General features: G+C 66.8%; 46 protein-coding genes and 2 tRNA genes (1 of these 48 only partly in view). 24 read left to right on the forward strand and 24 right to left on the reverse strand.

Translation table 11 applies throughout. The features are described 5' to 3' along the window. The 3 genes from RTO53_RS00275 to RTO53_RS00285 form a co-directional block, all read right to left on the reverse strand. On the reverse strand, nucleotides 1–1,766 hold the 5' portion of the coding sequence (locus tag RTO53_RS00275) for a monovalent cation/H+ antiporter subunit A (RefSeq protein ID WP_312235909.1). Its footprint begins 1,063 nt before the window's first position; only the first 1,766 of its 2,829 coding nucleotides appear in the window; it begins with the start codon at nucleotides 1,764–1,766; the stop codon falls past the left edge of the window. A 408-nt stretch (nucleotides 1,767–2,174) separates the two neighbouring features. Then, nucleotides 2,175–2,660, reverse strand: a complete 486-nt coding sequence (locus RTO53_RS00280; protein ID WP_312235910.1) for an Mpo1-like protein — start codon at nucleotides 2,658–2,660, stop codon at nucleotides 2,175–2,177. A gap of 127 nt (nucleotides 2,661–2,787) precedes the next feature. Further along, the gene (locus RTO53_RS00285; RefSeq protein ID WP_312235911.1) at nucleotides 2,788–3,714 is read right to left on the reverse strand and encodes a phosphoribosylaminoimidazolesuccinocarboxamide synthase; all 927 of its coding nucleotides are present in this window, start codon (nucleotides 3,712–3,714) and stop codon (nucleotides 2,788–2,790) included. Between the two features lie 143 nt (nucleotides 3,715–3,857). Between RTO53_RS00285 and RTO53_RS00290 the strand changes: the two genes are divergently transcribed. The 4 genes from RTO53_RS00290 (at nucleotide 3,858) to yegS (ending at nucleotide 6,554) form a co-directional block, all read left to right on the forward strand. Next, nucleotides 3,858–4,187, forward strand: coding sequence for a DnaJ domain-containing protein (locus RTO53_RS00290; protein ID WP_312235912.1), 330 nt, complete (start codon nucleotides 3,858–3,860; stop codon nucleotides 4,185–4,187). A gap of 40 nt (nucleotides 4,188–4,227) precedes the next feature. After that, nucleotides 4,228–4,905 carry a ribulose-phosphate 3-epimerase gene (gene rpe / locus RTO53_RS00295; protein WP_256776551.1) on the forward strand — a complete coding sequence of 226 codons (678 nt, stop codon included), beginning with the start codon at nucleotides 4,228–4,230 and terminating at the stop codon, nucleotides 4,903–4,905. A gap of 9 nt (nucleotides 4,906–4,914) precedes the next feature. After that, complete coding sequence (locus tag RTO53_RS00300; RefSeq protein ID WP_312235948.1) at nucleotides 4,915–5,397, forward strand: GNAT family N-acetyltransferase; 483 nt, start codon at nucleotides 4,915–4,917, stop codon at nucleotides 5,395–5,397. A gap of 227 nt (nucleotides 5,398–5,624) precedes the next feature. Beyond that, nucleotides 5,625–6,554, forward strand: a complete 930-nt coding sequence (gene yegS / locus RTO53_RS00305; protein WP_312235913.1) for a lipid kinase YegS — start codon at nucleotides 5,625–5,627, stop codon at nucleotides 6,552–6,554. Between the two features lie 29 nt (nucleotides 6,555–6,583). On the opposite strand, the gene RTO53_RS00310 is transcribed toward yegS, so the two are convergent. Continuing rightward, nucleotides 6,584–7,423: an ankyrin repeat domain-containing protein gene (locus RTO53_RS00310; protein WP_312235914.1), complete on the reverse strand. Its 840-nt coding sequence runs from the start codon at nucleotides 7,421–7,423 to the stop codon at nucleotides 6,584–6,586. A gap of 139 nt (nucleotides 7,424–7,562) precedes the next feature. On the opposite strand from RTO53_RS00310, the gene RTO53_RS00315 reads away from it, so the two are divergent. From RTO53_RS00315 to RTO53_RS00345, 7 genes are all read left to right on the forward strand, one after another. Then, entirely contained in the window at nucleotides 7,563–9,953 is a 2,391-nt protein-coding gene (locus tag RTO53_RS00315) for an XVIPCD domain-containing protein (RefSeq protein ID WP_312235915.1), read from the forward strand. Nucleotides 9,954–10,170: 217 nt separating this feature from the next. Continuing rightward, on the forward strand, nucleotides 10,171–11,646 hold the full coding sequence (trpE, locus tag RTO53_RS00320; protein WP_312235916.1) for an anthranilate synthase component I: 1,476 nt from the start codon (nucleotides 10,171–10,173) through the stop codon (nucleotides 11,644–11,646). 65 nt (nucleotides 11,647–11,711) lie between these two features. Beyond that, nucleotides 11,712–12,509: an SIMPL domain-containing protein gene (locus tag RTO53_RS00325; protein WP_312235917.1), complete on the forward strand. Its 798-nt coding sequence runs from the start codon at nucleotides 11,712–11,714 to the stop codon at nucleotides 12,507–12,509. 2 nt (nucleotides 12,510–12,511) lie between these two features. After that, the gene (locus RTO53_RS00330; RefSeq protein WP_312235918.1) at nucleotides 12,512–13,090 is read left to right on the forward strand and encodes an aminodeoxychorismate/anthranilate synthase component II; all 579 of its coding nucleotides are present in this window, start codon (nucleotides 12,512–12,514) and stop codon (nucleotides 13,088–13,090) included. Nucleotides 13,091–13,123: 33 nt separating this feature from the next. Then, on the forward strand, nucleotides 13,124–14,161 hold the full coding sequence (gene trpD / locus RTO53_RS00335) for an anthranilate phosphoribosyltransferase (protein WP_312235919.1): 1,038 nt from the start codon (nucleotides 13,124–13,126) through the stop codon (nucleotides 14,159–14,161). Between the two features lie 65 nt (nucleotides 14,162–14,226). Further along, a complete protein-coding gene (gene trpC / locus RTO53_RS00340) occupies nucleotides 14,227–15,030 on the forward strand; it encodes an indole-3-glycerol phosphate synthase TrpC (protein WP_312235920.1) in 804 nt (267 codons plus the stop codon). Next, nucleotides 15,027–15,743, forward strand: coding sequence for a haloacid dehalogenase-like hydrolase (locus RTO53_RS00345; RefSeq protein ID WP_312235921.1), 717 nt, complete (start codon nucleotides 15,027–15,029; stop codon nucleotides 15,741–15,743). Before trpC ends, RTO53_RS00345 begins: the two co-directional genes overlap by 4 nt. A 21-nt stretch (nucleotides 15,744–15,764) precedes the next feature. On the opposite strand, the gene RTO53_RS00350 is transcribed toward RTO53_RS00345, so the two are convergent. Together RTO53_RS00350 and crp are read right to left on the reverse strand one after the other, a co-directional pair. Then, complete coding sequence (locus RTO53_RS00350; protein ID WP_312235922.1) at nucleotides 15,765–16,529, reverse strand: sulfite exporter TauE/SafE family protein; 765 nt, start codon at nucleotides 16,527–16,529, stop codon at nucleotides 15,765–15,767. A 190-nt stretch (nucleotides 16,530–16,719) separates the two neighbouring features. Beyond that, complete coding sequence (crp, locus tag RTO53_RS00355) at nucleotides 16,720–17,409, reverse strand: cAMP-activated global transcriptional regulator CRP (RefSeq protein ID WP_256776562.1); 690 nt, start codon at nucleotides 17,407–17,409, stop codon at nucleotides 16,720–16,722. 147 nt (nucleotides 17,410–17,556) lie between these two features. Here crp and speD point away from each other — a divergent pair, with 147 nt between their 5' ends. Then, nucleotides 17,557–18,351, forward strand: coding sequence for an adenosylmethionine decarboxylase (gene speD, locus RTO53_RS00360; protein WP_228885889.1), 795 nt, complete (start codon nucleotides 17,557–17,559; stop codon nucleotides 18,349–18,351). Between the two features lie 225 nt (nucleotides 18,352–18,576). After that, complete coding sequence (gene sugE, locus RTO53_RS00365) at nucleotides 18,577–18,894, forward strand: quaternary ammonium compound efflux SMR transporter SugE (RefSeq protein ID WP_312235923.1); 318 nt, start codon at nucleotides 18,577–18,579, stop codon at nucleotides 18,892–18,894. 112 nt (nucleotides 18,895–19,006) lie between these two features. On the opposite strand, the gene coq7 is transcribed toward sugE, so the two are convergent. Continuing rightward, a complete protein-coding gene (gene coq7, locus RTO53_RS00370; protein ID WP_312235924.1) occupies nucleotides 19,007–19,651 on the reverse strand; it encodes a 2-polyprenyl-3-methyl-6-methoxy-1,4-benzoquinone monooxygenase in 645 nt (214 codons plus the stop codon). Between the two features lie 181 nt (nucleotides 19,652–19,832). Here coq7 and rplM point away from each other — a divergent pair, with 181 nt between their 5' ends. After that, complete coding sequence (gene rplM / locus RTO53_RS00375) at nucleotides 19,833–20,261, forward strand: 50S ribosomal protein L13 (protein ID WP_256776566.1); 429 nt, start codon at nucleotides 19,833–19,835, stop codon at nucleotides 20,259–20,261. 2 nt (nucleotides 20,262–20,263) lie between these two features. Then, complete coding sequence (gene rpsI, locus RTO53_RS00380; RefSeq protein ID WP_017354549.1) at nucleotides 20,264–20,656, forward strand: 30S ribosomal protein S9; 393 nt, start codon at nucleotides 20,264–20,266, stop codon at nucleotides 20,654–20,656. An 814-nt stretch (nucleotides 20,657–21,470) separates the two neighbouring features. On the opposite strand, the gene RTO53_RS00385 is transcribed toward rpsI, so the two are convergent. Together RTO53_RS00385 and RTO53_RS00390 are read right to left on the reverse strand one after the other, a co-directional pair. Further along, a tRNA-Gln gene (locus RTO53_RS00385) sits at nucleotides 21,471–21,545 on the reverse strand. 50 nt (nucleotides 21,546–21,595) lie between these two features. After that, nucleotides 21,596–21,672: transfer RNA gene (locus tag RTO53_RS00390), tRNA-Met, on the reverse strand. A 120-nt stretch (nucleotides 21,673–21,792) separates the two neighbouring features. Between RTO53_RS00390 and RTO53_RS00395 the strand changes: the two genes are divergently transcribed. The 3 genes from RTO53_RS00395 (at nucleotide 21,793) to bfr (ending at nucleotide 24,130) form a co-directional block, all read left to right on the forward strand. Next, nucleotides 21,793–22,422 (forward strand): RNA pyrophosphohydrolase, encoded by a 630-nt coding sequence (locus RTO53_RS00395; RefSeq protein WP_312235925.1) that lies wholly within the window; start codon nucleotides 21,793–21,795, stop codon nucleotides 22,420–22,422. Nucleotides 22,423–22,615: 193 nt separating this feature from the next. Then, a complete protein-coding gene (locus RTO53_RS00400; RefSeq protein ID WP_019185320.1) occupies nucleotides 22,616–22,822 on the forward strand; it encodes a (2Fe-2S)-binding protein in 207 nt (68 codons plus the stop codon). A gap of 837 nt (nucleotides 22,823–23,659) precedes the next feature. After that, nucleotides 23,660–24,130 carry a bacterioferritin gene (bfr, locus tag RTO53_RS00405; protein WP_038685798.1) on the forward strand — a complete coding sequence of 157 codons (471 nt, stop codon included), beginning with the start codon at nucleotides 23,660–23,662 and terminating at the stop codon, nucleotides 24,128–24,130. 1 nt (nucleotide 24,131) lies between these two features. On the opposite strand, the gene RTO53_RS00410 is transcribed toward bfr, so the two are convergent. From RTO53_RS00410 to RTO53_RS00420, 3 genes are read right to left on the reverse strand one after another with little or no spacing between them, the layout of a single operon-like run. Beyond that, nucleotides 24,132–26,420: an ATP-binding protein gene (locus RTO53_RS00410; RefSeq protein ID WP_312235926.1), complete on the reverse strand. Its 2,289-nt coding sequence runs from the start codon at nucleotides 26,418–26,420 to the stop codon at nucleotides 24,132–24,134. Nucleotides 26,421–26,467: 47 nt separating this feature from the next. After that, entirely contained in the window at nucleotides 26,468–28,345 is a 1,878-nt protein-coding gene (locus tag RTO53_RS00415; RefSeq protein ID WP_312235927.1) for an EAL domain-containing protein, read from the reverse strand. Nucleotides 28,346–28,390: 45 nt separating this feature from the next. Continuing rightward, complete coding sequence (locus tag RTO53_RS00420) at nucleotides 28,391–29,020, reverse strand: DUF4126 domain-containing protein (RefSeq protein WP_312235928.1); 630 nt, start codon at nucleotides 29,018–29,020, stop codon at nucleotides 28,391–28,393. 183 nt (nucleotides 29,021–29,203) lie between these two features. Between RTO53_RS00420 and RTO53_RS00425 the strand changes: the two genes are divergently transcribed. The 5 genes from RTO53_RS00425 (at nucleotide 29,204) to ampE (ending at nucleotide 32,842) form a co-directional block, all read left to right on the forward strand. Continuing rightward, a complete protein-coding gene (locus tag RTO53_RS00425; protein ID WP_312235929.1) occupies nucleotides 29,204–29,956 on the forward strand; it encodes a DUF6776 family protein in 753 nt (250 codons plus the stop codon). Between the two features lie 4 nt (nucleotides 29,957–29,960). Next, nucleotides 29,961–30,419 (forward strand): polymer-forming cytoskeletal protein, encoded by a 459-nt coding sequence (locus RTO53_RS00430; RefSeq protein ID WP_312235930.1) that lies wholly within the window; start codon nucleotides 29,961–29,963, stop codon nucleotides 30,417–30,419. Nucleotides 30,420–30,466: 47 nt separating this feature from the next. Further along, nucleotides 30,467–30,856: an iron-sulfur cluster insertion protein ErpA gene (gene erpA / locus RTO53_RS00435; RefSeq protein WP_256776573.1), complete on the forward strand. Its 390-nt coding sequence runs from the start codon at nucleotides 30,467–30,469 to the stop codon at nucleotides 30,854–30,856. Nucleotides 30,857–30,928: 72 nt separating this feature from the next. Beyond that, a complete protein-coding gene (nudC, locus tag RTO53_RS00440; protein WP_312235931.1) occupies nucleotides 30,929–31,834 on the forward strand; it encodes an NAD(+) diphosphatase in 906 nt (301 codons plus the stop codon). 114 nt (nucleotides 31,835–31,948) lie between these two features. Further along, entirely contained in the window at nucleotides 31,949–32,842 is an 894-nt protein-coding gene (gene ampE, locus RTO53_RS00445) for a regulatory signaling modulator protein AmpE (protein ID WP_312235932.1), read from the forward strand. A 24-nt stretch (nucleotides 32,843–32,866) separates the two neighbouring features. On the opposite strand, the gene RTO53_RS00450 is transcribed toward ampE, so the two are convergent. The 12 genes from RTO53_RS00450 to RTO53_RS00505 all read right to left on the reverse strand — a co-directional run bounded on the left by RTO53_RS00450 (nucleotide 32,867) and on the right by RTO53_RS00505 (nucleotide 51,372). Next, a complete protein-coding gene (locus RTO53_RS00450) occupies nucleotides 32,867–33,286 on the reverse strand; it encodes a DUF2752 domain-containing protein (protein WP_312235933.1) in 420 nt (139 codons plus the stop codon). After that, nucleotides 33,286–33,645, reverse strand: coding sequence for a CD225/dispanin family protein (locus RTO53_RS00455; RefSeq protein ID WP_312235934.1), 360 nt, complete (start codon nucleotides 33,643–33,645; stop codon nucleotides 33,286–33,288). Before RTO53_RS00455 ends, RTO53_RS00450 begins: the two co-directional genes overlap by 1 nt. 288 nt (nucleotides 33,646–33,933) lie before the next feature. Beyond that, on the reverse strand, nucleotides 33,934–34,056 hold the full coding sequence (locus tag RTO53_RS00460; RefSeq protein ID WP_312235935.1) for a hypothetical protein: 123 nt from the start codon (nucleotides 34,054–34,056) through the stop codon (nucleotides 33,934–33,936). 73 nt (nucleotides 34,057–34,129) lie between these two features. Then, nucleotides 34,130–35,083 carry a HEAT repeat domain-containing protein gene (locus RTO53_RS00465; protein WP_312235936.1) on the reverse strand — a complete coding sequence of 318 codons (954 nt, stop codon included), beginning with the start codon at nucleotides 35,081–35,083 and terminating at the stop codon, nucleotides 34,130–34,132. Further along, nucleotides 35,083–35,874, reverse strand: a complete 792-nt coding sequence (locus tag RTO53_RS00470; protein WP_312235937.1) for a HEAT repeat domain-containing protein — start codon at nucleotides 35,872–35,874, stop codon at nucleotides 35,083–35,085. The genes RTO53_RS00465 and RTO53_RS00470 overlap by 1 nt, the downstream gene beginning before the upstream one ends. Before the next feature lie 105 nt (nucleotides 35,875–35,979). Beyond that, on the reverse strand, nucleotides 35,980–37,869 hold the full coding sequence (locus tag RTO53_RS00475; RefSeq protein WP_312235938.1) for an MFS transporter: 1,890 nt from the start codon (nucleotides 37,867–37,869) through the stop codon (nucleotides 35,980–35,982). Between the two features lie 87 nt (nucleotides 37,870–37,956). After that, nucleotides 37,957–38,751 (reverse strand): SDR family oxidoreductase, encoded by a 795-nt coding sequence (locus tag RTO53_RS00480; RefSeq protein ID WP_312235939.1) that lies wholly within the window; start codon nucleotides 38,749–38,751, stop codon nucleotides 37,957–37,959. Between the two features lie 141 nt (nucleotides 38,752–38,892). Beyond that, nucleotides 38,893–41,070 (reverse strand): YccS family putative transporter, encoded by a 2,178-nt coding sequence (gene yccS / locus RTO53_RS00485; RefSeq protein ID WP_312235940.1) that lies wholly within the window; start codon nucleotides 41,068–41,070, stop codon nucleotides 38,893–38,895. 268 nt (nucleotides 41,071–41,338) lie between these two features. Then, nucleotides 41,339–43,408, reverse strand: coding sequence for a TonB-dependent receptor (locus RTO53_RS00490; protein WP_312235941.1), 2,070 nt, complete (start codon nucleotides 43,406–43,408; stop codon nucleotides 41,339–41,341). A gap of 237 nt (nucleotides 43,409–43,645) precedes the next feature. After that, on the reverse strand, nucleotides 43,646–46,768 hold the full coding sequence (locus RTO53_RS00495) for an efflux RND transporter permease subunit (RefSeq protein WP_312235942.1): 3,123 nt from the start codon (nucleotides 46,766–46,768) through the stop codon (nucleotides 43,646–43,648). Nucleotides 46,769–46,802: 34 nt separating this feature from the next. Continuing rightward, nucleotides 46,803–50,033: an efflux RND transporter permease subunit gene (locus RTO53_RS00500; RefSeq protein ID WP_312235943.1), complete on the reverse strand. Its 3,231-nt coding sequence runs from the start codon at nucleotides 50,031–50,033 to the stop codon at nucleotides 46,803–46,805. 88 nt (nucleotides 50,034–50,121) lie between these two features. Beyond that, entirely contained in the window at nucleotides 50,122–51,372 is a 1,251-nt protein-coding gene (locus RTO53_RS00505; RefSeq protein WP_312235944.1) for an efflux RND transporter periplasmic adaptor subunit, read from the reverse strand. Nucleotides 51,373–51,597: 225 nt separating this feature from the next. On the opposite strand from RTO53_RS00505, the gene RTO53_RS00510 reads away from it, so the two are divergent. After that, nucleotides 51,598–52,929 carry a M20 family metallopeptidase gene (locus RTO53_RS00510; protein WP_312235945.1) on the forward strand — a complete coding sequence of 444 codons (1,332 nt, stop codon included), beginning with the start codon at nucleotides 51,598–51,600 and terminating at the stop codon, nucleotides 52,927–52,929. Nucleotides 52,930–53,048 lie beyond the last annotated feature (119 nt).

Here is a 53,048-nt window from a genome sequence, read left to right on the forward strand (position 1 = left end):
TTGGCCACGAACGGGGCCAGCGCAACGATGATCGCTACCAGCACCAGCGCCATCAGCATGCGCTGCAGGCTGCCGTTGGCCAGCGCCTGGGTCAGCCGGTGGGCGAACCCGAACACCAGGTCGAGCTGCTTGTGGAAGAGGTTGCGGCCGATCGCGCGGGTCACCACCGCATGCAGGTCGATCAGGCGGCGCAGGCCGAAGTACAGCGCGATACCGCCGATCACCCCGGCGATGCTCATCATCAGTGGCGTGTTGAAGCCGTGCCACACCGACAGGCTGTAGGCCGGCATCGCCGGGCCCAGGATCGAGGAGGCGGCGGCATGCAGTACCGGGGCGATGGTGATCGCCGGGGCCACGCCGACCGCCACGCACACCACCACCAGCACTTCCACCGGCACCTTCATCCAGCGCGGTGGCTCGTGCGGCACGCGGTCCAGGTCATGCGGGCCGTCGCCGAAGAAGGTGTCGTGCACGAAGCGCAGGCTGTAGGCCACGCCGAACACGCCGGCCAGCAATGCGGCGATCGACATCGCCATGCGCATGGTTTCCGGGCCACCGGCGGTGAGCGCTTCGGCGAACAGCATTTCCTTGGACAGGAAGCCGTTGAGCAGCGGAATGCCGGCCATCGCCAGCGAGGCGATGATCGCCAGTGTGCTGGTAAAGGGCATCAACCGCCGCAGCCCGCCCAGCTTGCGCATGTCGCGGGTGCCGGTTTCGTGGTCGATGATGCCCGCGGCCATGAACAGCGAGGCCTTGAAGGTGGCGTGGTTGAGGATGTGGAACACGCCGGCGACCACCGCCATCGGCGCCGACAACCCGAACAGCATCGTGATCAGGCCCAGGTGGGAGATCGTCGAATAGGCCAGCAGGCCCTTGAGGTCGTGCTGGAAAATCGCGTTCCAGGCGCCGATCAGCAGCGTGATCGCACCGATCCCGCTGACCGTATAGAAGAACAGGTCGGTCCCCGACAGCGCCGGATGCAGCCGTGCCAGCAGGAACACACCGGCTTTGACCATGGTCGCCGAGTGCAGATAGGCCGACACCGGCGTGGGCGCGGCCATCGCCTGCGGCAGCCAGAAGTGGAACGGGAACTGCGCGCTCTTGGTGAAGATGCCGGCCAGCACCAGGAACAGCGCATACGGATACAGCGCGCTGGCGCGGATCGCATCGCCGGAGGCGAGCACTGCATCCAGTTCGAAACTGCCGACGATGCGGCCGATCAGCAGCACGCCGCCGAGCAGGGCCAGGCCGCCGCCGCCGGTGACCACCAGCGCCATGCGCGCGCCCTCGCGGGCGTCCTGGCGGTGCGACCAGAAGCCGATCAGCAGGAACGAGCTGATGCTGGTCATTTCCCAGAACACCATCAGCAGCAACAGGTTGCCCGACAGCACCATGCCCAGCATGGCGCCCATGAACAGCAGCAGGTAGCAGTAGAAGCGGTGGGCGCTGTCGCGCGCGCTGAGGTAGTAGTGGGCGTACATCACCACCAGCGCGCCGATGGCCAGCACCATCCCGGCGAACATCCAGGCCAGCCCGTCCAGGCGCAGCGAGAAGGCCAGCCCGATCTGCGGCAGCCATTGGCCGAAACTGCGTACGACCCCGCCGGCAAGGATGTCGGGGGTCATCGTGGCCAGCAACGCCAGCCCACCCAGCGGGGCGGCCGCGGCCAACCAGGCGGCCGTGGAGCGGGAGGTGCGGCGGAATGAAGCGACCGCCGCGGCCATGATGAACGGCAGGGCGAGCAGCAGGAGCTGGCTGGGATTCATGCAGGGAATACGGGATTCACGAGCAGGTTGTTTAGTCTAACAGGCAGTCAATTGCTGCCGATAGACCCGAATACGCCAGCAATTGCTTGTAACGTGCGTGATTCATTTTTTCAGCCCTTGTCGCGCGCCCATTCGAGAGCGCTGAACGCCGTATGGAAGTGTCGTTGCGACTTTGCCGTATCTGGCCCGTCGCGAGGGTCCCGCGCCAGCAACGGCAGGGGCTGAGGGGCCCCGCATGGCGCAACGAAGATGAACGGATCACAGCCGTCGAACGCCGCCCACGACGATGCTGGACGCCGCACCGTAGAGCGCCGGTGAGCATCCATTTCGTTCAGGAAAAACCGATCGCGTCTCGCGCTGGGTAGCGCCGGCCGCCCGCTGGCACCTCGACCCGTCCGGGCCCATAGACTAATACCGGATGCCCAGCCGCCGATACGCCTTGGCCAGGACCCACGCCGGCCCAATCAGCAGATAGGTCAGGTCGGTCAGGAAGCTGGGCTTGCGGCCCTCGTACTTGTGGCCGACGAACTGCGCCACCCAGGCCACCACGAACACGCCGACCGCCGTCCACAGCAGGTTATGCAGGCCGATTTCGGCCTCCAGCAGCCGGCACAGGCAGCCGAACACGAACAGCATGCCCAGCATGCCGATGCCCAGCGGGCGCGACAGCCGGTTGTAGAAACACCATGCGGCGAACATCGCAAACCCCGCCCAGATCCCGTTCTGGAACCAGGTGATCAGCGGCGGCAGGCACCACAGCAGGGCCACGACCGACCACAGGATCGCCGGCACCGCCACCACGTGGATGCGCTGGTTCAGCACATTGCGGTGGTCGTCGGAATAGCTGGCGAAGTAGCGGTCGATCGGGCGTGCGACGGTGGTGGTGGTGGCCATGTTCCCTCCCAGGATCAACAGAGCATAGCGCTGTGGGGGCGGGGCCGACCGTGGGCCGGCGATTCCATCGACGTCGGCCATCGAAAAACCGCGTCCCCCGGCGCGCGGCCGGGGGAGGCCGTCGGGGTCAGTCGACCGAGATACCCGCCAGGCGCTGCAGGGCCTCGGCGTACTTGGCGCGGGTGCGCTCGATGATCTCCGCCGGAATGCTGGGGCCGGGGGCGGTCTTGCCCCAGTCCAGCGTCTCCAGGTAGTCGCGGACGAACTGCTTGTCGTAGCTCGGCGGGCTGGTGCCCACCTCGTACTCGTCAGCCGGCCAGTAGCGCGAGGAATCCGGGGTCAGCATCTCGTCCATGATGTACAGACGCCCGTCGGCATCGGTGCCGAACTCGAACTTGGTGTCGGCCAGCAGGATGCCGCGCTCGCGCGCGTAATCGGCGGCGAACTTGTAGATGCGCAGGGTGGCATCGCGCACGCGCTCGGCCAGGTCCGCACCGACCGCCTTGACCATCGCATCGAAATCGATGTTCTCGTCATGGTCGCCGACGGCGGCCTTGGTCGACGGGGTGAAGATCGGCTCGGGCAGCTGCTCGGCCTGGCGCAGCCCGTCGGGCAGCTCGATGCCGCTGATCTTGCCGGTGCGCTGGTAGTCCTTCCAGCCGCTGCCGATCAGGTAACCGCGGGCAATCGCCTCCACCGGCACCGGCTTGAGCTTGCGGGTGACCACCGCACGCCTGGCGTACAGCGCCGGATCGACGCCTTCGGGCAGCACGCTGGCCACGTCGATGCCGGTCAGGTGGTTGGGCATCAGGTGCGCGGTCTTGGCGAACCAGAAATTGGAGACCTGGCAGAGCATTTCGCCCTTGCCCGGAATCGGATCGGGCAGCACCACGTCGAAGGCCGACAGACGGTCGGTCGCGACCATCAGCAGGTAGTCCCCCGGCGGCGTGCCGGCGGGGAGCCGGTCGCGCGGAATGTCAAAAACATCACGCACCTTGCCGCGATGGCGCAAGGGCAGGCCGGGGAGATCGGATTGCAACAACGTGGTCGGCACGGGCACTCCTGGGGCTTCGTCATGACAGCTGTCCAGGGGACCCGGAGGGCCCGCACAGACAGCGGGCGGCCTAGTGTAAAGCCGGTTGGGCCCGCTGTGACGTAAAATGAGGCTCCTTTGTTGCCACGGCCGCCCAGACCCTCATGCGCTGGTACGGAAAACTGCTCGGATTCATCGCCGGGGCCCTGCTGTTCAGGCCCAATCCGCTGTTCGGTGCCGTGGTGGGCCTGCTGATCGGGCACGCCTTGGACGCCGACTGGTTCCGACTGAACAAGGAAAACCCCTACCGCGAGCTGGGGCTGACCTCCGAGGCCACCGATGCCGAGGTCGACCTGGCCTACCGCCGCCTGATCTCCCAGTACCACCCCGACAAGGTCGTCGGCGCCGCCCCGGAGCTGCGCCAGCAGGCCGAGCGCAAGTCGCGCCTGATCAACGCCGCCTACGACCGCATCAAGACCCTGCGCAGGCGCTGAGCGCGCGCGGCCCCCTTTCCACGTACTGAAGGCCCCGGCCATGTCCAACTGCATCATCGCCCCCTCCATCCTGTCCGCGAACTTCGCCCGCCTCGGCGAAGAAGTGGACAACGTGCTCGCCGCCGGTGCGGACTGGGTGCATTTCGATGTGATGGACAACCACTACGTGCCCAACCTGACCATCGGCCCGATGGTCTGCCAGGCGCTGCGCAAGCACGGCATCACCGCACCGATCGACGTGCACCTGATGGTCGAGCCGGTGGACCGCATCATCCCGGACTTCGCCGAGGCCGGTGCCACCTACATCAGCTTCCACCCGGAGGCCAGCCGCCACGTGCACCGCACCATCCAGCTGATCCGCTCGCTGGGCTGCAAGCCGGGCGTGGTGCTCAATCCGGCCACCCCGGTGGACATCCTGGACTGGGTGCTGGACGACCTGGACCTGGTCCTGATCATGTCGGTCAACCCGGGCTTTGGCGGCCAGGCCTTCATCCCCTCGGCGCTGGACAAGCTGCGTGCGGTCCGCAAGAAGATCGATGCAAGCGGCAGGGACATCCGCCTGGAGATCGACGGCGGCGTGAAGGCCGACAATATCGGCGCGATCGCCGCTGCCGGTGCCGACGCCTTCGTGGCCGGCTCGGCCATCTTCAACGCCCCGATCAGCTACCAGGACGTGATCGCGCAGATGCGCCACAACGTCGCCAAGGCGAGGGCCTGAGCCATGCCGGTGGCTGCCGTGAACATCCGTGTGGCCACCGCTGACGATGCGGCGCTGATCCTGCGCTTCATCCGCGAACTGGCCATCTATGAGAAGGCCGAGTCCTCGGTGCAGACCGACGAGGACGGCATCCGCGCCAGCCTGTTCGGGCCCGATGCCAAGGCACATGCCCTGATCTGCGAGGCCGACGGCCATCCCATCGGCTACGCGGTGTACTTCTACAACTACTCCACCTGGCTGGGCCGCAACGGCATCTACCTGGAAGACCTGTACGTCAGCCCGGACCGCCGCGGCAGCGGCGCCGGCAAGGCGCTGCTGCAGCACATCGCACGCATCGCGGTGGCGCAGAACTGCGGGCGCTTCGAGTGGTCGGTGCTGGACTGGAACACACCGGCGATCACGTTCTACGAAGCCGCGGGTGCGAAGCCGCAGAGCGAGTGGACCGTGTACCGGATGGAAGGCGAGGCGCTGCGGAACTTCGCCGAAGGCTGAGCACCCGTAGAGCCGACCGTTGGTCGGCTGCGCGCATCGCCGCTAAAAAAAAGGCCGCACCCTCGCGGATGCGGCCCTGGGAAAAGCGGGAGGCTGATCCTGCCTCCATCCATCGTCCTTGCTATGGCCTTCCATTCTCCGGGCGCTCGGTGACCGTTTGATGACGTTCACCGGCCACCACGGCATCCGCTGCTAGCCTGCGCTTCCCTCTGTACTGGAAGTGCTGCATGCGTAGTGCCCACTGGCGTCTGATCCTCAACGGCAAGGCCACCGGCAACGTGGACCTGCGCGAGGCCGTGCAGGCCCTGCGCGAGCGCGGGGTGGTGCTGGAGGTTCGGGTGACGTGGGAGGACGGCGATGCCGAGCGCTATGTCGCCGAGGCCATCGAGCACGGCGTGGACACCATCATTGCCGCCGGCGGCGATGGCACCCTGAGCGAAGTGGCCGAGACCCTGGCCCATCGCCCCGAGTCGGCCGACGCGCTGCCGTCGCTGGGCCTGGTGCCGCTGGGGACCGCCAATGACTTCGCGACGGCAGCCGGCATTCCCGTCGATCCGCTGGAGGCACTTACCCTGATCGAGCAGGAGCCGGCACGCCCGATCGACCTGCTCAGCATCGACGCCGACGGCGAGCACTGGTGGTGCGCCAACGTGGCCAGCGGCGGCTTCGGTACCGAGGTCACGGTGGAGACCGATGAAGGCCTGAAGAAGGTGCTCGGCGGGCTGGCCTATCTGGTGACCGGCATCTCGCGGCTGGGCCGGATCGATCCAATCCGCGCGCGTCTGCGCACCCCGGATTTCGACTGGGAAGGCGGCTTCATCGCGCTCGGCATCGGCAATGGCCGTCAGGCCGGCGGTGGACAGGTGCTATGCCCGGACGCCGTGGTCGACGACGGCCTGCTGGATGTCACGGTCATCCCCGAACTGAGCGGCGAAGTCGCCTCGACCTTCGCCGCGCTGATCAAGGGCGGCAAGCAGGGCGCGCTGGAACAGGTGGCCGAGCGCACGCGTGCGCCGTGGGTGGAGATCGAGGCGGCTGAGCCGATCACCCTGAACCTGGATGGCGAGCCGGTGCAGGCAACGCACTTCCGCATCGAATGCGTGGCGTCGCGGGTGCGGATGCATCTGCATCCGGGGAGTCATCTGCTGGGGGCGTGAGTCCCGGGCGTGCGCTGTGCGGGTGCGCATCACAGCAGCGGAATGTCTTCTTCCTTGCTGGGGAACTTGAAGGCTTCACGCTTCTTCCGGATGTGCTCGGGCATCGGCGGTCGCGGGATGTTGCGAGCGATCAACCACTGCTGGCATTTCTTCTGCCAGGGCAGAAGGTCGGGCGTGGTGATCTCCCAGTAGATGTCTTCGACCATCCGCATGGGGGGAGCTTCACCCGATCCTGTCAGTATCTTGGTCTTGATAGTCGGATCTGCGCCATGCTCCAGCAGCCAGTAGGCGTAATTGAAACCGCCTCGACTGGTGTACAGGCTCAATATCGTGTCTGCGGAGCCGAGATTGGCCTCATTGATGTTTGCGCCGCGCTCAACGAGCAACTGCACGTTCTTCCATTGATTCCCACTGATGAACGCCTGAAACAGCAGCGTCTCGGTGTTTGAGTTGCGCGTGTTCGGATCTCCGCCATGGTCAAGGAGCATTTCCAAAAATCGCGGGTCATCCATCTTTGCTGCATAAACCATTGCGTTGTTGGGGCGGTAGTCTTCGCCGTCCACCTTTCTCGACAATCGGGCGTTCGGATCTGCGCCGTTCTCAAGCATGGCGCGCAGGCCGTCCAGGCTCTTCGCCCGAAGCGGCCACGCAATTAGCGGAATGCCGTCGCGTTTGGCGAATTCCTTGTTGGGATCAACGCCTTCGTCCTTGATCAGATGGCGAATGGTTTTCGCATCGCCCTGTTCACTTGCGATGGCCAACTCCAATGCCTTGCCGTCGAAATACTGTCCAGCGCCCTGGGCGGAGGTAGCTGCACAGCCGCTGAGGACGAAAAGTGTGAGCCAAGCCGCAGAAAGCAGGGCTTTCATTGTCATCATGTGAAGGCTGGTACGCACGGTGGTCCTAGTATTGAGCCCTGGCGGATGACATTAGCAAAATGTTCTGTTATCCGATAATGGTCGTGACTCGGGAGAGTCGCGCTCACTTCACAGTGCAATGGAGCTTGCCATGAGTCGTCCCGAGATTGAGGCGCGTGCCCGCGCCATCCAGGAGCAGAATGTCCTTGTCCAGCAGCTTCGCGACAGCGGGCAGGACACTGCAGCAGACAAGCTCCAGGAAACCTACCATGCGCGTGAGATGTCCGGATTGGCGGCGGACGTCTACCAGTCAGCCAAGCGCGACGGTGACCCGCCTTCGGGCTGGACGCGCGCCAGCGTGGATCCAGCGGCATTGCGCGCGGCGGGGATCAACCTGTCGGACGAAGAAATTCGCAAGCAATTGCAGCCCAAGCAGTCAGGTTTCAGAGCAGAAATCTACATCCCTGACAAAAGCGTGTTTGGAGAAGATGCGAAGCCCGTCCTCGTCTTCAAGGGCTCAACCGGCGAGATCATTGATCCTGATGCCCCAAGGGGGCGCCGCGAATCCGGTGGAGAGGACTTCCTCAACAACGGTCAGCAAGGCATCGGGATGCGCAGTGATTATTATGATCGCGCCATGCAGCTTGCAGTGGTGATGAACCAGGCGAGCAGAGGAAACTTCGAAATCGCCGGCCACTCCCTCGGCGGCGGCATGGCTTCCGCGGCCTCAGCCGTCACCGGTGCACGCGCCACCACCTTCAACGCCGCCGGACTGCACCCCGATACACCAGCGCGCTTTGCCAAGGACAACGGCCTGCCGACCTTCGATCCCCAGCAGAGCGTGCACACCTACCAGACCAGCGGTGAGGTGCTCAACGATGTGCAGAACGGGATGCAGCGTCTGAACGCGCAGCAGCGGCATGCTTATGGCCTGTTGGCCAACGAGGCCAGCCTGCTGCTGCGCGAGCCGATGATGCAGGCCAAGGTCGCCGAGAAGATGCGCGAGATGCTGCCGCCGGGCGCGCAGACCGCCGCCGCGCAGTTTGTGGAGCAGCTGGCGACGAAGCCGGGCTATGAGGCGCTGCGCAACATTCCGGTGGCCGCTGGCCGCATGGAGATCGTGCTCGACCCCAAGACCCATGATGCGCAGGGCAAGCTGGTGGACCGCGCGCGCACCGATGCGCCGAGCCAGGTGGCCGAACTGGCCGGACCGCTGTCCAAGGTGCTGCACGCGGCGGCGCATGGCATGCACGACGGACGCGTGGTAGGTGAGCAGGTCGAGCGCGCTGGCGCGGTGGTGGCGCACGGGCTGGACAGGACCGGCGACGGCGTAGCGCAGGTTGCGCGGGTCAATGGCATGGTGCTCGGCAAAGTGGTCGACATGGGGTCGACCACGCTGCAGGTCGGCGCGAAAGCCACCACGACGGTGTATGCCGAAGGGCGCGAGCTGACCGGCATGATCGAGTCCACCCGCCACCGCGTGGAAAGCAGAGTGCAGTCCGGCGTTCTGTCTCTCGCGTCCTGGGGGGCCGGCAAGCTGGGCATGGATGACACCGCCAAGGAACTCGGTCGAGACGCGGATGCGGTCCATGCTGCCGGCGAGGCGCGCGCCACGGCCGCCTCCCGCCACGCCCGTGAGGACGCCGATGCGGCGCGGGGCGCGGGGCGCCGCGTCGCCGATTCCATCGACCATGGCGGTCAGTGGGTGGCCGGCGGCCTGCGCAACGGCTACGCCACGGCAGGTGCATACGTGGACAAGGGGTATGACCTGGCCGCGCATCACGTGAAAACAACCACGGCGCAGGCACCGGCCGTGCTTGCATCGGTCGGCGGCATTGCCGCCGGGCTGCAGAGCACGGCCAGGAACTATGTGCCCAGCCCGACTGCGCCGCAGAATATCGGCAACATCATCGAAACCAAGCGGCTGTACGACCGCATCGGCCCGGCCTTCGGCGAGGCCGTCGAGCGCCATGGGATGAAGGAAACCGTCATCCCCAGCCTGGACGCGGAACTGGGCCGGCAGGAAGCGGCGGCGCGCAAGCTGGTGCAGCAGCACGAGCGCATCCAGCACCCGGACAGCGGTCGGCAAGCCAGCCTCGGTACCGAGCCTGCCGCGCGATCGGTCGCCATCAACGACCCCAGTCACCAGGACAACAGCCTCTTCAAAGGCGCACAAACCGGCGTGTACGGTATCGACGCCAGCTTCAACCACACCCCCGACCTGCACAGCGACCAGCTCGCCGGGGCCTTGGCCGCCAAGGCCAAGCAGGAAGGCCTGCAGTCGATCGAGCGGGTGGTGCTCAGCGCGGACCGCGCGCGTGCGTTCGCGGTGGATACGCCGGACCTGGCCGCCGTCAACCGCCACCTGGCCTATGTCGATGTCGTCGCCGGCCGGCAGCAGCCGCTCAGCGTCAGCACCGAGCAGGCCGCCGAGGTCGACCGGCAGCAGGAACGGGCGGCCAACGCGCCGCAGCTGACCGCCAGCGTCACCGCCGAGCCGCAGGCGCAGGAGCAGCAGACGGCGGCCCGGCGGATGGGCTGACCGCCCTGCACGACTGACGGGAACGTCCGCCGCGACCGTGCGCCGGGCTGACCCGCCCCGGCCAACGGGTTCCATCCCATGCCGCCAATGCGGTACAGTCGCCGGGTGTCCATTCTGACGACCCCGCATACCCTTTCTTCCGCTCGCCGTTGGTGGCGATGGTGGCCTGTTGCCGTCGTCCGTCCCGCCACCGCCGTTTCCCGGAAGGAAAGTCGTCTTGATCACGTTCGAGCAGTTCCAGCAGCAGGCCGCTGAAGGCCACACCCGCATCCCCGTCGTCCGCGAAGTGCTGTCCGACCTGGACACGCCGCTTTCGGTCTATCTGAAGCTCGCCGACGGCCCGCATACCTATCTGTTTGAATCGGTCGAGGGCGGTGAACGCTTCGGGCGCTATTCCATCATCGGCCTGCCGGCGCGCCGGGTGTACGCCTTCCATGGCCATACCCTGACCGTCAGCGAGTCCGGTGAGGTGGTGGAAACCCGCGACGTGGCCGACCCGTTCACCGAGGTCGAGGCGCTGCGCAGCGCCCATTCGGTACCCAAGCTGGCCGGTCTGCCCGGCTTCACTGGTGGCCTGGTGGGCTGGTTCGGGTTCGAGTGCATCGGCTACATCGAACCGCGCCTGGCGCCGCCGCGTGGCCGCGACGAGCTGGGCACGCCGGACATCCTGCTGCTGCACTCCGAAGAGCTGGCGGTCTTCGACAACCTCAAGGGCCGTCTGTACCTGATCGTGCACGCCGACCCGGGCCAGTCCGGGGCGTGGGACCAGGCCCAGGCCAGGCTGGACGCGCTGGTGGCCAAACTGCGCGCCCCCGGCGCCGGTTACCCTGCGCCGATCACCCGCGACGTGCTGGACGAGAACGATTTCGTCTCCGGGTTCACCCGTGACGGCTTCATCGCCGCGGTCGAGAAATCCAAGGAATACATCCGCGCCGGCGACATCTTCCAGGTGGTGCTCAGCCAGCGCCTGAGCGTGCCGTTCAAGGCGCGCCCGGTCGATGTGTACCGCGCGCTGCGCGCGCTCAATCCTTCGCCGTACATGTATTTCCTCGATACCGGCGACGTGCAGGTGGTCGGCTCCTCGCCGGAAATCCTGGTGCGCCTGCAGGATGGCGAAGTCACCGTGCGCCCGATCGCCGGCACCCGCCCGCGCGGCGCCACGGTGGAAGAAGACAATGCACTGGAAGTCGAACTGCTGGCCGATCCGAAAGAACGTGCCGAGCACCTGATGCTGATCGACCTCGGCCGCAACGACGCGGGCCGCGTGTCCAAGGCGGGCACCGTGGAAGTGGGCGAGCAGTTCGTGATCGAGCGCTACAGCCACGTCATGCATATCGTCAGCGAAGTGACCGGGCAGCTGCAGCCGGGCCTGAGCTATGCCGACGTGCTGCGCGCGACGTTCCCGGCGGGCACCGTCAGCGGTGCGCCGAAGATCCGCGCGCTGGAAGTCATCCGCGAGCTGGAACCGATCAAGCGCAATGTCTACGCCGGCAGCATCGGCTACATCGGCTGGCATGGCGATGCCGACACCGCGATCGCGATCCGCACCGCCGTCATCAAGGACGGCCGCCTGCACGTGCAGGCCGGTGCCGGCATCGTCTACGACTCCGATCCGGGCAAGGAATGGGACGAGACGATGAACAAGGGCCGCGCGCTGTTCCGTGCCGTGGCCCAGGCTGCCAAGGGCCTGTAACGCTTTCATGCCGTGGCTTTGGCCGCGGCGATCGCTGCATCCATCACTCGACAAGGATCAAACGCATGAAGCTGCTGCACGCACTGCTGCTGTTGTCGACGCTTGCCATGGGGGCCCCGAACGCGTGGGCGCAGGCCAATACCGTTCCGTCCGAGCCGCATCTGCTGGTGAAGGGAAATGCCAGTCGCACCGTTCTGCCCGATCGCTTCCTGGTGAAGATCGCGCTGGAGACCGTGGATATGCAGACCGACATCGCCCGACGTCGGGTGCAGGCCAACAGCGAACGGGTGATGCAGCTGTTCAACCGCCATGGCGCCATCGCCGACACCGTACGTGCCGACAACCTCAGCATCGCGCCCTCTACCCGCTACCGCGACGACAAAGACGTGTTCGAAGGCACGGCGGTCAGCCGGAATCTGGAAGCCGCGTTTCCGAACGCCGAAGCGTTGCAGGCGTTCCTGGGCGAATTGAAGGCCAGTCGCGAGGTCCAGGTCAGCACAGCCACGCCTACCTATTCCGGGGCTGCCCGCCTGCGCGCCGAACTCAAGGCCGAGGCCGCTGCACAGACGCGTGCGTCCGCCAAAGGGCTGGCGGAGGCGTACGGCGCGCGGGTGACCGGGCTGTACAGCATCTCCGATGTGGCGCCGAGTTTCGCTTACGGCGTGCAGGCAGGTAGCTGGCCGACCGTTGCCGGCATGGCGGTCAGCGACGACTACGCCGACGGGCGTGGCCTGGATCGCGTTCAAGTGACCGGCTCACGTAGCGCAGCCGCTCCGGCCGTCGTGGGCGAACTTCTCGCCGCAGCCCCCATCACGTACACCGAAAACGTGTACGCCATTTTCCTCATCAAAGACGGATCCTGACCATGTTGTTGATGCTCGACAACTACGACAGCTTCACCTACAACCTCGTGCAGTACCTGCAGACGCTGGGCGCCGAGGTCAAGGTGGTGCGCAACGATGCCCTGAGCGTGGATGAGATCGCCGCGCTCGCCCCCGAGCGCATCGTGATTTCGCCCGGCCCGTGCACGCCCAATGAAGCGGGTGTGTCGCTGGAGCTGATCCGCCGGCTCGGCCCGACCACGCCGATCCTCGGCGTGTGCCTGGGCCACCAGAGCATCGGCCAGGTCTACGGCGGCGATGTGATCCGCGCGGGCACCATCATGCACGGCAAAACGTCCTCGATCCGGCATGAAGGCAAGGGCGTGTTCGCCGGCCTGCCGGACCGCTACCAGGCCACGCGTTACCACTCGCTGGTGGTGGACAAGACCACGCTCCCGGCATGCCTGGAAGTGACCGCCTGGACCGAAAACGAGGACGGCACCGTCGAAGAGATCATGGGCCTGCGCCACCGCGAGCACCCGGTCGAAGGCGTGCAGTTCCACCCCGAGTCGATCCTCACCGAGCATGGCCACGCCCTGCTGAAGAATTTCCTGCAGCGCTGAGCGCGCCGCACCTGTACCGCAAAGGACCCCCACATGACCTTCTCCCCCCAGGAAGCCCTGCAGCGCACCATCGAACACCGCGAAATCTTCTTCGACGAAATGGTCGATCTGATGCGCCAGGTGATGCGCGGTGACGTGTCGCCGGTGATGACGGCGGCCATCCTCACCGGCCTGCGGGTCAAGAAGGAAACCGTCGGCGAGATCGCCGGTGCGGCCACGGTGATGCGCGAACTGGCGCTGGCAGTGCCGGTGCAGGACAAGACCCACCTGGTGGATATCGTCGGCACCGGGGGCGATGGCTCGCACACGTTCAACATCTCCACCTGCGCGATGTTCGTGGTCGCCGCAGCCGGGGCCAAGGTGGCCAAGCACGGCAACCGCAGCGTGTCGTCCAAGTCCGGCAGCGCCGATGCGGTCGAAGCCCTGGGCGCGATCATCGACCTGCACCCGGAGGACGTCGCGCGTGCGATCACCGAGACCGGGATCGGCTTCATGTTCGCGCCGATGCACCACCCGGCGATGAAGATCGTCGCGCCGGTGCGCCGCGAAATGGGCGTGCGCACCATCTTCAACATCCTCGGCCCGCTGACCAATCCGGTGGGCGCCACCAATGTGCTGATGGGCGTGTTCCATCCGGACCTGGTGGGCATCCAGGCGCGCGTGCTGCGTGAGCTCGGCGCCGAACGCGCGCTGGTGGTATGGGGGCGCGACAACATGGATGAGATCTCACTGGGCGCCGGCACCCTGGTGGGTGAACTGCGCGACGGCAAGGTGCGCGAGTATGAAATCCATCCGGAAGACTTCGGCATCGCCATGTCGGCCAGCCGCAACCTGAAGGTGGCCAACCCGGAGGAATCGATCGCCATGCTGCGCGGCGTGCTCGACAACCAGCCCGGCCCGGCGCTGGACATCGTCGCGCTCAACGCCGGCGCGGCGCTGTACGTGGCCGGCGTGGCCGACAGCATCGCCGACGGCCTGGCGCGCGCCCGCGCGGCCATTGCCGACGGCAGTGCGCGCTCGCGCATGGAGCAGTACGTGGCCGCCACCCAGCGCATCCGCGCCGGGGCCTGAGCCCTCCGTTTCACGCTTTACCCGTGGCTGGTCGATAATGGCCGGCCTGAAGGACCCTGACCGACATGAGCGACAAGAGCGACATCCTCGACACCATCCTGGCCCGCAAGGCCGAAGAAGTCGCCGCCCGCCGTGCGCAGGTGCCGCTGGAGGCACTGATCGCCCGCGTGGCGCAGGCCTCGCCGGTGCGTGGCTTCGCCGACGCGCTGCGCGCCTCGATCGCTGCCGGCAACCCTGCGGTGATCGCCGAGATCAAGAAGGCCAGCCCGTCCAAGGGCGTGATCCGCCCGGACTTCCATCCGGCCGATATCGCGGTCAGCTACGAGTTCGGCGGCGCCAGCTGCCTGTCGGTGCTGACCGACGTGGACTTCTTCCAGGGCAGCGATGCCTACCTGCAGCAGGCGCGCGAGGCGTGCACGCTGCCGGTGCTGCGCAAGGACTTCGTGATCGATGCCTACCAGGTGTATGAAGCGCGCGTGCTCGGCGCCGACTGCATCCTGCTGATCGTGGCCGCACTCAGCGACCGCCAGCTGGCCGAACTGTCCGACCTGGCCATGCAGCTGGGCATGGACGTGCTGGTGGAAGTGCACGACATCGACGAACTCGAGCGCGCCATCCAGGTGCCGGTGCCGTTGATCGGCATCAACAACCGCAACCTGCGCACCTTCGAGGTCTCGCTGCAGACCACCCTGGACATGCGCCAGGCGGTGCCGCGCGATCGCCTGCTGGTCACCGAGAGCGGCATCCTCGGCCCGGCCGACGTCAGCGTGATGCGCGAGGCCGGGGTCAATGCATTCCTGGTCGGCGAGGCCTTCATGCGCGTGGAAGAGCCCGGCGAGGGCCTGCGTCAGCTATTCTTCAGCGCATGACTGCGAACTACCCAACGCCGCGCGACGACGCCACGCTGGTGGTCTTCGATTTCGATCACACCCTCTACGACGGCGACTCCGGCAGCCATCTGTTCGCCTGGCTGATCAAGCGCAATCCGCTGCGCGTGCTGGCCGCGCTGCTGGCCACGCCGATCCTGGGCCCGCTGGTGGCGTTCCTGCCCACCCGCCGTCGTGGTATTTCCGGCTATGTCTGGATCGCGACCTTCGGCCTGCATCGGGCGCGCGAGTTCAACAAGGTGATCGACCGCTACGTGCTCACCCACGAGGCCGACATCCGCCGTCGGCTGCTGCCGGTCGCGCTGGAGGTGTTCGCCAGGCATCGTGCGCAGGGTGACCGCGTGGTGGTCGCCACCGGCGCGCCGCCCGAGCTGGCCCGCGCGATCCTGGCCTTCGTCACCCACCAGGACGTGCCGGTGATCGGCACCGAGGTCGGCCCGTGTATGGGTGCGGTGATTGCCACCCGCCACTGCCACAACGAAGAGAAAATGCGCATGCTGCGCGAGCGCGGCTACGGCGAGATCGCCATCGCCTACTCCGACAGCAGTGCCGACCTGCCACTGCTGCTGGCCGCCAAGGCGCCGGTGGTGGTCAATCCCAAGGCCTCGCGCGTGGCGCATTTCCGCCAGGTGCTGCCGCCGGGAACCCCCGTGCTCAACTGGGGCTGCGTGGATCGGGCCGGCGATCCGGTCTGATCCTTCGATGACGTCTTCGGCCTAGGTTGCGCCGCGCCACTGCAGGAACGCGTGGCCGATCTGGAACAGGCTGATCGACAGCACCAGGACCCCGACCGCCACCAGCACCCAGCGCTCCTTGACCCGTTTCACCAGCAGCGCCGCCACCGGCGCGGCCATCATCCCGCCGATCATCAGGCCGGCGACGATGTTCAGGTACTGCAGGCCCATCGTCAGCAGGAAGGTGATGGACACCGCCAGCGTCACCACGAATTCGGCCGCATTGACCGTGCCGATGGTGGTGCGGGCCTGGCCACCGCGGGCCAGCAGGGTGGAGGTGGCCACCGGCCCCCAGCCGCCGCCGCCGCTGGCATCGAGCAGGCCGGCCACGAAGCCCAACACCGGGACGTGCTTCACTTCCTGGGCGGGCAGCAGCCGGCCGGCGGCGCGCAACAGGATGAAGATCGCCAGGATCAGCAGGTAGGCATAGATGAATGGGCGGATGAACTCCCCCGGCAGCTGGGTCAGCACGTAGGCGCCGACCACCCCGCCGACCGCACCGGGCAAGGCCAGGCGCAGGAACAGCCGCCGGTCAACGTTGCCGGCCACCAGATGCGAGACGCCCGAGGCGCCAGTGGTGAACACTTCGGCGGTATGGATGCTGGCGCTCACGGCCGCCGGCGGCAGGCCCATGCTGAGCAGCACCGAGGAAGAGACCAACCCGAAGGCCATGCCCAGGGCCCCGTCGACCAGCTGCGCGCCGAGGCCGATCAGGATGAACCAATAGAATTCGCTGCCCAGTTCCATGTGAACAGCCTAGCGGCAAACCGATGAGGGGGAGGTTCGGGTTGCGCCGGCCTTTGGCCGGCAGCCTGCGCCAGGCCCGGCAGGCCCGGGTCTGGGGCTGCCGGGTTGCCGGCCAGCGGCCGGCACTACCGGGACCGGCAGGTGCGCGGTCCGGGACCGGCCAGGGCGCGGTCCGGGGCAGGGGCAGGCGTCAACGGGTGCCGTACAGGACCACGGTCTTGCCGCGGGCGTGAAGGAGTCCGTCGGTCTGCAGCTTCTTCAGTACGCGGCCGGCCATTTCACGCGAGCAGCCGACCAGCCTTGCCAGCTCCTGGCGGGAGACGCGCAGCTGGGTGCCCTGCGGGTGGCTCATGGCCTCCGGCTCGCGCGACAGGTCGTGCAGGGTGCGCACGATGCGGTCGGTGACGTCCAGGAAGGCCAGGCGGCTGGCTTTCCTGCTGGTGTCCAGCAACCGCTTGGAGATCTGCTGGCCCAGCGCGTACAGCAGGCGCGGGGCGTCGGCCGAGAGCGGGCCGAGGAACAGCTGGTGCAGGCGTTCATAGCTGATTTCAGCCAGTTCGCAGGGGGTGCGGGTGCGCAGGATCACCTCGCGGCGGTCGGATTCGACGAACAGCCCCATCTCGCCGACGAATTCACCTGAACCGAAGTAGCCGAGGACCAGCTCGCGGTCGTCCTCTTCCTCAGCAATTATAGAAACCGAGCCGCTTATCACGTAGTAAAGGGTGCCGGCCGGGTCCCCGGGGCGGAACACATCGGTGCGCGCGGGGTAGCGGCGGCGATGGCTGTGGGCCAGAAAACGGTCGATGGTGGCGATATCCAGGGCCAGTGGACTTGTGGCAAGGCGCACAGTTGACACGTTTGAGGCGCTCCCTTTGCTCATGAACAATTCACGGCTATGTGCCGCGAGCTTAACGATCCGGTTTGTTAAGGGCAAACAGAGCACACCTATTCCTTTCGATGCAAGTTTCGCCCCCGATCACTTTGCCCCATAATTGCGCCTTTCCCACCACTCACAGGATCCACCGCCGTGGTCAAGCCGTTGCCTCGCCTGAGGTTGCAGGGTTTCAACAACCTCACCAAGGCGCTGAGCTTCAACATCTATGACGTGTGTTACGCGCGCACCGAAGAAGAGCGTCAGCGTTACATCGAATACATTGATGAAGAGTACAACGCCGATAGGCTTACTCAGATCTTGACCGATGTCGCCGAGATCATCGGCGCCAACATCCTCAACGTGGCGCGCCAGGATTACGATCCGCAGGGTGCCTCGGTGACGATCCTGATCTCTGAAGAACCGGTGATCGACAAGAAGCAGGCCGGCAAGGAGTTGATCTCCGATGCCGTGGTCGCGCACATGGACAAGAGCCACATCACTGTCCATACCTACCCGGAGACCCACCCGCAGGAGGGCATCGCCACGTTCCGCGCGGACATCGATGTGGCTACCTGTGGCGTGATTTCGCCGCTGAAGGCGCTGAACTACCTGATCGAGAGTCTGGAATCGGACATCGTGATCATGGACTACCGCGTGCGTGGCTTCACCCGTGATGTAAAGGGCAAGAAGCACTACATCGATCACAAGATCCACTCGATCCAGAACTTCCTGGCCAAGAACATCAAGTCGCGTTACGAGATGTTCGACGTCAACGTCTATCAGGAAAACATCTTCCACACGAAGATGCACCTGAAGGACTTCGACCTGGACCAGTACCTGTTCGAAGAGAAGGCCAAGAACCTGTCGTTCAAGGAACGCATGAAGATCGAGGCGCTGCTGCGTCGTGAGATCGAAGAGCTGTTCCACGGGCGCAACCTGGCCGAGTAACACACACGTGACAGCCGCCCCGGGCAACCGGTGGCGGTGCTGCACCTGGCGGGACGGCCCGCCCCCCGTGGTGTCCGGATCTGCGCAGATCCGGTGCCAGGGGAGCCAACCGACGGCGGTCCGGTGTGAAGACACCGGGCCGTTTCTGTTTTCAACGGCCTGCTTTCTGTCGTGCCGGCCGTTGGCCGGCAACCCCGACGGGCCGGCAACCCAAGGAGTGCCCCCATGCCCTGGATATATCTGCTGCTCGCCGGTCTATTCGAAATCGGCTTTGCGATCGGAATGAAGTACTCGGAGGGCTTCAGCAAGCCGCTGCCCACCCTGGCCACCGTCGGTGCGGCGCTGGTCAGCCTGTACCTGATGAGCCAGGCGATGAAGTCGATCCCGGTCGGCACCGCCTATGCGATCTGGACCGGCATCGGTGCTCTCGGCGTGGCGACGCTGGGCATGGTCCTGTTCGGCGACAGCGCCTCGCTGCCGCGGCTGGCCTGCGTGGGTCTGATCGTGGCCGGCGTGATCGGGTTGAAGCTGGTCGGGGGCTGATCGGCGCGTCTGAAGGACGTCGCACGCGCGCCCCCCGGTAGCGCCGGCCGCTGGCCGGCAACGCGTCCCTCGAGGGGGGGGCATGTGGTTGCCGGCCAGCGGCCGGCACTGCCTAGAGGCGGTAGGCGATGGTCTTCATCACCTTGGACGCCAGCGCCATCACCGAGGGAATCGGGAATGGCAGCTTGCGGGCGCCGGCATGTTCGGCGTGGTCGGCATGGCGGGCCTCGTCGATCTTCATCACCTTGAGGATCTCGCGGCTGCGCAGGTCGGCCGGGGGCAGGGTGTCCAGGTGTTCGTCCAGATGGGCTTCGACCTGGCGCTCGGTTTCCACCACGAAGCCCAGGTTCCAGCCGTCGCCGCGCAGCCCGGCCAGGGTGCCGATGGTGTAGCTGCCGGCGTACCAGATCGGGTTGAACAGGCTGGGGCGGCTGTCCAGTTCGCGCAGGCGCTGGGCGCACCAGGCCAGGTGATCGGTCTCTTCCTGGGCCGCGTCGAGCAGGTGCGCACGGGTCTGCGGCTCCTGGGCGACCGCAGCCTGGCCGAAGTACAGGCCTTGGGCGCACACCTCGCCGACATGGTTGATGCGCATCAGGCCGGCGGCATGGCGGCGCTCGGCGGTGGCCATCTGCACGTCCGGCGTGGCCTGGGCGGGGTAGGGGCGGCTGGCCGGCGGGTTGCCGAACACCGTGTCCAGGGCGCGCTGGGCTTCGGTCAGCAGGTGATCGAGCGGGGTGATCTGGCGGGTCGCGGTCATGGCGGGGCGGCGTGCAGCGGGGGATCGTCGATTCTCGCCCCCCGGGGGCGGCGTGCCAAGCCACGGCGGGGGTCAACTTGCATGTGCGGGGGCGCGCCGGTACAATCCCGCCTCTTCACAACGCGTGGCAGAGTTCCGGCCGTTCAGCGCCGCAATGAGCCCGACCTACTTGAGTTCTTTCATGAGCACTTTCACTGCAAAGTCCGAGACCGTCCAGCGTGACTGGTATCTCGTCGACGCTTCCGGCAAGACGCTGGGCCGTCTGTCCACCGAGCTGGCCCGCCGTCTGCGCGGCAAGCACAAGCCGGTTTACACCCCTCACGTTGATACCGGTGATTACCTGGTTGTCATCAATGCAGAAAAGATTGTCGTCACCGGCAAGAAGCTGCAGGACAAGCTGTATCACCGTTTCACTGGCTACATCGGCAACCTGAAGACCGAAACTCTGGCCCAGGCGCTTGAGCGCCACCCGGAGCGCGTCATCGAGACCGCCGTCAAGGGCATGCTGCCGAAGGGCCCGCTGGGCCGCGCCATGTACCGCAAGCTCAAGGTGTACTCGGGTTCCGAGCACCCGCACGCCGCTCAGCAGCCTCAGGTTCTGGATATCTAATCATGGCTATCACTCAAAACTACGGCACCGGCCGCCGCAAGTCCTCCACCGCCCGCGTGTTCCTGCGCAAGGGCGCCGGCAACATCACCGTCAATGGCCGTCCGCTGGACGAGTTCTTTGGCCGTGAAACCGCGCGCATGATCGTGCGCCAGCCGCTGGAGCTGACCAAGAACACCGAAAGCTTCGACATCATGGTCACCGCCGCTGGCGGCGGCACCACCGGCCAGGCCGGTGCGATCCGTCTGGGCATCGCCCGTGCGCTGGTCGAGTACGACGAAACCCTGAAGTCCGAGCTGCGCAAGGCTGGCTTCATGACCCGTGACGCCCGTGAAGTCGAGCGTAAGAAGGTCGGTCTGCACAAGGCACGTCGCGCCACCCAGTTCTCCAAGCGCTGATCCAACGCCCCTGGCGTGGGATCCTTCGGGATCCCGCTGGGAGGACAGCAAAAGCCCGGCTTCGGCCGGGCTTTTGTCGTTTGTGGGATGCCGCATTGCCAAGGGCGGTGCAGGGTGCCGGAAACAGGCCGCGTAGAGCCGAGCCATGCTCGGCTGCCGTCGCCGTCGCCGTCGCCGTCCCCTCTACCTCTTCTGTTGCCATTGCCCGATAACGAAAGCCAAAGCCAAGGCATCTGCTCTGCGCATTGGCCTGGCTGGGTCGGCGCGGGTGGATTGTCGGGACACGCTGCAAGTACATCCGTGTAAGCTCCGTCGCCGCATCCATGCGGCTCAGGGTCCCGCCAACCCACCCGCGCCGACCCTCGACAGTTGGCTGGTGCGCAGGGAAAAGCGAGGCGAAACGGGGTGGGCGCCTGGAGGCTTTGAATCGGTAGTGCCGGCCGCTGGCCGGCAACCTCGTCGCCCATCGCGGGCCGATGGTGTCGCCTGCGATGGTCGCGACCCCGATTGCGCGCTTCCATCATCCGGGCCGCTGCCCGCGCTGGCGTCATCGCCCATCAATCACGGCGCATCTCGCCGTCGATGGCGAGATGCTGCCCGCCCGCCCCAATGGCGCCCAGCGCCCGTCCTGCACCATCAGGCGAAGGAGCCCCCTTGGAGTTCAAGGCGCGCGCCGACAGGCGCGGGATGTGGAGGTGAAGGAGGCGGACCCCAAGCTTGCCGCGCAAGGTTGGGTGCTGGGCGCATAGCGCCCAGCCAACCGCACCAAATAAAACAAAAGGCCTGATCTTTCGATCAGGCCTTTTGTTTTATTTGGCTGCCCCGGATGGATTCGAACCACCGAATGCCTGAGTCAGAGTCAGGTGCCTTACCGCTTGGCGACGGGGCAATATCTGCGTGCAAGTATTGCACTTTTTCCCTACAAAACCAAGATGAACTTGGTGGCTATGGGTGGACTCGAACCACCGACCCCAGCATTATGAGTGCTGTGCTCTAACCGGCTGAGCTACATAGCCTAGGGAGCCGGTAATTCTGGAGATGTATCCGGGATCTGTCAACACTTTTTCATCGCGCTTGTGAGTGGACAGCCGGCGTGTCACAGTCCCGGACAGTAGATTTTTCTAGGAGTCCGCATCGTGATCGATCCGGACGGCTATCGACCGAACGTCGGTATTGTGCTGATGCGGGAGGACGGGCAGGTGTTCTGGGCGCGACGTGTGCGCCGGGACGGCTGGCAGTTCCCGCAGGGCGGCATGAATACCGACGAGACGCCTGTCGAAGCCATGTATCGCGAGTTGCACGAAGAAACCGGGTTGTTGCCAGAGCACGTCGAAGTGCTCGGGGCGACGCCGGGTTGGCTTCGCTATCGGCTGCCGGCACGGGCCATCCGCCGCAATGAGAAACAGGTCTGTATCGGCCAGAAGCAGGTGTGGTTCCTGCTGCGGCTGGCCGGCGACGAATCCCATGTGTCGCTGGACCATACCGACAGCCCCGAGTTCGACCAGTGGCGCTGGGTGGATTTCTGGTACCCGGTGGAACATGTGGTCATGTTCAAGCGCGGCGTCTATGCGCGTGCGCTGCGCCATCTGGCGCCGTTGGCGCGTGGGGTGGCCGGGACCGGGGTGGAATCGATGCCCAAGTCCGCCCAGGAGGCCTGGATGCCGGGTAACACGGCCGGGCACGATCGACCGCGCAAACGGAGCACGCCGCCGCCCAAGCGGGGCTACTGGCCGAAGAAGGCCAAGGGCGAGCCGGGCACCCCCTGAGACGGCGACACGACCCGGGTCGTGGTTCCAGCGGGGGGCGGGGGGGGCGGTCGACGTTGTGCCGCCAACTCCGGCGGGTGTGGACCGGCTGGCTGAACCGTATCGAGAATGATTCAGATACGAAATTGACAACCATTCTCGTTTCGATTGGAATAGCAGCAGGCCGATCCGGGCCTGCCTGCCGAGTCCGCACGTGTACGTCTGCATCTGCAACGGGGTTACCGACCACCAGATCCGCGAAGCCGCGCAAAGCGGTGTCGCAAGCGTGTCCGAGCTGACCATGCGCACCGGCTGTGGTGCCACCTGCGGCTCGTGCCTGGACATGGCGGCCGACCTGCTGGCCAAGTTCAGCGCCACCCACGACCTGCCGTTGCCGGTGTTGGGCCTGCAGGCCGCCTGAGCGGTTCGCGGCGGTTGAGCGGGCAATCCGCTCAACATGGTGTAGTTGTTCCATATCGGCCGTGGCATATCTGGAACATGTCACATGCTGTTCTTCTCTTCACAGGCCTTGCCTTGGGCGCTCCGCCGGGACCGTTGGTCATTCGTGCCAACATGAGGCGCCCGTTGTCCGATGGGCGAAGCATCGAGCGTGTGGCACTGGAAGGCACCGCCTTGGATTCGATCTTCAAGATCATTTCCGGCGTGGCAAGTACGCGTCGGCAGGCGCGGGAACGCATGGTTTCAGGAGGCGCGTGACGCATATGGCTGTAATTGTCCTGGCCGCAGGGTGGTGCGTCTGCGCCTATTTCATTTTCCTTTCGAGCAGACGTCGGTTGCTCCGCTCGGGTTTTCGAGAGAAGGCGCGTTCATTCTTTCCTGCCCGACACTTTGATGTTGCAGAGTGGACCTTGCTGATCCTGGTCTCTGTCCTTGCTGTCGCGCTGAGTTCAATCGTCATTGGATAGGGAGCGCTGGCTCATGTGTGGCTGATGCCACATGTCCGGATATAGGCTGCGTGCAATCGCTGCAAGCTGATGCCGCACGGAAGTGATGCTGACCGTGCTGGAGTTGACGGGCCGAGCGTGCTGCCTGGGCATGTCTGGCCTATGGAAGGGGGCTGGACCTTTGCCATTGGCGGCAATCTGGCGGTGCTCTGCGTGTGCCCGGCCGGACGGGCAAGAACGCCCTTCGTCAGTGGGACATAGCCTGCTCGGTGCAATTGAGCACGATTCGCGTTCCTTCATGGCCAGCGGGGAAGCGCTACAGTGCGCGCGTTCACACGCAGCAGGAGCAGCTCATGAAGGGCGACGCCAAAGTCATCGAATTCCTCAACAAGGTCCTCTACAACGAGCTGACCGCGATCAACCAGTACTTCCTGCACGCCAAGATGCTGAAGAACTGGGGCCTGAAGGAACTGGCCGACCACGAGTACAAGGAGTCGATCGAAGAGATGAAGCATGCCGACATGCTGTCCGATCGCATCCTGTTCCTCGAAGGCCTGCCGAACTTCCAGGCGCTGGGCAAGCTGCGCATCGGTGAGAACCCGACCGAGATCCTGCAGTGCGACCTGGCGCTGGAGCGCGACGGCGTGGTCACGCTGCGCGACGCGGTGTCGTATGCCGATTCGGTGGGCGACTACGTGAGCCGCCAGCTGTTCGTGAAGATCCTGGACTCCGAAGAGGAGCACATCGACTGGCTGGAAACGCAGCTGGATCTGATCGAACGCATCAGCGAGCCGAACTACCTGCTCACCAAGCTGGACGACTGAGTCAGCCCTGCAGCGGGGCGCGCAGGCCGTTCTGATAGCCGGCCAGCGCAATCCGTGCGCGGGCGAACTCGGCGATCAACAGCGCCACCGCCACGGCGGGACGCTCCAGCGTGCCGGCGCGTGCGTCGTGTTCGATCCGACGCGCCGCCGCCGACAGGGCGATGGCCCCCACGTTCGCGCTGGCGGATTTGAGGCTGTGTGCGATGGCGCGCAGCTGGTCCAGGTCGGCGGCGACCGAGGCATCCTGCAGTTGCTGGATCAGCGCGGGGGTGTCGTCCAGGAACACGCCGATGATCTGCGCGGTCTGCGCACCGATCACCTCCAGCAGTTCATCCAGCACGCTGTTGTCCAGCACCGGTAGCGACTCCTCGCCGTTCTCGCCGAAGCCGGCCGCGCCCAATGCCGCCAGGCCTGCGGCGATGTCGGCCGGGTCCGGCTCGCGCAGTGTCTGCAACGGCGTCTGTTCTGCCGGCACCTCGCCCTGCCAGCGTTGCAGGCAGGCCTGCAGCGAAGCGCGGTTGACCGGTTTGGACAGGTAGTCGTCCATGCCGGCCTGCAGGCAGCGCTCGCGGTCGCCGGCCATGGCGTTGGCGGTCATCGCCACCACCGGCAGGCGCACGGCACCGTTTTCGGCTTCCCGCGCACGCCAGCGACGCGTGGCCTGGTAGCCATCCAGCACCGGCATCTGGCAATCCATCAGTACCAGGTCGAAGGGTTGGGTAGCCAGGCACTGCAGCGCCTGCTCGCCGTCGTTGGCGGTCACCACGCTGCACCCCAGCACCTGCAACAGGCGTTGGGCGACGGCCAGGTTGACGCTGTTGTCTTCCACCAGCAGCACGCGCAGGCCGAGTTGCGGCGACGCCTCGCGGCCGGCATCGGCATCGACCTCGGCCAGCAGCGGCGCCGGGCGCGCCGGGGCGCTGACGGGACGCAGCACGGCATGCAGTTCGCTGTCGACGGCGTCGCGGGGCAACGCCAGCGCATCGCTGAGCAGCACCGGCGCCAGCGCGTCCTTGCCCTGCAGCCACAGCAGTTTCGGGGTGGGATCGCGCGCGTCGCGCAGGACCGCCCGATGCAGCGCCGTGGCGCCATGGCGCAGCGCGTCGGTGTCGGCGATCACCCAGGTCAACGCCGGCTCGATGCCGGGGCGCTGCGGCGCGCGCAGGATGTCCAGCGCGGTCGAGGCGCTGTCCACCACGTGCAGGCGCACGTCGTGGTGCTCCAGCACGCGCTCCAGGCGCGCGGCCAGCGGTGCATCGGTGCTAACCAGCAGGGCGCGGGTGGTGCCGCTGCCGCTGCCGAGCGCGGGCAGGTCGCCGATCACCTTCAGCAACGGGATCTCGAACCAGAACGTGGCGCCCTGGCCCGGCGTGGAGGTGACGCCGATGCGCCCGTGCATCAGGTCGATGATGCGCTTGCAGATCGCCAGCCCCAGCCCGGTTCCGCCATAGATGCGGGTAGTGGAGGCATCGGCCTGACTGAAGGACTGGAACAGGCGCGACTGCAGGGCCGCGTCGATGCCGATACCGGTGTCGATGACCTCGAAGCGCAACTGGTGCTGCGCGCTGGTTTCGCCCTGGCGTTGCACGCGCACACGGATCTGGCCGCGCTCGGTGAACTTGATCGCATTGACCAGCAGGTTGCCCAGCACCTGGCGCAGCCGCACCGGATCGCCGCGCACCGACAGCCGCACCGCCGGGTCCAGCTCCAGCGACAGCGTCAGCGCCTTGGGATCGGCGGTGCGCTGCATCAGCTGGACCAGGCCCTCGAGCAGCTCGCGCAGGTTGAAGGTGGTGATCTCCAGGTCCAGGCCCTTGGCCTCCAGACGGGAGTAATCAAGGATGTCATCGACGATGCGCAGCAGCTGCTGCGAGCTGACCGTGGCGGTCTGCAGCATCTGCCGCTGGTCGCTGCCGAGCTGTCCGCCTGCGATCAGGTCCAGCATCGGCAGGATGCCGTTGAGCGGGGTGCGGATTTCGTGGCTCATGGTGGCGAGGAATTCGCCCTTGGCCAACGCGGCGGCTTCGGCGGCCTGCTTGGCGCGCAGCAGTTCCTGCTCCAGCGCGTCCTGCTGCTGCACCGCGTGTTGCAGCTGGTCGCGCTCGCGGGCCAGTGCATCGCCACGCCGCTGCAGCTGCTGCAACCGCTGCTGGGTGTCGCGCCAGTGCTGCACGCTGACCAGGCTGGCGATCACCGCCAGCACCGCGGCCCCGGCGGCGATGAGCGGCCACGGCCCGCGGCTGCCGAGGGCGGCCAGGATCGCGGCCGTACCCGCAACGGCGGCCGCCATCGCTGCCAGCCAGAGTGCGCGTGGAACCCGTCCGTGGGTCGTCATGCTCACAACACCGTGTTGTGGAAGTCGAAGTTCAGTTCACTGCCTGCCGACTGCACCATGTTGCCCTGGATGAAGTCGACCCCGCCCATCCACATCGCGGCGGCCGCCTGGGGGTCTTCGATCTGCTGTCCGATGATCTGCAGCCCCGCGCGGTGCGCGTTTTCGATCGCAGCGCGCAGCTCGTCGCGGGTGTGCTGGTTGGCGTGTGCGCTGGAGAAGCGGGCGGCCATGCGCACGTAGCTCAGCGGAAGCTGGGTGAGCAGCGCGTTGGCTTCGCTGCCCGGCTCGAACTGGCTCAGGCAGAAGCGCACCCCGGCCGCGCTCATGCGCGTGCAGAACTGCTGCAGGGTGACGGTGTGGATCAGCGCGTCGGGCAGGCGCACGTCGATGACCACCGCGCTGCCGGGGATCTGGCGACGCTCCAGCGATTCCAGCAGCCAGTCGGCGAAGGCGTCGCGGGCCAGCGTGCGCAGCGACTGCGACACGAACAGGTGCAACGGCTGGGTGGCGTGGCGGTAGAGATCGAGCAGCCCAAGCGCGTGATCGAGAACCTGCTGGTCCAGGTCGGCGATGCGCCCGGCGGCTTCGGCGGCGGGGATCACCTGGCCGGCCGTGAGCACGCTGCCATCGGCCTGGCGCAGCCGCAGCAGCACCTGGTACTGGGCGGTATCGCCACCGGCCACGGCCACGATCGGCTGGTAGGCCAGTTCAAGCTGGCCTTCGAGCAGGGCCAGGTGTTCCTGTGCGGCGACATCCTCGCGGCGCACATGCGCGGCCACGCCGGCGCTGAGCAGACGGGCCTGCAGCGTCGTACGCTCCACCGCCTCCAGCGCGGTGCCGGCGTCGCTGAAGCCCGGCGACAGCTGCGCATGGCCGACCACGCCGCGCAGGTGCACCGATTCGTCATCGCGGATCACGAACGCACGGGCGGACAGCTGCTCGCGCAGGTGCTGGGCCATCCTGTCCAGGCTCTCCTCGTCGATGCCACGCGCCAGTACCAGGAAGCTGTTGTCATTCAAGCGCGCCAGCAGGTGCGGCTGCGCGGTATCGGCCAGGCGCTGCGCGGCCTGCACCATCAGGCGCTCGAACGCGGCATAGCCATAGCGCTCGCGCAGGCCCAGTGCACTGGCCACTTCGATGAAGAACAGCCCGCCGTGATCGCGGTGCGCCAGCGACGCGGCCAACTGCTGCATCACGTGGTGACGGGTGGGCAGGCCGGTCTCGGGATTGTTCATCGCCGGGGCACCATGGGCGCCCGGTTGCGAGGCCGCCTGCGCTCGGGCGCGGCGGATCCGGTTGGAGACCGCTGCGATCAGGTGGCGCGGGCGGATCGGCTTGCTGAGGAAGTCGTCGGCGCCGCTGTCGAGCACTTCGAACTGGCGCTCCGGGTCCGGGTCGCCGCTGAGGAATACGATCGGCAGCAGCTGCTGGCCGGGTTGCTGGCGGATCAGCGCGGTCAGGCGCATGCCGTCCAGGCCGGGCAGGTGCAGGTCCATCAGGATCAGGTCGGGGCGGTTCTCGGCGATCGCCTGCTGCACGCCTTCGGCATCGCTGTGCACGATGGCTTCCATCCCGGCGCCGTGCAGCACGCTCTGCGCGAACAGGGCCTGCGAGCGGTCGTCTTCAACGATCAGCACCCGATACGGTGCATCCAGGGCCAGCGGCGCGGCGCCGTCATCCTGTGCGGACGGTTGCAGCGGTGGCAGCGGTGGCATCGGCGGCGGAACCGGTGCAACGGCGATGGCAGCGGTGAGCGGCACCACGTTGCTGGGCGCCGCGACCGGCGCGGGCGTCCCGACCCAGCGCTGCCAATGGTCGGCCGGCGGGGTTTCAGCGCGCGTGGCGCGGGCGGATGCAACAACGTTTTCGGTGACGGCCATCAGTACTCCCAGTCTGCGGCGCAATTATGCCGTGCATGCTCCTGTTTACGGTGGCAGCACGTCGCGGTTCGCCAGCGCACCGGGCGCTGGGCTGGCCTGCCCGAGCAGCCAGCGCATGCCTTTCCACAAGGTGCGCCAGACCAGCCACACCACCAGCGCGCCTGCCAGGCTGCAGCCGATCACCACGATCAGGGCCAGCCACGGATGCGCCAGTGCCAGTGCCAGCCCGCCGACCACCACGGTGTCTTCCGCAGCCGAGGCCATCCAGTTGCTGGCCGGTTCGGGCGAGGTATTGAGCAGGGCGCGGGTGCCGGACTTCAATCCATGGCTGGCCAGCGCCACCCCGGCACCGGCCACCAGCGCGGTGCCACTGAGTTCGCCACTGGGCGACAGGGTGGCCGCGGCCAGGAAGGCGCCAGCGGGCACCCGCGCCAGGGTCTGCACGAGGTCCCAGACCGAATCCACCCCGGGGATCTTGTCGGCGAAGAACTCGGCAATGGCCAGCACCGCCGAGGTGCCCAGCACCCACCAGGATTCGGTGGCCTGCAGCGCCGGCGGCAGATCGACCCAGCCGAGCAGCCCGGCCAGGCCCACGCCGAATACGGTCAGGTACACGCGGATGCCGGCCAGCCAGGCCAGCAGGATGCCGATGACGAACAGATGGGCTTCGGTCATGGGACGCACTCCGCCTGCAAAGTGTGCACAGGCCCACACTATCGGGGATGACGTCGATGAACGCCACTGTCGGCCACGCCTGGGGGCGCGTGAAATCGGCCGACCCTGACTTACACTAACCAGTCGATCGTTCCGACAGAGGCCGTGCCGGTATCGCCTTGGGCGCTGCCGCGGACATCCGCCATGAGCAACCCCACACCGTCCCGTATCCAGATCCGCCGGCCCGGCAACGCGCCCGCGCCCGATCGCCGTCGCCTGGCCATCCTGGCCGGGGTGTGGCTGGTCACCCTGATCCTGGCGGCACTGATCGGCCGCTGGACCGCCGGCCCCGGCGGCGATGTGGGCAAGCAGCTGGAGGCCGCAGAGGCGCACGCCGATGCGCTCAACAGGCAGGTGGTGGAACTGCAGCAACGCCAGGCCACGCTGCAGGCCTCCGACCGCATCAGCCGCGCGGCCAACAATGAAGTGCAGACCTCGCTGGGCGAGCGCGATGAAGAGATCGCCGGGCTGCGCGCGGACGTGGCCTTCTATGAGCGTCTGGTGGGGGCGACCAGCCAGCGCAAGGGCCTGAACACCCATTCGGTCGAGTTCTCACCGGAGACCGGCGGCACCTGGCAGTACGCGGTGGTGCTCACCCAGAACCTGAACCTTGGCGCGATCAGCCAGGGTCAGATGCGTTTCACCGTGGAAGGTGTCAAAGGCGGCAAGCTGATCTCGGTCAGCTGGGACGAGCTGCACCAGCGCACCAAGGTGCCGGGCCAGGAGTATTCCTTCCGGTACTTCCAGCAGCTCACCGGCAGCATCATCCTGCCGAAAGACTTCACCCCGCAACGTGTGCGGGTCACGCTGGGATCGGGCGCGGGGGGCGCCACCCAGGTTTTTGATTGGAAGCAGGCCGGCGCACCGGCTGCACCATCGGCAAAAGAAGGGGAGTAAGCCCATGTTTGGCAGCAATAAATCCAACCGCGACGGACATCTGGTCGTGGACGCGCTGATCGGCGCGCAGGTGGTGATCCGCGGTGACGTGGAATTCAGTGGGGGCCTGTATGTGGAAGGCACCATCCTGGGCAAGGTGATCGCCGCCGACGGGGCGGCCAACGCCACCCTGACACTGGCCGAGCAGGGCAGCATCGAGGGGGAGATCCGCGCCCAGGTGGTGGTCCTCAGCGGCCGCCTGGACGGGGACGTGCACGCCAGCGAGAAGGTCGAGCTGACCCCGACCGCGCGGGTCACCGGCAACATCCACTACCAGGTGGTGGAAATGAACGCCGGCGCCCAGCTGACCGGTCGCCTGATCCACGGCAACGCCCAGATGGCCCTGCCGCCGCCGGCCGATGAAAACGCCGACAAGGGCAAGGACAGCAGCGCCCGCAAGAAGCTCGCCGACGCGATGGCCTGAACGGGCCGTCGCTTGAAAGCGTGCTCATGCGCCCCCATGCTGGGGGCATGAGCACGCTTGTTTCCCTGCCCGGCGCCCCCGCGCCCGCGCCGAACTACCAGTCGCTGGACCGTCCCCTGAACTTCACCGAGGCCGCTGCGGCCAAAGTGAAGGAACTGATCCAGGACGAGGCCAGCACCTCGCTTGCCCTGCGCGTCTACATCCAGGGCGGTGGCTGCTCCGGCTTCCAGTACGGCTTCGAGTTCGACGAGAACCGTGCCGAAGACGACCTGGCCGTGGACACCAACGGGGTCACCCTGCTGGTCGATCCGCTGAGCCTGCAGTACCTGATGGGTGCCGAGGTCGATTACACCGAGAGCCTGACCGGCGCGCAGTTCGTGATCCGCAATCCGAACGCCAAGACCACCTGCGGCTGCGGCAGCAGTTTCAGCATGTGATCGGCCTGCGCCGGTGACCCGATGGGTCGGCCGGTGCTTGCCACTGTCGTCGAATATGGGCAGGCTTTACGCATGTCCAGATTTTCTTCGCCGCTGTCCGGTTTCGCCTTCACTACCGAACCCCTCGAACGTGCCGATACGCTGCGTGATGACGCCGATGCGTTGGCACGCCTGTGGCCCGATGCGCATGTCCTGGTCCTGGACCAGGACGGCCGCGCACTGGCCGGCGATGATGGCCAGCCCCTGCCGCTGACCGGCGCGCAGCTGGGCGGGGGGCCGGGGACCGCGATTTTCCTGGGCCTGCGCGGCGAGCGTGCCTGGTTCTCGCTGGAAGCATCCGCCATCGATGTCACCGCCCCGCAACGGGTGGACCTGCGCGAATCGGCAACGAGCTGGTCGGCCGCCGACGCCAGTGCCTTCTGCTACGCACGTGGCATGTCCTACTGGCACTCGCGCACGCGCTTCTGCGGCGTGTGTGGTGGCGCGGTCACCTTCTCGCGCGGCGGCTTCGTCGGCCGCTGCGCGCAATGCGGCACCGAGCATTACCCGCGCGTGGACCCGGCGGTGATCGTGGCGGTGGAAAACAACGGGCGGCTGCTGCTCGGGCGCCAGGCCAACTGGGCGCCGCGCCGCTATTCGGTGCTGGCCGGGTTCGTCGAACCGGGTGAATCGCTGGAACAGACCGTGGTGCGGGAAGTCTTCGAAGAGAGCAAGGTGCGGGTGCGCGAATGCCGCTACCTGGGCACCCAGCCGTGGCCATTCCCCGGCGCATTGATGCTGGGCTTTGCCGCCACCGCCGAGGACGACGTGCCGACGGTCAATGGCGAGCTCGAGGACGCGCGCTGGTTCACGGCCGAGGAAGTGGGCGCTGCGTTGGCGCGCGATGTCGACGACGACGGCCAGGGCATCCGCCTGTCGCCACCGATTTCGATCTCGCGCAGCCTCATCGAGCACTGGTACCGCCAGCAGGTGGGCTGATCGCAGGCCGGCGTTGCCGCTGGCTGAACACGCGACGGCGTACATTACCAACGGCCCGGGGAATTGCCGGGCTGCAGGGCATAGTAGCGGCCAGAAACCGCGCCGGAGGCTTACATGTTCACCACCCTCGTCGCCGTGCTGGTCGCCTTGGCCCTCGGCCACGTCGCGCCTGCCGCGGCGGTGGCGCTGCGCCGCTTCGGACTGTACCGGCGCTGGCTGCAATGGCTGGACGCGCACGCGGCGCCATCGGGCTTCTGGCGTGGCCGCCAGGGCTGGATCGTGGCGTTGCTGCCGTGGGTGCTGCTGCTCCTGCTGGTGCAGTGGGCGCTGCATGGCCGCCTGTTCGGCCTGCCCTCGCTGTTGCTGGGCGTGGCCACGCTGGTGATCTGCTGGGGCCCACGCGACCTGGACCGTGACGTCGAAGCGGTGATCGACGCCGATGACGCCCCGACCCGCCACGTGGCGATCGCGCAGCTGCAATCAGCCGGCGGCAGCCTGCACGAAGACGTACCTTCGCTGGTCGAGGCGACAGTGCTCAATGCGCTGCGGCGCTGGTTCGCGGTGCTGTTCTGGTTCCTGCTGCTGGGCCCGGTGGGCGCGCTGGCGTATCGGCTGCTGGCGTTGCTGGCGGTCGGTCCGATGCGTTCGCTGGCGACCGTGGACTGCATGGCCGGTGCGCGCATCGTACTGGGCTGGCTGGAATGGCCGGTGGCGCAGCTGATGTCACTGTCGATGGCGCTGGTGGGCAATTTCGACACGGCCTACAAGGCGTGGCGACAGGCGCACGGCAACCAGTGGGCGGGCTCGACGGTATTCCTGGGTGCGGTGGCGCGCGCCAGCGTGAGCGCGGAACTGCGCGAAGACGCACACGATTACAGCGATGCGGGCATGGTGCCGGTGTGGCGCCGCCTGCCGGAGCTGCGCGATGCGATGAGCCTGGTGTGGCGGATGCTGTTGCTGTGGATGGCTGCGCTGGCGTTGCTGGTGATTGCCGGCTGGGTGACCTGAGCGGTCGTTCCGACGCAGCGGCGATCAGCCCGGTGCGAGCCAGGTGAACGGAACCCATGGCAGGTTGCGCGCGATCCAGTACAGCGGCAGCAGGGTCAGCCAGAAGGCAGGCTTCATCAACAGGGATATCAACGGCTGCATCCACGGTGGACGCCAACCGAGTGCCCAGCCCAGCACCAGCGGTGCAATGGCCAGCATCAGCATGGCCAGCGGGTTCATCGATATCGCGGTGAGCACATCGCCGTGGACCAGCGCGTGCAGCGCCCGCGTCAGCCCGCAGCCGATGCAGTAGTAACCGGTGACGGCAAAGAAGCTGCACGGCGGGAACGGGTTGTTGGCGGCGTTGGGATCGAAATGACGCAGGGCCCAGATGCCCGCCCCGGTGGCGATCGCCACCGGGGGGAGTGCGGCCAGCAACCAGCGCTTGCCGTGCAGTGCAGCCATCAGCTGGCGCTTTCGACCTGCTGCTGGAACTGCTGGATCTGCTCCATGTAGCCGTCAACGCCGACGAAGGCCAGCCAGATGATCGAGAACAGCGTGGCGGCAATCAGGATGCCGGTGGTGACCCAGGCCCAGATCTTGGCGTTCTTCGACGCCTGGCGCGCGGCGACCAGGTCGCCTTGGTTGAGCAGCGTGTTGACCTTGTTGGCGAACACGATGGCCACGATGCCGGTGGCGATTGCCGGGAAGCTCAGGCACGACACGCAGCACATGAAGAACGCCAGCACGGTGACGACGATCGACCAGATCAGGTAGTTCGGGACGGTACCGGAGGCGGGCGGCAGCGGGGCGGTGGCATTCATTGGGCAAACTCCATGTTCTTGGGTGGGTTTTGAGAGCAGATGACGGTCGACAAGCAGGCAACACCGCCCAGGACCGTGCACGTCCTGGCTACTGGGCGGTGTTGCCGGTTCGCCCGCGCGGCCACGCGGGGATCCATTTCGACGCTAATCTAACCGAAGTAGGGCGCTTGTATGCGGTTACATCAAGGCGTTCAAGGCATGGACGCCCGGAAAGGATGCGGTGGTCGGGGCCATGAACGAAGAAAGGGGCGCAGCGCGCCCCTTTCTGGCCAACAAGCCTGCGCTGCGTCAGTTGGCTTCCTGGGGCCACAGCAACAGGATCTGGAACAGCCCGATAACGCCGTCGGAGACCCCGGTCGGGGCAACCAGGGCTTCCAGGTCGTCGATTTCAAGCATGGCATTGTCGTTCATGTGAATCTCCTTATTACCGATGAACTTGCTCTCGTTGAGGGAAAACGGCAGCCGTCGAGAGCATCGACTGTCGTCAGTCACGTTTGTAGACACTGGCAGCGGAGGACAGACTGACGCGCTCGTCCAGTTGACCGGTCTCCAGCAACTGCCGTGCGGCCGCGCATACCAGGCGATCGGGGTCGCGCAGCATCCGCCGCGTGACCGACTCGGTCAGGTCGAATTTGTTGCTCAGCCTATGGATCGAATCCATCGCAGAGATCCGCACGCGGCGATTGGGTTGGTCATCCAGGAGTTGTTCCAGCAACGGTATGGACGCGTGGTCGCCGATTTCCCCGAGCAGCGTCGCCAGGGAGGCGCGACGGTATACGTAGGCAGCCTCGGGGATACCCGAAATGATCCTGCGTTCGGTATCAAAGAAGTACTGCTCGCTATTCTGGCTTTCGTCCGAAACCAGCATCAGGTTGAGCGAGATGGACAGTTCTTCGGGAGGATGCTGGATGTGGATGTCTCGTCGTTTGCGATAGAACATGACCTTGCCCTTGGGCAGTTGGGTCTGCTCGAGCAGCGTCAAATCAACCTCTTCGCCGATGAATCCGACGATCTGGTCAGGGTCGTACTCAAATATTTCAGTGCGATAGCCTGAGCCGAAGTGGCCTGCGGTGAGGAAGGCAAAATTGTGGTCGTGCGCGAGCCGATACGAGAAGATCTTCTCCTCCTGCTCTTTGATCGCGCCACTCAACCGCGGGGGCGTCCAGATGTTGGCTCGGACGTAATACCCGTCTCCTCCGCCCAGCACGATCGATTGGGGGGTGTAGCTGATCTGACGGGTACCCTGCAGGAACGCGTCGATCTGTGCTTCTATCGCGTCCTTGACCAGCGTCTCATTCATGCTCAGGGCGGCGAGATCATCGGCCAGCGCGAGCGCGGACAAGGAGTCGCCGCGGTCAACGGTACGCGCTGCCTTCTCCATGAATGCGTCGAGGGGAATGGGCGCCAGGGTCTTGGAGAGCGTGGGCGTGATGGCCATCAGGCAGGGCGACCTTGTGCACGGGACAAGAAGGCAGCAGCGCTCCGTCGGATATGCGGATGCGCGTCGGCGGCAGCATTCTGGAGCAGCAGGATCGCTCTGTCGGGTTCAATCCGGCCCATTGCCTGGATTGCTGCCCATCGCACGAAGTGACTTTCATGTCCGGCAAGCCTGCCCAGGACATCCGCGCCACCCAACCGCAAGGCCCCCAACGTTCTGGCCATGATCTCCAGCTCGGAGTGGATCGGGCTGGCGGAGATGGCCTGGGCAATGCGCAAGGGGCTGCGTTCGGCCATCCACTGGATCGGCTCCCGGTTCAGGCCGATCAGCTTCGCAACCAGCGTGGGCTTGTCCACGCGCAGGTCATGCAGCCGCCCCGGCGCACTGCAATCCAGCACGTCACCCGGGCAAAGCCTGTGCTGCGCAACGTGGCGAAGCGGAGTGCCCACGCCAATATCGTTGCCCTCGTCAGCGACGGCATATTCGTCGACCACAAGATTGCCCGTCACCGGGGTGATCAACAATTCGAACGGACTGGTGTACAGGAATCGCGGGATCGTCGCCTGCAGGTTGGCCTTCAACTGCCAGCGCTGTCCGGTGGCCAGCACGATGGAGAACGCTTCCTGGCTGGGGCGCGCCTGGCCTTGGAGTTCATCCTCGATGCACTGGCGAATCCACTGCTTGATATTGCTGCCGGCCATGAGATCGACGCAATCGCCGAGTGTCGCGTCTGCCGACGATGCAAGGCGCGCCTCGATCGTGCGCACGAACGTGTCCTTGCGAGCATGCATGATGTCTTCCTGACGATGCGAGGGTGCTGCCTTTCCGGTCGAGTGTAGAACGCACGATCGATGGCGGCAACCGGGTTGTCGCGCGATCGCCGCAGACCCGGTGTCTCAGCCGTTCTCCCCCCGCAGCTGGCGGACCTGCTGTTCCAACCCTTCGGCCGTGGCGGTCTGGCCCGGGACGGCCGGTGCGGCTGCCACCTCGATATGGGCGCGGAAGCGGCGCGGGACGCGCATGCGGCCCAGGCGGGTGTCGCGACGGCTCCACATGCTGGCCCACATCCCGCGCAGCGCCATCGGCACCACCGGCACCGGACGCCGTTCGAGGATTTTCTCCACGCCGGATTTGAACGCGGCCATGTCGCCGTCGCGGGTCAGCGCGCCTTCGGGGAAGATGCAGACCAGCTCGCCCTCGGCCAGCGCCTTGTCCACTTCATCGAAGGCGGCCTGCATCAGCGCGGGGTCCTCGCGCGCGCCGGCGATGGGAATCGCCTTGGCGGTGCGGAAGATCCAGCGCATCACCGGGATGTTGAAAATCTTGTAGTACATGACGAAGCGCACCGGGCGCGGGATCGTCGCCGACAGGATCAGTGCGTCCATGTAGCTGACGTGGTTGCACACGATCAACGCAGCGCCTTCGTCGGGCACGTTGTTCTCGATCCCGTGCAGGCGCAGCCGGTACAAGCCGCGCACCATCACCCAGCTGAGGAAACGCATCAGGAATTCGGGGACGATGGTGAAGATGTAGATCGCCACCACCGCGTTGGCGATGGCCAGCGCCAGGAACAGCTGCGGGATGGTCCAGCCGAGCAGGCGCTGGGTGACCAGGCCGAGCATGGCGGCCAATACGATGAAGCCGGAGTTCTGGATGTTCAGCGCGGCGAACACGCGCGACATCTCCGATTTCGGCGTGCGGCTCTGGATCAGGGCGAACAGCGGCACCACGAAGAAACCGGTGAACAGGCCGATGCCGATCAGGTCGATGATGATGCGCACGCTGCCGGCATGCTGCACGAACTGCAGGATCGACATCCCGGACGCGGCCGACTCACCGGCGCGGGCGAAGTACAGGTCGAGCATGAACGCGGTCATGCCGAAGGCGCCCAGCGGCACCAGCCCGATTTCAACGGTGCGCCCGGACAGCTTTTCGCACAGCAGCGAGCCGGTGCCGGTGCCGACCGAGAACAGGGCCAGGGCGAAGATGTACAGCGTGGAGCCGCCACCCAGGTTGACCTCGGCATAGGTGGGGAGCTGCGAGGTGAGCATGGTGCCGACGAACCAGAACCAGGACACGCCGAGGATGGCGTTGCTGACCGCCTTCTGCTTCTTGGCCATGCGCAGCACGGCCAGCGATTCGGGCAGCGGGTTCCAGTTGATCTTCAGGTCCGGCGCGCCGGCATCGACCTTGGGGATCATCCGCGCGGTGAGGTTGCCGGCCACGGCCAGGGCGATCACTGCCGTGGCGGCGACGATCGGGCCGTGACTGCCGGCCAGCTGGAAAATCAGGCCGCCGGCGATCATGCCGGTCAGGATCGACAGCGAGGTGCCCATCTCGACCAGGCCGTTGCCGCCGGTGAGTTCCTCAGGCTTGAGGATCGAGGGCAGCACCGAGTACTTCACCGGCCCGAACAGGGTCGACTGCATGCCGGTGCAGAACAGCGCGACCAGCAGGACCGGCATGCTTTCGGTAAGGAAGCCGACGGCGGCCAGCGACATGATCACGATCTCCATGGTGGTGGTGATCACGATCAGGCGCGACTTCTCCAGCTTCTCCGCGATCTGACCGGCCAGGGCCGAGAACAGGAAGTAGGGCAGGATGAAGATCGCCGGCGCCAGGTTGGTGTACAGCGAACGCTCTTCGATCGGCGTACCGAGGAAGAACAGCAGGCCGATGATCGCCTGCCGGTAGATGTTGTCGTTGAACGCACCGAGCGACTGGACGATGAAGAACGGCAGGAAACGACGCTGTTTGAGCAGGGCGAACTGGCTGTGGCCGGACATGGAAACTCCTTGCGAACCGGCGCAGCCTAGCACTGTCGTCGTTCGCGCAGGATGGCAGCGGCGCAGCCCGCGCGCTGCCCTGCCGGGTCAGAGGATATCGTCGACCACGCCGCCGTCCACCCGCAGCGCCGCGCCGGAGGTGGCCGAGGCCTGTGCCGAGGCCAGGTAGACCACCATGTTGGCCACTTCCTCGACGCTGGCCGCGCGCTGGATCACCGAGGTGGGACGGTGGGCCATGACGAAGTCGCGGCCGACCTCCTCCAGCGACTTGCCGGTGCGGGCGCGCTCGTCTTCCATCATCGCCGCGAAGCCGTCGGACAGGGTCGGGCCGGGCAGCACCGCGTTGACGGTGACGCCGCTGCCGGCCACGCGCTTGGCCAGCCCGCGCGACAGGCCGAGCAGGGCGGTCTTGGTGACGCCGTAATGGATCATGTCGGCGGGGATGTTGCGGGCCGATTCGGAGGACAGGAACAGCACCCGGCCCCAGCCGCGCTCGACCATGCCCGGCAGCAGTGCGCGTGACAGCCGCACCCCGGACATCACGTTGGTCTGCCAGTACTGCTCCCAGGTGCCGTCATCGGTGTCGAAGAAGTCCTGCGGCCCGAAGATGCCGGCGTTGTTGACCAGGATGTCGATCGACGGCAGCGTTGCCAGCAGGGCGTCCACGCCGGCCGCGTCGGACAGGTCGGCCGCCGCGCCCAGCAGCCGGGCGTCGGGCAGGGCCTGGTGCAGGGCGGTCAAGGCCTTGTCGACCGAGGCCTGGGTACGGCCGTTGACCACGACCTGTGCCCCGGCAGCGGCCAGTCCGTGGGCGATGCCGTGGCCGATGCCGGCGGTGGAAGCGGTGACCAGCGCGGTCTTGCCGGAGAGATCCAGTTGCATGTACGTGTCCTTGAACGGGGAAGGCACCGGGAGTCTGCACGGGCGGCGGTAGCGGCAACGTGCAGCAGGTGTCTCCCCGACATCGGGACGCGCGCTTGGCAGGACCAGTGCAGCGACCGCAACCGTGCCGTGCGCGAGACCTCAGCGCAGGGTGCGGGCGGCCTCGTTGGCAGCGCCGCGCAGCTTGGGCAACAGGCGCAGCATCAGTCCCATCTGGGTGCGGATCAGCTGCAGCTTCGGCGGCATGGCGTCGGTGACCTGTTCCAGCTGTTCGGCCAGGGCGCGGTCGCCGTCGTTGTCGGCTTCCTCCACCGGTTGCCGCTGTTCCAGCGCGGCGGCGATCTGTTGCATGGCCTGCTCCACACGCTCGCCCCCGGCCAGCGCCTGCGGGTCCTGTGCATAGCTGTCCAGCTGCGTGCGGTGCGCACCGAGTGCGGACAGGTGACCGAGCAGGGTGTTGGACAGCGCCAGGAAGCGGAAGCCGGCATCCAGGTTGCGGCGCACGTGGCCGGGCTCGCGCAGCATGTTCGACAGCGCGGTGGACAGGGCGGCATCGGCGTTGTGCATGTCGCGGCGGGCGATGCGGTAGGCCAGGTCGTCCTGCATGCCGCTGCCGTACTGGCCCAGTACCGCATCCAGGTAGCGCGCGCAGTTGGCCAGCACGCGCGCCATCACCAAGTTCAGGCGCCGGCCCTGCCAGTCGGGGAGGATCAGGAACGCGGCCGCGGCGGCGATCGCGCAGCCGAGCAGGGTGTCGACCAGGCGCGGCCAGATCAGCAGGAAGCCATCGCCGATCAGGTTGAAGCAGGTCAGCGCCATCACCGTGATGGCCGCCGAGGCGACCAGGTAGCGGTCGCTGCGGGTGAAGAAGAACAGCAGCGCCGAGAGCAGGGCGATCAGCAGTTCGATGCGCAGGTCCTGGAACAGCTGCATCAACGCCCAGGTCAGTACCAGCCCGATCAGGGTGCCGGCGATGCGCTGGGCCAGCCGCTGGCGGGTGGCCCCGAAATGCGGGCGGCACACGAACACGATGGTAAGCAGCACCCAGCCGCCGTTCTGGGCGTTGAACAGGCGGATCGCGGCGAAGCCGACGATCAGCGCCAGCGCCATGCGCAGGCCGTGGCGGAACAGCACCGAACCGGGGGTGAGCTGCTGGCGGATACGTACGAACATTTCGCGAAGGGTGTGCGGGTTGGTGTCGCGCAGGCGGGTATCGACGTTGTCCAGGGTGGCTTCGGAGTTGGCGGCTTCGGACAGCCGCCGTTCGATGCTCTGCAGGTTCTGGCCGAGCAGGTCCAGCGAGGACAGCAGACGTTGCCATTGCGGGTTGTGCTGGGCGCGCAGCCAGGCGAGCGAATCGGTGAGGTCGGCGGTGGCCTGCTTGGTGCGCTCGCCGTACTGGAACGGGCGGCGCAGGCGGATGGCCATGCCGAGGTTGGCGCAGGCTTCGCCCTGCAGCGACAGCAGGCGCTGGCAGCGGTACAACACGTCGCTGTGGAAGAAGGCGTCGGTGAGCGCGCCGTAGGGGTAGTGCGAGGAGCTGGCGCGTTCGTGGAAGTCCTGCGCCATGTAATACATGCGCAGGTACAGGCCGGACTGCACGCCGGGCCGGCCGGAGCGGCCGAAGCGGGCGAGGATGGCGGTCTTGGCGATGTTCAGCGCCTCGACGACGCGGCGGTTCTGTTCGGCCAGGGCGAGCTGGCGCTTCTGCAGGTCGGCGTCGCGCACCGGCTCGAACAGGTCGGCCTTGAGCTGCAGGTAGCGGCCGAGTTCGAGGAACAGGCGGTTGAGGCGTTCGCGGATGGGGCGGTTGGCGAACAGGGCGGTCCACAGGATGGAGAGCAGGCCGTACCAGAGCGCGCCGGCGAGCAGGTGGCTGACGGCGCTGAAGGCCTGCGCGCGGTCGCTGGCGCCATGCTGTTCCAGGGCGATCATGGTGTAGATGGCCAGGGTGACGGTGGCCTGGGCGATGGAAGCGTAGCGTTCGCCGAGGGCGCCGAGCAGGGTGAGGCCGAAGGTGGACAGCGCCAGGGCGGCGATGAACAGCCAGGGCCAGGCGAACAGTTCGACGACGGCAGCGGCGGCGATGGCGAAGCAGAGCAGGGAGAGGGCGACCGATTTGGTCCGGCCCCACCAGTTGTCGTCGGTTTCGGCGATGGCGCTGGCGATGATGCCAAGGAAGACGCCGGGCAGCGCGGGCAGCTGGTCCAGGTGCCAGCAGATGCCCATGGCCACCGACAGCGCGATGAACACCCGCAGGCCATAGCTGGCCTTTTCATGCGCCCACAGGCGGCTCAGGCGGGATTCTCGGGCGGACATGCGGGCTCGGGGTGCGGGGCAGCCCATTATTGCGGGTGTGGGGTGAAGGGGACAGCGCCCATCAAGAGCGCGGATGCCGGTTGCCCCGGTTTGGCTCGGTGTGGGTGGGTTGGCGGGACACGCCGTAAATACGTCCCTGTAGGCTCGCTTGCGCCATCCATGGCGCAAGACGGTCCCGCCAACCCACCCACACCGAGCCTCGACAGTGGGTCGGTGCGCAATGGACAAGCGGGTAGCGCCGAGCGATACCCCGCGCCACGTGGACAGGTCAGAGGTCGAAGCGCACGCTCACCGCGAAGGTGCGCGGCAGGCCGACACCGGCGTTGGACCAGTATTTTTTGTTGGCCAGGTTCTCCACGCCGGCGCGCCAGGTGACCGGGTGGCCGTCCAGCTGCATGCGGTAGCCGACGCCGGCGTTGACCAGGGTGTAGTCGGGCAGCTTGAGGGTGTTGTCGGCGTCGTAATAGACATCGCCGTAGTAGCGGGCCAGCGCGTAGACGCTCAGGCCCTCCACCTGCGGGATGCTGTAGTCGGCGTGCAGCACGCCCTGCCAGCGCGCGGCGCCGGCGGTGCGGTTGCCCTGCTGGGCGACGCTGTCGGGGGACAGCTTGTCGTAGGTGGGGTCGAGCCAGGTGACGCCGCCGCCGACGGTGAGGGCGTCGGTCAGGCGGACGTCGCCGCTGAGTTCGACGCCTTCGTACAGGGTGATGCCGTCCTGCACGAGCAGCTTGCCGGCGCTGGTAAGGCGGTCGATGTTGGCACCGCGCTCCAGGCGGAAGGCGGCGGCGTTGGCGTTCCAGCGCGGGTACTCGATCTTGGCGCCGATCTCGTATTGCTTGCTGATGGTCGGGTCGAGCACGGTGCCGGCGTTGATGTAGTCGCTGCCGACGCGGCTGCCCGCTTCCAGCGATTCCACGTAGCTGGCGTACAGGGTGACGGCGTCGGCCGGCTTGTACATCAGTGCGTAGGTGGGGGTGACCGGGTAGGTGTGGTAGGCGCCCTTGTTCTCGAAATCGTTGTAGCGCGCGCCGGCCAGCAGCGACCAGCCCTCGGCGAAGCTGACGGTGTCGCTGACGAAGACGGCCTGCTGCACGGTTTCGCTGCCACGGGTGAGTTCGTGCGAGCCGACCGGGTCATGGCGCAGGGCGGGGCGCTGGTAAATGTTGCCGCGGCCGATGGTGTTCCATTCGTAGGGGCGGTCCCAGCCCAGGCCGGTCTGGTGCGAGATGCCGGCCACCACCTGGTGGGAGAGCGGGCCGGTGTCGAAGCGGCCCTGCATGATCGCCTGGGCCAGCTTCCATTCGCTCTTGCCGCCGAGCTCGTAGGTGTTGACGTTATAGTCGCCGTTGACGTCGTCGATATAGGCGAAGACCTTGTTGACATCGTTCCAGGAGGTGGTCACCCCGTAGCTCAGGCTGGCCTTCCAGTCACTGTTGATCTGCCAGTTCAACGCGGTGGAGAGCAGGCTGGAGCGGGTGTCGTAGTAGCTGCCGTCGATGCTGTTGTCGACGTCGCCGGCCAGCGCGCGCGGCAGCTGGGTGAGGCCGATGAAGTAGTACTGCGGCGACTCGTTGGCCAGGTCGCGCGACTGGAACACGCCGTCGAAGGTCCAGGTGAGGCGGTCGCTCAGGCGCGCATCCAGCGACAGCGCGCCGACCTTGCGGTTCACGTCACCGCCGTTGAAGGTCTCGCCCTTCTCCTGGTACGCATTGAAGCGGTAGCCGAACATGTCTTCGTTGCCGAAGCGCCCGCCCACATCGACCTGGCCGCTGACAATGCCCGCCTCGCGCCAGCCGAGCTGCGCCGACAGCATGGTGACCTCGGTCGGCTTCTTGGTCACGTAGTTGACGATGCCGCCGGGCTGGCCGAAGCCGTACATGAACCCACCGGGACCCTTCAGCAGTTCCACCTGCTCCATCACTTCCAGCGGCCACTCGGTGCCCCATGAGGAGACCTGCAGGCCGTTGACGCGGTAGCTGTCGTAGCTGAGGTCGATGCCCCGGTTGCGGATCGGGGAGCTCCAGCCGCTGGCATAGGCGCTGACCTGGGTGACGACTGAGGGGTCGGTCAGGAACGCTTCGCCAAGGGAGACCACCTGGCGCTTTTCGATGTCCTCGCGTCCCACCACGGCAATGGCGAACGGCGTGTCGCGCAGGGCGCGGTCGCCCAGGGCGCCGGTATCGATATGGGTGCGCTCGGCGGTGACCTTGATGGCATCCAGATCGGTGGCCGAGCGCGCGCGCGCTGCGCCGTCGGGACTGGATTGGGCATGGGCGGCGCAGGCCAGGGAAAGGGCCACGGTCAGGGTGGCCAGGCGGGGCAGGGAGCGCGACAGCATCGAAGGATTCCTTGGCGGACAGCACAATGCCGTCCGCGATCTGCAGATGGCGGGGGAAGGGCAATGGCTGGATCGCGCAGGCTGGCCGGTGACCGGCAGCGGGTGCATCGAAACGGCGGATGCAGGACCGTGGCTGGATGAGAATTGTTCGCGTTTTGTTAGGCCGCGTCAAACGTTGCGGTCTGCGGCCCCCGGTGCGCAGACAGGAGGAAAGCCGGCCAGCGGCCGGCACTACCCTCAGGCGGTCTTCGCGCGCTTGAGCAGTTTCTTCTCGCGGCGGCGTGCGCGGCGGTTGACCCAACGCTCGCGCAGGCAGGAGAAGATCACGTACAGCGCTGGGGTGCTGAGCAGGGTGAGGCTCTGCGAGAACAACAGGCCGCCGATCATCGCGATGCCGAGCGGGCGGCGCAGTTCGGAGCCTTCGCCCAGGCCGATCGCCAGCGGTACTGCCGCCAGGATCGCCACCATGGTGGTCATCATGATCGGGCGGAAGCGCACGATGCTGGCTTCGCGCACCGCATCGCGCGGGCTCTTGCCGTGCTCGCGCTGGGCCACCACGGCGAAGTCGATCATCATGATCGCGTTCTTCTTGACGATGCCGATGAGCAGCACCAGCGCGATCATCGAGATCACCGACAGCTCGGTATTGGTCACAAACAGCGCCAGCAGCGCGCCCACGCCCGCCGCCGGCAGCGTGGACAGGATGGTCACCGGGTGCACCAGGCTTTCGTACAGCATGCCCAGCACCAGGTACACGGTGATGATCGCGGCCAGCACCAGGATCAGCATCGAGTTCGGGTTGAGCTGCACGTTGAAGCCGCCGCCATCGCTGATGCGGATGTCGCCGGGCAGGCGCAGGCCGTCCACGGTGGCCTTGATGATGGCTTCGCCCTCGCCGGTGCTTACGCCCGGGGCCAGGTTGTAGCTCAGGTCCATCGTGGTGTACTGGTTTTCGTGGGTGATCTGCGGCGGGGCCAGCCCCGGCACCTGGTGGGCCACGGCGGTGAGCGGGATCATCTCGCCGTTGCCGGCGCGCACGTGGATCTCATCCAGTGCACGCGGGGTGGCGGTCTGTTCGGGCAGGGCGTTGACCACCACGCTGTACTGGTTGATGTCCGAGTAGATGGTGGAGATCTGGCGTTGGCCGAACGCGCCGTACAGCGCGCCGTCGATGGCACCCACCGACACGCCCAGGCGCGCGGCCTTGGCGCGGTCGATCACCACGTTCTGGCGCAGGCCGGCGGTATCCACGTCGGTGCCGACGTCGCGCAGCATCGGGTTCTTCTTCAACGCCGCCTGCACCTTGGGCAGCCATTCCTGCAGCTGGGCAAGATCGTTGCCCTGCAGCGACACGCGGTACTGCGCGCCCTGGCTGTTGCCGCCGCCCCCATCGCTGGGCAGATCCTGGATCGCGCGCAGGCGCAGCTGCAGGTCGGGGTAGCGGTCGGCCTTGGCGCTCAGCCGCGCCAGCGCCAGCGCGGTGGTTTCCTTGCGGCCTTCCTTGCGCGTCTTGAGCTGGATGTTGAACTGCGCGCTGGAGCCCTGGCGGCCACTGCCCAGGCGTACGCCGACGGTCTTCACCGCCGGATCGGCCATCAGCATGTCGGTGATGCGGCGCTGGCGGTTGACCATGTCCTCGAAGGACACGGTGGCGCTGGAATTGGCGCGGCCCCAGATCAGACCGGTGTCCTGGGCCGGGAAGGAGCCCTTCTTGACCGCGCCGCCGAGCATCACCGTGGCCACGATCAGCAGGATCGGGGTGAGCGAGAGCAGCAGCGCGTGGCGCAGCGAGAAGTCCAGGCACACCGTGTAGGTGCGCAGCATGCGGTCGTGCACCCCATCCAGGAAGCGGCCGATGCGCGACGGTTTCTCCGGCTCGGCGTGCGCGCTGAGGAAGCGACTGCACAGCGCCGGGGTCAGGGTCAGCGAGACGATCATGGAGACCACGATCGCCGCCACCAGGGTGATGGTGAACTCGCGGAAGAACGCGCCGACCATGCCGCTGGCGAACAGCAGCGGGATGAACACCGCCACCAGCGAGGCGGTGATCGAGACGATGGTGAAGCCGATCTCGCGCGCACCGGTCAGTGCGGCCTGCATGCGTGTCATACCCTCGTCGAGGTGGCGCATGACGTTTTCGATCACCACGATCGCGTCGTCGACCACGAAGCCGATGGCGATCACCAGCGCCAGCAGGCTGAGGTTGTTCAAGGTGAAGCCGAACACGTACATCACCAGCGCCGCGCCAGCCAGCGACAGCGGTACGGTGACCGCGGCGATCAGCGTCGGCGCCAACCGGCGCAGGAACAGCGCCATGGTCAGGATCACCATCGCCAGGCTGATCAGCAGGGTGATCTGCACTTCATGCAGCGAGGAGCGGATGGTGGGGGTACGGTCGAAGAACGGGGTCAGCACCGTGCCCGGCTGCAGGTAGTCGCGCAGCATCGGAATCTGCGCCTTGACCCGGTCCACGGTCTCCACGATGTTGGCGCCGGCACGGGTGAACACGTACATCACCACCGCTGGCTTGTGGTCGAACCATGCGGCCTGGTAGGCATCCTGCTGGCCGTCGTAGACGTTGGCCACGTCCTTGAGGCGGATCACCCGGCCATCGTCCTGGGTCTTGATGACCAGGTTGGCGAAATCGACCGCGCGCGCCACCGAGTCGTTGGCGATGATCGCGGTGGTGGTGTTGCCGTCGGTGAGGAAGCCGGTCGGCGAGGTCACGTTGGCCGCGCGCACCGCGTTGCGCAGGTCGTCGGGGGTGAGGTTGAGCGCATTGAGCAGGCGCAGGTTGACGTCCACCCGCACCGCCGGGGTGGAGGCACCGGCGATGTCGACCGAAGACACCCCGCTGATCTGGCGGATGCGCTGGGCCAGCAGTGAATCGGCGACGTTGTACAGCTCATCGGCCGACTGCGTCTGCGAGGTCAGTGCGATGGCGATGACCGGGTCGTCGTTCGGGTTGGCCTTCTGGAACATCGGCGAGCCGAGCCCGGAGGGCAGGTCGGCCTGCGATGAGTTGATCGCGGTCTGCACGTCCAGCGCGGCCGAATCGATATCGACCCCGCTCTGGAAGATCATGAAGACCAGCGAGCTGCCTTCGGAACTGGACGAGCGCATCTGGTCCACGCCGGGCAGCTGTCCAAGATGGCGTTCCAGTGGCGCGGTGACCGTGGAGGCCATGGTGGTGGCGTCCGCGCCGGACTGGCTGGCGTGCACGAAGATCACCGGAATCTGGATGTTCGGCAATGCCGACACGCCCAGTTTCAGGTAGCAGAACAGGCCGACCACGAACAGGCCGATGGCCAGCAACGCGGTGCCGATCGGGCGCCGGATGAAGGGGCCGGAAATATTCATGCCGGCATCCCCAGGGCGCGCAGGTACGGTGTGCTCATGCGCGGTCCTGGGCGCTGGCGTGGCGAAGCGCGCGTTGTTCGCGGCGCAGTCGCAGGCGCTCGGAGAAGCGCTCCATGTACAGGTAGATCACCGGCGTGGTGTACAGCGTGACCAGCTGGGACAGCAGCAGGCCGCCAACGATGGCGATGCCCAGCGGGCGGCGCAGCTCCGACCCGATGCCGGTGCCCAGCGCCAGCGGCAGCGCGCCGAGCATGGCCGCGGCGGTGGTCATCATGATCGGGCGGAAGCGCAGCAGGCAGGCGCGGCGGATCGCATCGTGCGCGTTGGCCCCGGCGCGACGCGCCTCGATGGCGAAGTCGACCATCATGATGCCGTTCTTCTTGACGATGCCGATCAGCAGCACGATGCCGACGATGCCGTCCACCGACAGCGGCAGCCCGCACACCATCAGTGCCAGCAGCGCACCGACGCCGGCCGGCGGCAGGGTGGAGATGATGGTCAGCGGATGGATGTAGCTCTCATACAGCACGCCCAGCACGATGTAGATCAGCACCAGCGAGGCCAGCAGCAGCCACACCACGTCGGTCTGGCTGCCAGTGAACTCGGCGGCCTTGCCGATGAACTCCGCATGCACCTGCGAGGGCATGTCCAGGCTGTCCTTGGTCTCTTCGATCGCCTTTACCGCGTCGGACAGCGAATAGCCCGGGGCGATGTTGAACGACACCGTCACCGCCGGCAGCTGCTGCTGGTGGCTGACCACCAGCGGGGTGCTGGTGACCTTGCCTTCGGCCAGTGCGGCCAGCGGGATGATGTTGCCGGCGCCGATCGGGATGCCGGTGTTCTGCGCGCCGATGCCGGTGGCGGTGGAGGAGTTGGACGAGGTGACCTGGCCGAAGTTGGTGGCGTTGCTGCCGGTCAGCGCGCCGGTGCCGTTGGAGGCCACCGCCAGCTGGTGCATCAGCGCGGTGCTGGTGCGGAACTCCGGTGCCACTTCCAGCACCACGCGGTACTGGTTGAGTTCGGTGAAGATGGTGGAGATCTGGCGCTGGCCGAAGGCGTCGTAGAGGGTGTCGTCGATGGTCTGCATCGGCACGCCCAGCACGCTGGCCTTGTCGCGGTCGATGTTCAGTTCCAGCGCGCGGCCCTGGTTGGCCAGGTTGTTGTCCACGTCGGCCAGTTCCGGGCGCTGGCGCAGCGCTTCGGTCAGGCGGTTGGCCTGCAGCGCGACCTGCGCACTGTCCACGTCCGACAGCGAGTACTGGTACTCGGTGGCAGCCACGCGGGTGTCCAGGGTGACGTCCTGCACCGGCTTGAGGTACAGCGCCACGCCCGGAATGCCGGCCACGGCGTGCTGCAGGCGCGGCAGGATCTCATCCAGCCCGTCGCGGTCGCCGCGCTTCTTGAGCACGATCGACAGCTGGCCCTGGTTGAGCGTGGGGTTCATGCTGCCGGCGCCGATGAAGGCCGACACGCCGGTCACCGCCGGGTCCTTGCGCAGCGCTTCGGCCACGGCCTTGGTGCGCTGCTCCATCTGCGGGAAGGCGATGTTCTGGTCGGCCTGGACCACGCCGGTGATCAGGCCGGTGTCCTGCTCGGGCAGCAGGCCTTTGGGGATCACGATGTACAGCACCACGGTCAGCACCAGGGCACCGGCGGCCACGGCCAGGGTCAGCGGCTGGTGCTCCAGCACCCAGTCCAGGCTGCGCTCGTAGGCACCGACGGTACGCGTCCACAGGTTTTCCTTGCCGGCCGCGGCGGCACGCTCATGCGCATCCTCGCCCTCGGGCAGGGCGTCGGGCTTGAGCAGGTAGGCGCACATCATCGGGGTGAGCGTCAGCGAGATCAGCATCGACAGCACCACCGCGATGCTCAGCACCCAGGCGAACTCGTGGAACAACCGGCCGGTGACGCCGGGCATCAGCAGCAGCGGCAGGAACACCGCCACCAGCGAGATGGTCAGCGAGAGCACGGTGAAGCCGATCTGCTGGGCGCCGATCTCGGCCGCTTCCGGGCCGCTCTTGCCCTGTTCGATGTAGCGCACGATGTTTTCGATCATCACGATCGCATCGTCGACCACGAAGCCGGTGGCCACCACCAGCGCCATCAACGACAGGTTGTCCAGCGACATGCCGGCAAATGCCATCACCCCGAAGGTGCCGGCCAGCGACAGCGGTACCGCCACCGAGGGAATGATGGTGGCCCACAGCCGGCGCAGGAACACGAAGATCACCGCGACCACCAGGCAGATGGTCAGGATCAGGGTGAACTGCACTTCATGCACCGACGCGCGGATGGTCTCGGTACGGTCGGAGAAGATCTCCAGGTGGACGTCGGCCGGCAGTACGTTCTGCAACTGCGGCAGCAGCGCGCGGATGCGTTCGACGGTCTGCACGATGTTGGCGCCGGGCTGGCGGCGCACTTCCAGCAGCACCGCCGGCTTGCCATCGGCCCATGCGGCGAGCTGGTCGTTTTCCACCCCGTCGATGACCTCGGCCACGTCCGACAACCGCACCGGGCGGCCGTTCTTGTAGCTGATGATGGTGTCGCGGTACTCGGCGGCGCTGGTCAGCTGGTCATTGGTGCCGATGGAGTAGGACTGGGTCTTGCCGTTGAGCGAGCCCTTGGGCGCGTTGACGTTGGCCTGGGTGAGCGCGCTGCGCAGTTCTTCCAGGGTCAGGCCCATGTTGGACAGCTGCGCCGGGTTGACCTGGATGCGCACGGCCGGGCGCACGTTGCCGGCGATGGACACCAGGCCCACGCCCTGCACCTGCGACAGGCGCTGGGCAAGGATGGAATCGGCGTAATTGTTCACATCGCGCAGCGGGCGCGTGTCGGAGGTGAGCTTGAGGGTGACGATTGCCGCGTCGGCCGGGTTCACCCGGTTGTAGACCGGCTGGTAAGGCAGCGAGGAGGGCAGGGTGGCCTGGCGGATCGCCGCCTGCACATCCTGGGCGGCGATGTCGATATCCCGGTCCATCGAGAACTGCAGGATGATCGTGGACAGGCCGGCCGAGGAATCGGAGGTCATGATCTCCAGCCCGGAGATCTGCCCGAACTGGCGTTCCAGCGGCGTGGTCACCAGCGAGGCCATGGTGACCGCGTTGGCGCCGGGGTACTGGGTGGTCACCACCAGGCTGGGCGCGTCGATCTCCGGCAGCGCCGACACCGGCAGCTGGCGGTAGCCGAGGATGCCGAGCAGCAGCAGGCCCGCCATCAACAGCGAGGTGGCGATCGGGCGGCGGATGAAGATCGTCGAAAAGCCCACAGGCGGATCCTTGCTGTTACGTCATGCGGCGTTGGAACGGGCAGACGCCGGCGCGACCGCCGGCGTCGGGAACATCAGGCAGGCGCGCTCAGCGCGGACCGCCCCCACGGCGACCACCGCCACCGCCCTGCTGCTGCGCGGCGGCCTTGAGTTCGGCCTCGGTCGGCGCGGCCGGGGTCTCGCCCGGCTTGAGCGCGTTGACCTTGCTGCCCGGCTTAAGCCGGAACTGGCCTTCGCTGACGACGCGCTCGCCGCCCTTGAGGCCGTCGGTGATCTGCACGTTGCTGTCGCCCACTTCCACGCCGCTCTTGACGGTGAGCATGGCCACGGTGTTGTCGGGCTTGACGATGTAGACGTACTCGCCGTCCGGGCCGCGCATCACCGCCTGGGTCGGGATCACCACGCCACCGGCGATGGTGCGCAGCTGCATGCGCACGTTGACGAACTGGCCCGGCCACAGGGTGTTGTCGGCGTTGTCGAACAGGGCGCGCACGCGGAAGGTGCCGCTGTCGCTGCTGATCTGGTTGTCCACCACGTCCAGCTTGCCGCCGTCGGTGAGCACGTGCGAATCGTTGCGGTCCAGCGCGGCGATGGTGACCGGGCCGGCCTGCTGGGCGGTGCGCACGTCCGGCAACTGGCGCTCGGGCAGGTTGAATACGACGTGGATCGGGTGGATCTGGGTCAGGGTGACCAGCGCGGTGCCGGCACTGACCACGTTGCCGGCGTCCACCGCGCGGATGCCGGCGATGCCGGTGATCGGGGCGGTGACGCGGGTGTACTGCAGCTGCACCTGGGCCGCGCGCATGCTGGCCTCGTTGGCGGCCACCGCGCTTTCGAACTGGGCTACCTGGTTGCGCTGGGTATCCAGGTCGGTCTTGGCGACGTACTGGCGGTACTCCGGCGCGTTGGAGCGATGGTAGTTGGAGCGCGCGGTCGCCAGCTGCGCCTGGTTCTGGCGCTTGGCCGCGGCGGCCTCGTCATAGCTGGCCTGCAGGCTGCGCGGGTCGATCTGCGCGAGCAGGTCGCCCTGCTTCACTTCCTGGCCCTCCTTGAAGTTGATGCTGATCAGCTGGCCGCCGACCTGCGGGCTGACGGTGACGGTGTTCATCGCCGCCACGGTGCCCAGCGCGCTGGCATACACCGGCACGTCCTGGCGGATGGCGTCCACCACGGTGACCGGGACCGGCCCGGTGTCGCGCTGTTCGCCGTCCTTGCCGGCGCCGGCAGCCGTGCCGCCCGCCTCACCCTTGTGCTTGCCACCGCCGAGCACGCGCAGGCCGATGAAGCCAATCACCAGCACTGCGACCACCAGCAGCACGATCTTCCAGAAACGCGACATTCAACTAACTCCTGAGGCTGGCGGAGGGCAGGGCCCGATTGGCTGGTGCAAAGCATACCCGTGGTGCGCGGGCTTTCATGCATGACGGATGGGACGGGCGGTCAGACCGGATGTGACCGGCCAGGTTCCGTGGATGAACGCCTGCGGGGGAAGAAAGTTACAGCAGCAAGTGCGCTGATGGCCTACATTCAGCTTGGTCCGCCCTGAACACCCGTGGAGATCTCGATGCCCCGTCTGTCGCTGCTGCTGTCCGCCCTGCTGCTTGCCTGCCCCGCGCTGGCCGCGGCCACCCCTGACGAACGCCCGGAAGTGACCGCGGCGGCGACCCGCCTGCAGGCCAAGGTGGTCGACTGGCGGCGCGACTTCCACCAGCACCCGGAGCTGTCCAACCGCGAGGAGCGCACGTCGGCGAAGGTGGCCGAGCAGTTGCGTGCGATGGGGCTCAAGCCGAAGACCGGGATCGCCCATCACGGCGTGGTGGTGATCATCAAGGGCGCCAAGCCGGGCCCGCGCATCGCCCTGCGCGCGGACATGGACGCGCTGCCGGTGACCGAACAGACCGGGTTGCCGTTTGCTTCCAAGGTGACCAGCACCTACCGCGGCGAGCCGGTCGGGGTGATGCATGCCTGTGGGCATGACGCGCATACCGCCACGCTGCTGGGGGTGGCCGATGCGCTGGTGAAGATGCGCGAGAACCTGCCGGGCGAGGTGATGCTGATCTTCCAGCCCTCCGAGGAAGGGGCGCCGCCGCCGGAAGAGGGTGGCGCGTCGTTGATGCTGAAGGAAGGGCTGTTTGCGGACTTCAAGCCGGAGGCGGTGTTCGGCCTGCATGTGTTCTCGAGCGTGCCGGCGGGGCAGATCGCAGTGCGCGGTGGGCCGTTGATGGCGGCCTCGGACCGGTTCGGAATCAAGGTGATCGGGCGGCAGACGCACGGCTCGGCGCCGTGGAACGGGGTGGATCCGATCGTGGCAACGGCCGATCTGGTGGGCACGGCGCAGACGATCGTGAGCCGTCGGGCGAACCTGTCCAAGCAGCCGGCGGTGCTGACCTTCGGGGCGATCAAGGGCGGCATCCGCTACAACATCATTCCCGATGAGGTGGAGATGGTGGGGACGATCCGGACGTTCGATGAGGGGATGCGTCAGCAGATCTTCGCGGACCTGCGCAACGTGGCCGAGCATACGGCGGCGGCGCACGGGGCCAAGGCGGTGACGGAGATCTACGAGGCCGAGGGCAATCCGGCGACGGTGAACGATCCGGCGCTGACGGCGAAGATGCTGCCGAGCCTGCAGGCGGTGGTGGGCAAGGACAATGTGTACGAGCCGCCGCTGCAGATGGGCGCGGAGGATTTTTCGCTGTACGCGCAGCAGGTGCCGGGGATGTTCTTCTTCGTGGGCTCCACGAGCGTGGGGATCGATCCGGCGACGGCGCCGGCCAATCATTCGCCGAAGTTCCTGCTGGATGAGAAGGCGCTGGATGTGGGGTTGCGGGCGTTGCTGCAGGTGAGTCTGGATTATCTCAATGGGGTGGGGGTGGTTGCGCCTGCGGCGGGCTGACGGACGTCGGGGCCAGAGCAACTTCAACTTCAGCGGCGGCTTGGTCGGCGTTCGATTGCCGCGGACCGGGCGGGCCGGGGTGGGTTGGCGGGACGCGCCGTGAACCCTTCTCTGGGGGC

Source organism: Stenotrophomonas sp., assembly GCF_031995405.1.
In the GTDB taxonomy this organism is placed as follows: Bacteria; Pseudomonadota; Gammaproteobacteria; order Xanthomonadales; family Xanthomonadaceae; genus Stenotrophomonas.

Bases quoted from the DNA above. Each gene is read 5' to 3' on its own strand.
- RTO53_RS00465 (WP_312235936.1), bottom strand. From the start codon at position 35,083: ATGGCCATCACGCCCACGCTCTCCAAGACCCTGGCGCCCATTCCCCTC.
- RTO53_RS00455 (WP_312235934.1), bottom strand. From the start codon at position 33,645: ATGAATGCCACCGCCCCGCTGCCGCCCGCCTCCGGTACCGTCCCGAAC.
- RTO53_RS00325 (WP_312235917.1), top strand. From the start codon at position 11,712: ATGAAGCTGCTGCACGCACTGCTGCTGTTGTCGACGCTTGCCATGGGG.
- RTO53_RS00430 (WP_312235930.1), top strand. From the start codon at position 29,961: ATGTTTGGCAGCAATAAATCCAACCGCGACGGACATCTGGTCGTGGAC.
- RTO53_RS00510 (WP_312235945.1), top strand. From the start codon at position 51,598: ATGCCCCGTCTGTCGCTGCTGCTGTCCGCCCTGCTGCTTGCCTGCCCC.
- RTO53_RS00345 (WP_312235921.1), top strand. From the start codon at position 15,027: ATGACTGCGAACTACCCAACGCCGCGCGACGACGCCACGCTGGTGGTC.
- RTO53_RS00425 (WP_312235929.1), top strand. From the start codon at position 29,204: ATGAGCAACCCCACACCGTCCCGTATCCAGATCCGCCGGCCCGGCAAC.
- RTO53_RS00460 (WP_312235935.1), bottom strand. From the start codon at position 34,056: ATGAACGACAATGCCATGCTTGAAATCGACGACCTGGAAGCCCTGGTT.
- rplM (WP_256776566.1), top strand. From the start codon at position 19,833: ATGAGCACTTTCACTGCAAAGTCCGAGACCGTCCAGCGTGACTGGTAT.
- RTO53_RS00475 (WP_312235938.1), bottom strand. From the start codon at position 37,869: ATGTCCGGCCACAGCCAGTTCGCCCTGCTCAAACAGCGTCGTTTCCTG.
- sugE (WP_312235923.1), top strand. From the start codon at position 18,577: ATGCCCTGGATATATCTGCTGCTCGCCGGTCTATTCGAAATCGGCTTT.
- yccS (WP_312235940.1), bottom strand. From the start codon at position 41,070: ATGTCCGCCCGAGAATCCCGCCTGAGCCGCCTGTGGGCGCATGAAAAG.
- RTO53_RS00310 (WP_312235914.1), bottom strand. From the start codon at position 7,423: ATGAAAGCCCTGCTTTCTGCGGCTTGGCTCACACTTTTCGTCCTCAGC.
- RTO53_RS00490 (WP_312235941.1), bottom strand. From the start codon at position 43,408: ATGCTGTCGCGCTCCCTGCCCCGCCTGGCCACCCTGACCGTGGCCCTT.
- ampE (WP_312235932.1), top strand. From the start codon at position 31,949: ATGTTCACCACCCTCGTCGCCGTGCTGGTCGCCTTGGCCCTCGGCCAC.
- bfr (WP_038685798.1), top strand. From the start codon at position 23,660: ATGAAGGGCGACGCCAAAGTCATCGAATTCCTCAACAAGGTCCTCTAC.
- RTO53_RS00350 (WP_312235922.1), bottom strand. From the start codon at position 16,529: ATGGAACTGGGCAGCGAATTCTATTGGTTCATCCTGATCGGCCTCGGC.
- RTO53_RS00480 (WP_312235939.1), bottom strand. From the start codon at position 38,751: ATGCAACTGGATCTCTCCGGCAAGACCGCGCTGGTCACCGCTTCCACC.
- RTO53_RS00470 (WP_312235937.1), bottom strand. From the start codon at position 35,874: ATGCATGCTCGCAAGGACACGTTCGTGCGCACGATCGAGGCGCGCCTT.
- RTO53_RS00330 (WP_312235918.1), top strand. From the start codon at position 12,512: ATGTTGTTGATGCTCGACAACTACGACAGCTTCACCTACAACCTCGTG.
- rpsI (WP_017354549.1), top strand. From the start codon at position 20,264: ATGGCTATCACTCAAAACTACGGCACCGGCCGCCGCAAGTCCTCCACC.
- RTO53_RS00420 (WP_312235928.1), bottom strand. From the start codon at position 29,020: ATGACCGAAGCCCATCTGTTCGTCATCGGCATCCTGCTGGCCTGGCTG.
- rpe (WP_256776551.1), top strand. From the start codon at position 4,228: ATGTCCAACTGCATCATCGCCCCCTCCATCCTGTCCGCGAACTTCGCC.
- RTO53_RS00315 (WP_312235915.1), top strand. From the start codon at position 7,563: ATGAGTCGTCCCGAGATTGAGGCGCGTGCCCGCGCCATCCAGGAGCAG.
- erpA (WP_256776573.1), top strand. From the start codon at position 30,467: ATGAGCACGCTTGTTTCCCTGCCCGGCGCCCCCGCGCCCGCGCCGAAC.
- RTO53_RS00415 (WP_312235927.1), bottom strand. From the start codon at position 28,345: ATGGCCGTCACCGAAAACGTTGTTGCATCCGCCCGCGCCACGCGCGCT.
- crp (WP_256776562.1), bottom strand. From the start codon at position 17,409: ATGAGCAAAGGGAGCGCCTCAAACGTGTCAACTGTGCGCCTTGCCACA.
- yegS (WP_312235913.1), top strand. From the start codon at position 5,625: ATGCGTAGTGCCCACTGGCGTCTGATCCTCAACGGCAAGGCCACCGGC.
- RTO53_RS00505 (WP_312235944.1), bottom strand. From the start codon at position 51,372: ATGTCGCGTTTCTGGAAGATCGTGCTGCTGGTGGTCGCAGTGCTGGTG.
- RTO53_RS00495 (WP_312235942.1), bottom strand. From the start codon at position 46,768: ATGAATATTTCCGGCCCCTTCATCCGGCGCCCGATCGGCACCGCGTTG.
- RTO53_RS00410 (WP_312235926.1), bottom strand. From the start codon at position 26,420: ATGGCGGCCGCCGTTGCGGGTACGGCCGCGATCCTGGCCGCCCTCGGC.
- RTO53_RS00280 (WP_312235910.1), bottom strand. From the start codon at position 2,660: ATGGCCACCACCACCACCGTCGCACGCCCGATCGACCGCTACTTCGCC.
- coq7 (WP_312235924.1), bottom strand. From the start codon at position 19,651: ATGACCGCGACCCGCCAGATCACCCCGCTCGATCACCTGCTGACCGAA.
- nudC (WP_312235931.1), top strand. From the start codon at position 30,929: ATGTCCAGATTTTCTTCGCCGCTGTCCGGTTTCGCCTTCACTACCGAA.
- trpC (WP_312235920.1), top strand. From the start codon at position 14,227: ATGAGCGACAAGAGCGACATCCTCGACACCATCCTGGCCCGCAAGGCC.
- trpD (WP_312235919.1), top strand. From the start codon at position 13,124: ATGACCTTCTCCCCCCAGGAAGCCCTGCAGCGCACCATCGAACACCGC.
- RTO53_RS00450 (WP_312235933.1), bottom strand. From the start codon at position 33,286: ATGGCTGCACTGCACGGCAAGCGCTGGTTGCTGGCCGCACTCCCCCCG.
- RTO53_RS00290 (WP_312235912.1), top strand. From the start codon at position 3,858: ATGCGCTGGTACGGAAAACTGCTCGGATTCATCGCCGGGGCCCTGCTG.